Raw genomic sequence first — 57671 nt, 5'->3', positions numbered from 1 at the left:
GGCTTTATTAAAGGACATGATGATTACCGTATTATAAAATTAACGGGTGTGGATTATTTTCAGAAGTTTTGAGACCAGCTTTTCGAAATGGCACCGAAATCATTAATTATTGTCCAGGAGACAGCGTGAACATTTGTCATATTCGCAAGCTGAAAGCGGCTTTCGCTTTTCGGGGCCGCGATATTGACTTTTTCAACTTCTTTTCCGTTAACCTTGATGCTGTTGAAATTCATATAAAACGGCGTTGGGTTTTCAACCACCAGCATGTTTCCTTCGGTATGCCATTTCAGCATGCCTGCGACATCGTCAGGTTTGCCGGTAACCAATGCCGGGCGATACATTAATTTAATGCGTGTTCTGACGGCGATTTGTAAATCATTAACGCCTGCTTTTTTAACTGAGGAAGGAATGGATTTAATATTTAACCAGTAGAGCGATTCACGATCTTTTGGCAAATCGCCACCAGTGCGTACCACGCGTAGTGTATTATCCTGATGTGCATTAATACGAAAAAGAGGCGGAGTCACCATAAATGGTGCTTTAGCCGCGCCGGGCGCATCGGTATCAACCCAGGACTGAATAAGATAGTTGATATCGTCATTATTGGTCACGGGAACAGACGCTTCTTTTTTATCGCCAGGATAAATAACACGGGTACCGCCAATAATGACGCCTGCCTGTGCCGCTGTTGTCGCCATGAGTAAAGCTGAAATAACGAGTAATTTACGCATAATAATATCGTCTCTTTAAATATGAGCTATTTGCCACGACAGAAGTAGCAAATAGCCCATCGGGAATCAGTTATAGGTCACTGTAAACGTAGAGGAGCCATTGGCGACCCCTGCTGTAACGGTTGCGCCTGTCTGAATATAACGGGCACCAAATTCCAGATTATTGGTGGCGGTTCCTGTCTCCAGCGCGTAATCGGCCGACGCGGTATAGAGATTCAGCGGCGTGCCGTCGGCATCCACCAGTTGAATACCCACCCCACTGGCGGCTCCCGTGCCACCCGTCAGGGCCAGGACATCGACATTATTGGTGTCTGCGGTGCCACCGAATTTGATAGAGGCTTTGGTCACGGTTTCCGGACAGTTTTTTAACTGCAAGACAAAACTGGTGATGTTGGTTGTGGAGCCGATGCCGGTAAAGGCCGTTTTCGAGATTTTCCCCAAATCAACGGCCAGCGGACTGCTCTGGCTGTTGACCACTTCACAGGCGGCATCAAGGATTTCGCCGGTAAAATTCACCTGGCCTTCACCGGTTGTGGCGGCCCATGTGAGCGAGGAGGAGCAGGCCAGCGCGGCCATCGTGGTCATAAGCAATATCTTTTTCATCATGGATCCTGAATCAGGAGAGAACAAAGTCTTAAATAATTAAGACGAGAATAATTTCGATGAAAAATATGCTTCCTGTGAGGTAAATGCTCCAGTTATGAACACTTAACGATTCTTTTAGTAAAAAAATACAATTTGAATTCGGGCGGATTTATCTTATCGGCAGAGACGTCTGACGACCCGATGGTTGCGCCAGACGCTTGTCATATCAGACGCTTAACTTGTATTGTGCGCTAAGGCGGCGCGTCGTCGGCGGTAAGCACGCGGCAACGCATCACAGAGTATGATTGACCGGAGCTATGATTTAGAGCACCTGTCGGGAGGATAAAATGGATTATCGCGACATTATTAAAGAGATAGGCCGGGGCAAAAATCATGCCCGCGCTCTGGACCGCGAAACGGCCAGAGCGCTCTACAACCACATGCTGGATGGCGATGTGCCGGATCTGGAGATGGGCGCGATACTGATTGCGCTGCGTATTAAAGGCGAAGGCGAGCAGGAGATGCACGGTTTTTACGACGCGATGCAGCAACATACGCTGCGCCTGACGCCGCCGGCGGCAAAACCGATGCCTGTCGTCATCCCGAGCTATAACGGCGCGCGTAAGCAGGCTAACCTGACGCCGCTGCTGGCGCTATTACTGAGCCGTCTCGGTTTTCCGGTGCTGGTGCATGGCGTCAGCGACGACCCGACGCGCGTGCTGACAGAGACGATTTTTACGCTGATGGGCATCGCGCCGACGCTACACGCAGGCCAGGCGCAGGCGAAACTGGACGGGCGCGATCCGGTCTTTATTCCGGTTGGCGCGCTCTGCCCGCCGCTTGAAAAACAGCTGGCGATGCGCTGGCGGCTTGGGGTACGCAACAGCGCCCATACGCTGGCGAAGCTCGCCACGCCGTTTGGCGAGTCTGACGCGCTGCGCCTGTCGAGCGTCTCGCACCCGGAATATGTGAGCCGGGTAGGGCAGTTCTTTATCGATATCGGCGGACGCGGCCTGCTGATGCATGGCACGGAAGGCGAGGTGTATGCCAACCCGCAGCGCTGTCCGCAAATCGCGCTGATTGAGAATCAGGCGATGCGCATTCTGCTGGAGCGCCAGAGTGAGGCGGCAACAAGCCCCGTGGCGCTGCCGGAGGCGAAAGACCCGGAAGTGACCGCCCGCTGGACCGAGCGCTGCTTATCCGGGCTTGAGCCGGTGCCGGAATCGTTAAAAACGCAGATGGCGTGCGTGCTGGTGGCAAGCGGTGAGGCGCAGGATATCCCGTCGGCGCTAGCGCGTATCGCACAGACCTTTTGATAAAAAAAGCCCGCAGCATCCGCCGCGGGCAAAAAGGGTAACAAAGGGTCAATTAAGGGTAATGAAGGTATCGGTCAGCGCGTGGCAATCAGTTGTAGATAACTGCGGTGCCGCTCGCCAGATCGTTGGTACGGGCAGAGGTGATGCTGTAGGCCTTCGCACCCGCCGCTTCGGCCTTCGCCGCCAGCGTATCGTTCAGTTCATCCAGCGTGCGTGCGCCCTGAGCGGATACGACGCCGATTTTGTTCAGGTTCTGCGCCTGAGCGGGGCTCACCTGCTCAGCAGCGCCAGCCGCAAAGGTAAAGGCGGAAAGGGTCAGGGCAGCAACAACATATTTGATGGCTTTCATAGGGATTCTCTCGCAGTTTATTCTGTAAATAACGGGTTGTTCCGTTGATGTGATGATTGTCACATTCACGAGCAGAATATAAAACCGAAGAGAATTGACAGGCTTATTCTAAAAATTTGAATGTAATATAACCAGTTGAATGAGTTGGAAATATCTCACTTCTCCCACGCTTCTTTACACGCTCTTACCGTCCCGCTGCTTGAGGGCACAAATGGACACATCGAAACGGTAAAAGGGTGTATGTGGACCGCCGAAAGGACTAACGGAGCTGGCTGTCTTTCGAGCCGCGGCGGTTATAGAGGGAGTAACGCTGGCGGTGTTCGTCCTCTTTTTGCTGACAATTCACGCACAGGCGCACGCCCGGAATGGCCTTGCGGCGCGCCTCGGGGATGGGCTCGTCGCACATCTCACAAAACTCAAGGCTTTCGCCGCGTGGCAGGTCGCGTCGCGCGCGCGCCACGGCGTCTTCCACGGTGCTGTCGATTTGATCCTGCACCGCGCCGTCATTTGCCCAACCTGAAGCCATAAGACCTCCTCTGTGGTTAAACACAGTAGTGATTATAGCAAAAACGGGGGCATCCTGCCGGGGAAGGCCCGCCGCGGCGGGCGTGGTAGCGGTTAACGGGCGTCAGGGCGAATCAGATCGAAGCGCTGGGCGTCATCAATGCCGTAGTAGGCGCTTGGGCCGCCTGCGCGCAGGATCGGCTGCGCTTTGGAGGTCTGGTAGATGCCGTCTTCAAGCAGCGTGTCGGCGATATGCACCGCCACCACTTCGCCCAGCACCAGCCAGGTGTCGATGGGTTCGCCGCTCGCGGAAGTGAGCTGAATGCACTGGCTTAAGCGGCACTCAAAATTCACCGGGCTTTCGGCGACGCGCGGCGCGCGCACCAGGCGCGAAGGCGCGGCGGTCAGCCCCGCGCGTACGAACTCGTCTTCACCGTGGGGCAGCGAGGCGGAGGTTTCGTTCATCGCCACGGCCAGGTCGCGCGTCGCGAGATTCCAGACGAACTCTTTGGTTTCGGCGATATTTTTCACGCTGTCTTTCCAGCCGTTGCTGGAGAAGCCAATAATCGGCGGGCGATAGTTAAAGCAGTTGAAGAAGCTGTAGGGCGCGAGGTTGCGATGGCCTGCGGCATCCTGTGAGGCTATCCAGCCAATCGGGCGCGGGCCGATGATGGCGTTCAGCGGATCGTGCGGCAAACCGTGGCCGCGTGCCGGTTCGTAGTAGTAGCTCATAGCATTTCCCTGGGCAAAAAAACTATCATAGCCGCCCCGCTAAATTTTGCCGCGCTTATTTACCAGGGGCGGGTCAGCGGGTATTGTACGCGCCCACACAGGAGGAAGCCGATGAACCGCAAACCGGGCCTGCACCCACGTAACCGCCACCACAGCCGCTATGATTTTGACGCGCTGACAGAGAGCTGTCCGGCGCTTGGCGCTTTTGTCCGCCCGTCGCCCGCAGGCGAGCCGACAATTGATTTCGCCGATCCGCAGGCGGTGAAAACCCTTAATCAGGCGCTGCTGGCGCACTTTTACGGCGTGCGGGAGTGGGACATTCCTGACGGTTTCCTCTGCCCGCCCGTACCGGGCCGCGCGGATTATATTCATCATCTCGCCGATCTGCTTGCCGAAGGCAATGGCGGCGCATTGCCCGCGCAGGCGAGCGTGCTGGATATCGGCGTTGGTGCCAACTGCATTTATCCGTTGATCGGCCAGCATGAATATGGCTGGCGTTTTACCGGCACCGACACCAGCGATGAGGCGATCCGCAGCGCGAGCGCGATTATCGACGCCAATCCAGGGCTCAACCGCGCGATCCGCCTGCGCCGCCAGAAAAGCCCCGGCGCGATTTTCAACGGCATTATTCACAAGAATGAGAGTTACGACGCCACGCTGTGCAACCCGCCGTTCCATGACTCCGCCGACGCGGCAGAAGCGGGCAACGCGCGCAAGCGCCGCAACCTGGGGCTTGCCGCTGACAGCGGGCTTAACTTCGGCGGCCAGCAGCAGGAGCTGTGGTGCGAGGGCGGCGAGGTCGGGTTTATCACGCAGATGATCGCCGAGAGCAAGCTGTTCGCCCGTCAGGTGCTGTGGTTTACCACGCTGGTGTCGAAAGGCGATAACCTGCCGTTGCTCTACCGCGCGCTGGAACAGGCCGGGGCGGTGAAAGTGGTTAAAAAGGAGATGGCGCAGGGGCAGAAGCAGAGCCGTTTTATCGCCTGGAGTTTTCTCGATACGGCCCAGCGCGAACGCTGGGCACAAAACCGCTTGCGGTAATCAGACGGTCGGGTTGGCGGGCGGCAGTGCGCCGCCTGCCGCGGCCTGTGCTTCGGCGGCTGCCGCAGCATCCGGCATCGGCTGCATCACCTGCACCGTCTGTACCGGCGGGCGAATGCCTGCCAGATCGAAGTGTTTTTTCACCATTCCGTCGAGCGCGAAGCGCACCGTCCACTGCTTAAGCGGCTGGGTGGTGAACGTCACGCGGATCGTAAAGGCCGTATTGGTCAGCCCCACAATGCCTACCACGTTTGGCTCGCCTATCACCAGCATGCGGATATCTTCCTGCTCCATCAGTTCATCCACCGCGGCGCGCAGAGCGCGGTTAGCTTTCTCGGTCTCTTCAAACCTGTCGACATCATAGTTCGCCACAAACGAGCCGATACCGCGCACGAAATTCGCGAAAGTGGTGATCGATGACCACGGAATAATGTGATACGCGCCAGTATCCTGGCGCACGCCCACCGACCGGATCGACATACGCTCAACCGTTCCCGTAAGCGGGCCGATCGTCACCAGATCGCCGGTGTTCATCCCATTTTCAAACTGAATAAAGATGCCGGTAATAATATCTTTCACCAGCGTCTGGGAGCCGAACGACACGGCGAGACCCAGCGCGCCTGCGCCCGCCAGCAACGGGGCGATATTCACGCCAATCTCCGAGAGCACAATCATGATGGTGATGGTGCTGATAATTACGGCGAGGGCGTTGCGAAACAGCGTCAGCAGCGTGCGGGTGCGGGCGCTCGGCATCGGGCGGCCGTGGATATCAGAGGCGAGGCGGCTCTCGATCAGGCTCGCCAGCAGCGTCCAGCCGACGGCGGAGAAGAACACTATCAGCGAGATGCGAATTAAAATATCGACGGCTTTCTCGCCCGCGCCGACGGTGAGCCACGTCCAGAAATCAAACAGTCCCCAGGCGTTCAGCAGCAGCATCACCGCCACGCAGACGGTAAGAAAGCGCGCGAGCTTCAGCGAAACCGACAGCCAGCCGTTCAGGCGCTTTTGCAGCTCTGGATAGTTGCGCTGCACCGGCGGCGAGAGCGTGATGGTTTTGCTGAGCCAGCGGGTGAATACGCCGCAGATAAACGCCGCGACGCTCACAATCGCCAGCGTTTTCAGCGACGCGCCCATCATCGTTTTCAGGCTGTTGCCCGGATCGAAGAGGGAAAAGAAAAACAGCACGATGAAATAGGCGCTGGCGAGCCAGTGCCAGATGAGCGCGAAGGCGCGGATAAACAGGCTGAAAAACGCGAGCGAGCGGTCCGCGAGGCGCGTCAGCCCGGCGGTGATGGCGCGCTTGTTATGAAAGATGAGATAAAGCGCCCAGGCGGTCATCGTCAGCATGATGATGACATTCGCCAGCGCGCCAACCTGCACGTTAACCTGTGCTGAGATAATCGGCACGGCCACCAGCAGGCCGTAGCCAATCAGACTGCTCAGCCCGCTCAGGCGCAGGTGCCAGTAACGCGCGCTGGCGTCGCTGATGACAAACGGGCGCAGCGACGGAAAACGCGGGGAGAACATCAGGCGCAAAATCGCTTTGAAGAACTCAATAAGCGCGAAAGCGTTGAGGAACAGCCCTTGCTGGCGGGCGATAGTGCGGCTGCCTGCGTTCATCATCTCAATGGCGAGCTGGCCGACAAACAGCGTCAGCGCCAGCAGCGCGAGGTCGATAAGAAACGCGAGGATAATCATCAGCGGCAGCTGAACCCAGCTCGCCCGGTGGATGTTTTTACGCCGTCCCCACTGGCCCATTTTGCGATACAGCGGAATAGCGCAGGCGCGCACTGCAAAATAAAAGAGGAAGACCGAGACCGCGAGCAGGCTGAAATGGCTCAGCGCGTTGAAGAACGTTTTTTCGTTGAAAGGTTTATGCGGCGCATTAGTGATATTGCGATGGAGCTGCGCAAAGCGTCCGGCAAACTCGCCGCCGTAGTGACGGGTGACCTCGGTGACGTTCTCCAGTACCGTTTTATCTTCTTCATTATTCACCGGCGGCTTGATGACCGGCGTCGGCTGATCGGCTGGCGTCGCCGCCGCCTGGCGCAGCTGCTCGATAAGCGCTTTGCGGGAGGCCTCATTTTCCAGCACGTCCGCGAGCGCCGCGTAAGCGGCTCTCTTTTTATCGGCATCGGGCTCGGCGGGCGGCGTCTCGCTTTTCTGGGTGGTCGACGCGCCGACCACCGCGGCGGGCAGGCTTACGGCGTTGGCTGAGACGGTAAACAGGCTGACAAGCAGCAGCAAAATCCACGGCACGCTCTCCTCCGGCTGAGAAAGTGACACAAAGAGGTAAGTATAGTGCCCGGATAAGCGAAGCCCGGAAAAGAGGAGTATTCCGCAGCGGGTTTAATGTAACCGTTGGATACAGCGACTGACGATAAAGGTGGGTGCGCTTACACTTACCCACCCTACAAAGAACTCAGGGCAGCAATGTAGGGCGGGTAAGCTTGCGCACCCGCCTTAAAAGCGCCATACCCACCGCAAGCCCATAAAAAAACCCTCTCCGGGGAAAGGGTTCGTCATGATGAAAACCTTACGACACGTGCTGCAAAAACTCCTGCAGGCGCGGGCTTGGCGGGTTCTCGATAAGCGCCTGCGGGTTGCCGTCCTCGGCGATGCGGCCTTTATCGATAAAGATCAGGCGTGAGGCCACTTTCTCGGCAAAGCCGATTTCGTGGGTCACGATCACCATCGTCATGCCTTCTTCAGCGAGATCCTGCATCACTTTCAGCACTTCGTGGCGCAGTTCCGGGTCGAGCGCGGAGGTCGGCTCATCAAACAGCATCATCTTCGGCTTCACTGCCAGCGCGCGGGCGATCGCCACACGCTGCTGCTGGCCGCCGGAGAGCTCGGACGGATAATGGTGACCGCGCTCGGCAAGGCCCACTTTCGCGAGCAGCTCTTTCGCCAGCTTCTCGGCTTCCGCTTTGCTGGCGCCGCGCACGCGAATTGGCCCGAACATCACATTCTCCAGCGCCGTCAGATGCGGGAACAGGTAGAACTGCTGGAACACCATGCCCGCTTCCTGGCGAATCAGGCGCTCGTCGACTTTCGGGTCGTTGACTTTCAGGCCATCGACAATCAGATCGCCGCTGGTAATCTCTTCGAGCTTGTTAATGCAGCGCAGCAGCGTGGATTTGCCGGAGCCGGACGGCCCGATAATCACCACCACTTCACCCTGGTTAATTTTTAAATCGATATTGTGCAGCACCTGAGTTTGACCAAAGTGCTTGGAGACATTTTTAAATTCAATCACAGGATTTTCATCCTTCTTTCCAGACGACGCAGAACAAAGCTCAGAACGAGGGTAATGATCAGGTAAATCACCGCAACGGCGCTCCAGATCTCAAGCGCACGGAAGTTGCCCGCGATGATCTCCTGGCCCTGACGGGTCAGCTCGGCGACGCCGATAACGATAAACAGCGAGGTGTCTTTGATGCTGATGATCCACTGGTTACCAAGCGGCGGCAGCATACGGCGCAGCGCCAGCGGCAGGATCACGTGACGAATGGTTTCGCGCTTCGACAGCCCCAGCGCCAGGCCCGCTTCGCGAAAGCCTTTATGAATAGAAAGCACCGCGCCGCGGGTGATCTCCGCGATATACGCACCGGAGTTGATCATGATAGTGACCACTGCCGCGGTGAACGGGTCGATACGCAGGTCGTTAAACGCCATCGGCAGGGCGAAGTAGATAAACATCACCTGCACCACAATCGGGGTGCCGCGGATGATTTCGATAAAGACCAGTGCGATATGATTCGCAATCCAGCCGCCAAACGAGCGGGCGAAACCGGCCACCAGACCGATTATCAGACCGCCCACCAGACCGAGGACCGAAATCCATAAGGTCATTTTGGCGCCTTCAAGCAAGAGGGGAATGGCAGGCCAGATGGCGCTCCAGTCAAACTGCATGATGATTTCCTGTGTTACCGTGGTTCAAAAATAGCAGGGGCGAAGGCCGCCCCTGACTGATGATAACTGCTTAATAAGAATTATTATTTTGGCTCGGTGCCGAACCATTTTTTGTAGATTTCGTTATAGGTGCCGTTCTCTTTCAGGGTTTTCAGCGCGCCGTTGACTTTGGTGCGCAGTTCGTCGCTGCCTTTCGGGAACGCGATGCCATACTGTTGGCCCGCCAGAGAATCACCTACCGCTTTGAACTGGCCGTTACCTGCGGTTTTGATGAAGTAAAGGATGTTTGGCGTGTCGTGCAGCACGGCGTCAGCACGGTTGGTGCCAAGCTCCATGTACGCGTTGTCGATGTTCGGGAACTGACGCAGATCTTTCGTTTTGATGTTCGCTTTCGCGTAATCCACCGAGCCGGTGCCGCTCTTCACAGCAACGACTTTACCGTCGAGATCTTTCACGCTTTTCACGTCGTTGTTATTCGCTTTTACCATCACCAGCAGGCCGCTGTTGTAGTAGCCGTCGGAGAAGTCGATCGCTTTTTTACGTTCGTCGGTAATGGTGATGCCGGCCAGCGCCAGGTCAACATTTTTGGTTTGCAGCGCAGGAATGATGCCGCTGAAATCCATCGGTTTTAAGGTGTAGTCGAGCTTAAGCTCTTTAGCGATAGCGGCCCACAGGTCGACATCAAAGCCGACATACTTATCGCCTTGTTTAAATTCGAAGGGAACAAACGCGGTGTCGGTTGCTACAACCAGCTTATCCGCCGCCTGAGAAGAGACCGCAAAGGCCAGAGTCAGGGCTGCCAGGGAAACTTTAAAAACAGACTTCATAGCATTTCCTTTATTTATCCGCGGGGCGATCCCCGATAAGAACATAGCGCTGCATGAAAAAATCATGCCAGTTTTACAAGCCGCTGTTTTGAAAGGCAAGAAAAAAGTCCTTTTGCACAAATTGCGCGCTTTTTCAACAGCCATGCACCACAATGGCGCACCAAAATAGTGCGTCAGGGCGAGCCATCGGGTGGATAGCCTTTTTAGCCTGAAAAGCGGTGATAAAACAATCTCTGGTTAACGATTGTGTGAGGGGATTATTACAAATAGATAACGTTTGCGGTGGGAGAGGGCAAAATTATGCCCCTTTATAGTGCAAAACCCCCTCCGCAAGGGAGAGGGCGTGATAAGTAAAGCGTCTGGTCGGTTATCGAATTATTCGATGTTCGATTCGATAAACCACAGGAATTTATCCAGGTCGCGGGACGCGGCGGTGAAGATATCAGCCGTGTCTTCATCCTGCGCTTCGCTGATGGCTTTACGCACATCGTTGGCGACGATAGCGTAACGATCCGCCAGCTCTTTCAGGTGATCCTGAACGCTGTGGATATCCAGCGGGTAGCTTTTCAGCGGAGTTTTGCTGTTGATCACCTGTGTGGTGCCCAGCGCCACGCCGCCCAGCTGTACAGCACGTTCAGCGATGGTATCCATATGACCAGTCAGCGCGGTACGGAAGCCGTCCAGCATTTCATGCACGCCAATGAAGTTAGCGCCGCGCATATTCCAGTGTGCCTGTTTAGTAATCAGCGACAAGTCAATGAAATTAACCACCTGGCGGTTTAACAGCTCGATGGTGGCCTTTTTGTCGCTGTCAGCTACATCGTTACGCGTGTAGAGCAGATCGGAAGCCTTTGTTTTAACCAGTTTAGCGGTACCCATAATTTCATATCCTCTTGATGATTGTGTCCCAGGAAATTACGGAATTAAGTATAGCACCGTGTTTTGAGTTTGCTGGCGAGGCTGTACCTATCAAATAAATAGCAAGGGTGTGTTTGCTTTATTTTTGCTTAAGGAACAGATGGTTGTGTAATTTTGTAAGGATTTTTATAGCGCTAAAATCAGGGCGTGATTAATGACGAAGCGCGCGCGTAGATATTTTAAAAGCGAATGAGTCGCAACGCGGAAATATCTTAAAACTGTCATAAAAGGTTATTCCGGCACAGCATCAACCGTGCCGGGAAATAATTATTTTTTTTAATCAATGTCGAGGCTTTTTATCTGCGTTTCACGTCTGAGCGTCAGCGTCGAACCGACAGAAGCGATAATAATCGACAGCAGCGCCAGCCATTGCACCAGTGTCAGCGTCTCGCCCAGAAAAATCATGCCGGTAAAGGCTGCCAGTGCCGGTTCCATACTCATTAGCGTACCGAATGTTCGCGTGGGCAAACGCGTCAGCGCCGTCATCTCCAGCGAGTAGGGTAGCGCGGTAGAAAGAATGGCGATCCCAATACCGGCGGGCAGCACTGACCAGTGCCAGAGCGCCTCGCCCGCCGCCGCCGCGCCGATGGGCACGAAAACGATAGCGGCAATAAGCGACCCGAGGGCGACGGTCGCCGGGCCGTGCTCCGCGCCCGCTTTCTGCCCGGCGATAATATAGATGGCCCAGCATACGCCCGCGCCCAGCGCACAGGCGGCGCCGAGCGGATCGACATGCGTGACGTCCTGACCGAGCGGCAGCAGAAACCACAGCCCAAGCACCGCAAGCGCTACCCACAGAAAATCCACCGGACGCCGCGAGCCAAACAGCGCCACCGCCAGCGGGCCGGTAAACTCCAGCGCGACGGCGATACCCAGCGGCACGGTACGAATCGACAGATAAAAGAGATAGTTCATCGCACCCAGCGCCAGGCCATAGATCAGCAGCGGCATGCGCTGGCTGCGGGTAAAGCGCAGCCGCCAGGGTTTAAACACCACGGCCAGAATCAGCGTGCCAAGCGCCAGACGCAGCGCGGTGACGCCAGGCGCGCCCACTACCGGGAACAGCGATTTGGCAAGCGAAGCGCCGCTCTGAATCGACGCCATCGCAACGATGAGCACAATAACGGGCAGCCAGAGAGGCGTTTTACGGGGTAACGTTGGCATCCTGCACCTGTAAAAGTTAAAGATAAGTAAATGCGATAGCTTACTGTATTTAACTCTCTGGTGGTTGAGCAATCATTGATAAACGCACCCGAAATAACCGGTATCATACTTCCGTCAGCGCAAAAAATGCGCAGTCGCGTTTAGGAATAATCCGGATGCAGTCGTGCGTAACCTGAGACGATAATGATTCCCGCCTGGTAAAATCCAGTGTTTTTAGCAGGATAGACGCGGGCGGAAACGTTCTGTTACAGGAAAGAGCGCATTAGACAACGCGAACAACAAAGAGTTTCCTGCTGGGTTTTGATATATTTAAATCTTAGGACTTACTTGAAGCACATTTGAGGTGGTTATGAAAAAAATTGCATGTCTTTCAGCACTGGCTTGTGTTCTGGCCGTTTCCGCAGGTTCTGCTGTTGCTGGCACCGCTACCGTTACCGGTGGCTACGCGCAGAGCGACGCTCAGGGCGTGATGAACAAAATGAACGGTTTCAACCTGAAATACCGTTATGAGTTCGACGACAGCAACCCGCTGGGCGTGATCGGTTCTTTCACCTACACCGAAAAAGACCGCACTGAAGATGGCGTATATGGTAAAAACCAGTACTACGGCATCACCGCGGGTCCGGCTTACCGTATCAATGACTGGGCAAGCATCTACGGCGTAGTGGGTGTTGGTTACGATAAAGCACAGGCTACCAACGGCACTGATAAAGCAGACACCAGCGACTACGGCTTCTCCTATGGCGCAGGTCTGCAGTTCAACCCGGTTCAGGACGTAGCTCTGGACTTCTCCTACGAGCAGAGCCGTGTGCGTAACACCGACATCGGCACCTGGATCGCAGGTGTGGGTTACCGCTTCTAATCACTTCGGTGATGAAAAAATCCGCCCACGGGCGGATTTTTTTTATCTGCACATCATGCAGCGCATCGCATTTGCCGTATTAACGGGTACGCGCGTCAAACAGATCCGTACCGAGGTGATCATAGCTCACCTTGTTAAGTTTAAAGTTAGTGACAAACACCGGCCCCGCCTTTTGCCCGGAAATAAATTTATATTTCGGCGCAATCTCTTTCACTTTGATTCCCGTCCACTGAACAAAAAAGCTCAGGAAATCATTGGCTGAACGCCGCGCTTTGATAATGCGGTGGGCTTTGTCATCGCTCGACAACACCATAAACGGCACCTGGAAATTCTGCTGAAATTTATCGTCGTGCGCCAGGTACTGCACCGCCTTGCCGCGCTCTTTGATGGCAAGCCCGTGATCGGAAAAGTAAACCATTGAGAAGCTCTGCCCGCTGTTTTGCAACTGCTGGTACAGCTTGCTTAGCAGGTCGTCGGTCTGACGAATGCTGTAGAGATAGCAGGAGGTCTCTTTCGACTGCACAAACTCGTCATATTTGCCCTGGGTGCGGTCGCAGGCCTGGGGGTGCGAACCCATCAGGTGCAGCACGATAAGCTGGGGCTGCGGGCGTTGCGTTGCCAGCACCTGAGCCGTCATCTTCAGCAGCGCTTCATCGCGCGTGTTTTTATCCGCCTCGAAATCACCGCTTTTTAAGAAATGCACTTCATCGGCGCGCTTAGCGATGCTGGCGATGGCAGTGTCATATTCGCCAATCTGCCCCTGGTTGGAGAACCACCAGGTCTGAAAACCGGCGCGGTTAGCGAGCGTGACGAAGTTATCCTGATATTGCGGTTTATTATCGACGACGCGGTTAAGCGTCAGCCCCAGTGATTTCTGTGTTGACCCGCTGGCGGCGATGTAATCGGTAAAAAGGTAGCCATTGACGTGGCTTGCAAACGGGCTGTTATCCCACTGGCCGCCAAAGGCGCCTACCGCGTCGCGGCGCACGCTCTCGCCTATCACCACCACATAGGTGTGATATTTCGGTGCGACCGCCAGCACATTCCAGGAGTCTTTCATTCTGGAGAGGGCCTCCATGCGTTGCTGCTCCTCCAGCACTTCGCGGTTATTGACCACCACATCTTTCACAAAGCGAAACACCGGATAGCCGCTGTCTTTCAGGGCGAAAACGCCGCCGTAAAGCTGGTTTTGCACTGGCGTAACGAAAAAACTCACCACGCTGACGGCAATGCAGAAGCTGTCGAACGGCTGCCAGCGCGAGGGTGCCTGCGGTGTGCGGCGCACCGCGATAATGCCGAGCGTAAAAATAAACAGCGACACCAGATAGCTGTACCACGGGAAAATCGTCAACAGCTCCGTCGACTCTTCCATATTCGTGGCGTGCAGGGCCAGCAGCGTATTGAAGTTCGGCGCGCCGTAGGTCTGCCCGAAAGGGAAATAGAGCCCGGCCACCAGAGAGCAGACGGCTAAAAGGCCTTTCTGCGCGCGCGGCGCGGTTTTCCACAGCAGCAGCAGCACGCAGCAAAACGCGATGGCGTACAGCAGGCTGAATTCATAACCCAGAGCGAAATTAATTAATAACGATTCCAGAAAATAGAAGCCAATCCACGGATCGAGAGCGATGCCGCGCGCAGCAAGAGTATTTTTTAGCGTTAGATTCATAGTACGGATTCAACGAAACGCCATGCGTAAACCCTGGCGTCAAGGGTATTCGCCCGTCAGAGTGCTGGACCAGAAGGGAGGGAGATCCGCATTCGGTATCGTCGTAAGAGCAGGGCTGCAAGAAGATAGAGCCGCACGAAAAGAATAGCAACGGGGGGAAACCAACTAGTTTGCGAGAAAGGCTGCAAATTTCGCCAAAAGAGAGGTTAAAGCCAACGTGAGGAGCGCCAGGGCTCAGGATAACGCAAAAAAATGACAAAAAAATGGCAAGCGCGTGGGAAAGGGGAGCGGGTTATTGTTGCCCGTTATCATCCTGCCCCGGCTGGGGTTTGGGATTAAACATATCGCACAGCATATTCAGCAGCCGCAGCCGCACCTGAAAGGGGGAGTGAGTAAACACGTTCAGACACCTCATTAATTCGTTCATACCACACCTCCGCGTCTCACAGTCAGTCAACATCACGACTGTTCGCATTACATACAGATATAGCACAGGCTATGTTATATAGCTATGGCTAACGCGTTAATTTTTTGTGCTCGTGAATCTGTGGTTTACAATGGCCCGCAAACAGCGTTAACCGTATCGCGCCACTGTAATGAGGAAGTATCAATGAGCCGTCGGGCAGGTAAGCAGAGCAGCATGAAAGTGACGCAGCTGGTCAATGTCGAAGAACATGTGGAAGGCTTTCGCCAGGTACGTGAAGCCCACCGCCGCGAACTTATCGACGATTACGTCGAGCTGATTTCCGATCTCATTCGGGAGGTGGGCGAAGCGCGTCAGGTAGATATGGCGGCGCGTCTTGGCGTTTCGCAACCGACCGTTGCGAAAATGCTCAAGCGTCTTGCCTCTGTAGGGCTGATTGAGCAGATCCCGTGGCGCGGCGTGTTTCTGACGCCGGAAGGCGAAACGCTGGCGCAGCAGAGCCGTGAACGACATCAAATCGTCGAGAACTTCCTGCTGGCACTCGGCGTTAACCCGGATACCGCACGCCGCGACGCCGAAGGGATGGAGCACCATGTCAGCGAAGAGACGCTTGAGGTCTTTCGTCGTTTCAGCCAGCAAAACGGGTTCGAATAATCATGTTACTTCGCCTCGCGCGTCCTTTTCTGCACGACCGGTTTTTCCAGCTTTTACTGATTACCGGCGTGATCCTCTCCTTTTTTGTGCCTTTCGCGCCGCGCGAGTGGCCGCAGGCCGTCGACTGGCGCACCATCATTACCCTTGCCGGGCTGATGATGTTGACCAAAGGCGTTGAACTGAGCGGCTATTTCGACGTGCTGGGCCGCCGTCTGGTGCGGCGCTTTTCGACAGAGCGCAGCCTGGCGCTCTTTCTGGTCTGCGCCGCCGCACTGCTCTCCACTTTTTTAACTAATGACGTGGCGCTGTTTATCGTGGTGCCGCTGACGCTGACGCTGAAAAAACTCTGCGCCATTCCGGTTAACCGCCTCATTATTTTTGAAGCGCTGGCCGTGAATGCCGGTTCGCTGCTGACGCCCATCGGCAACCCGCAAAATATTCTCTTATGGGGCCGCTCGGGCCTCGCGTTTGGAGAATTTATTCTGCACATGGCACCGCTTGCGCTGGCGCTGATGGCGAGCCTGCTGCTGCTCTGCTGGTTTTGCTTTCCAGGTAAGGCGCTGCATTATCAGTCGCACGATAAACAGCACGAGTGGCAGCCGCGCCTGGTCTGGAGCTGCCTTGCGTTCTACATCGTGTTTTTAACCGCGCTGGAGCTGAATATCGCCCTGTGGGGGCTGGCGCTGGTGGCGGTGGGGTTCCTGCTGGTGGCGCGCCGGGTGCTTATCAGCATTGACTGGAGCCTGCTGCTGGTCTTCGTGGCGATGTTTATCGATGTGCATCTGCTGACCAAACTGCCTGCGCTCACGTCCAGTTTGCATCATGTTTCGCAACTGCCGCCCGCTGGTCTGTATGCGCTGGGCATCGGCCTGTCGCAGTTTATCAGCAACGTGCCCGCGACCATTTTGCTGCTCAACTATGTACCGCCGACGACGCTGCTCGCCTGGGCGGTCAACATCGGTGGATTCGGGCTCCTGCCAGGCTCGCTCGCGAACCTGATTGCGCTGCGTATGGCGGCTGACCGCCGCATCTGGTGGCGCTTTCACCTCTACTCGCTGCCGCTCTTACTGTGGTCGGCGCTGGTGGGGTATGCACTGCTGTGGGGACTGTTTCTCAGATAATGCTAATTTGTCAGTTTTTCCTGGCAAATGTATAGACTGCTCCTAAGTTTAGTAAACGGTATTTTGTGATGGTGTTAACTTACAGGACTGTTGCTGAACTATGGCGGAAAATCACAATAACAACGCTGACGAAGAGAAACGTCAGGATCAACAAGACGATAACAGCAAAAACGAGGATAACGGCAAGGGCAAAGGGAAAGGCGAGGGAGAAACACGCAAGCGCCCCGGTAAAAAGCCGCTGATTATCCTCGGTATTGTTGTTGTCATTATGGTTATCGGGGCCATCATCTGGTGGTTTATGACCCGAAACCTTGAAACCACCGACGATGCCTTTATCGAAGGCGATGCCGTGACCGTCGCGCCGAAAGTGGCGGGGTATGTCACGGAACTGCGCGTGAAAGATAACCAGCGGGTGAAAAAAGGCGATCTGCTGGTGGTTATCGACCCGCGCGACGCCACCGCACAGCGCGATCAGGCACAGGCGCAGCTGTCGCTTGCCGAGTCGCAGCTCCATCAGGCGCAGGCGCAACTGGCGCTCGCCAAAGTGCAGTACCCGGCCCAGCGCGATCAGGCCAAAGCGCAGGTGCTGCGCGCCCAGGCGGAGCTTGCTAACGCCCGCGCCGAATATCAGCGCCAGCGCGGTGTTGACCCGCGCGCCACCTCGAAACAAAACATCGACGCCGCCAACGCCCAGCTGCGCAGCGCCGAAGCGGGGCTTGCTAACGCGCAGGCGCAACTGGAAGTGGCCGAGCAGGTGCAACTGCAAATTCGTCAGCAGGAAACCAATGTCGAAGCGCGCCAGAGCCAGGTGGAACAGGCCCGGGCGCAGTTGCAAACGGCCGAGCTGAATCTCTCTTATACCGAAGTGCGCGCGCCGTTCGACGGCTATGTCACGAAGCGTAACGTTCAGAACGGCACGCTGGTGCAGGCAGGCAGCGCGCTCTTTTCGATTGTCTCGCCGGATATCTGGGTGGTGGCGAACTTTAAAGAGTCGCAGCTTGAGCGGATGCGTCCGGGTAATAAAGTCGAGATCTCCGTAGATGCGTTCCCCGACCTGGAACTTGAGGGCCATGTCGAGAGCATTCAACAGGGCAGCGGCTCGCGCTTCTCGGCGTTCCCGGCGGAAAACGCCACCGGCAACTTTGTGAAAATCGTTCAGCGCGTGCCGGTGAAAATCGTTATCGACAAAGGGCTTGAGAACTGGAACCAGCCGCTGCCGCTGGGGCTGTCCGTCGAGCCTGAGGTGACGGTGGAATGAGCGAGCAGGCCCACAGCGGCTGGCGTCCGGCCAGCAACCCCTGGTCCGTCGCGATTGTCGTGACGATCGCGGTGTTCATGGAAATTCTCGACACCACTATCGTTAACGTGGCGCTGCCGCATATCGCCGGGTCGCTGTCGTCGAGCTATTCCGAATCGACGTGGGTCCTGACCTCGTATCTGGTGGCGAACGGCATCGTGCTGCCGCTGTCGGCATTCTTCAGCCGGCTGTTCGGGCGCAAACAGTTTTTCCTGATTTGCATTGTGATGTTTACCGTCTGCTCGTTTCTGTGCGGCATCGCCACTGAGCTCTGGCAAATTATTCTGTTTCGTATTTTGCAGGGCTTTTTCGGCGGCGGCCTCCAGCCGACGCAGCAGTCGGTGCTGCTCGATTACTTCAGGCCGGAAGATCGCGGTAAGGCGTTCGGGCTTTCTTCCATTGCGATTATCGTCGCGCCTGTTCTCGGCCCGACGCTCGGTGGCTGGATAACCGATAACTACTCCTGGCGCTGGGTCTTTTTCATCAATATCCCGGTCGGCATCGTCTGCGTGCTGGCGGTCTATCAGTTGCTGGAAGATCCGCCGTGGGAGAAAAAGTCCGAAGAAAAAATCCCGGTCGACTGGACGGGCATCGGGCTGATCGCGCTGGGCCTCGGCTGCCTGCAGGTGATGCTCGATCGCGGCGAAGACGAAGACTGGTTCGCGTCCGATTTTATCCGCACCTTCGCGGTGCTGACGCTTATCGGCATTGTCGGCGCGATTTACTGGCTCATCTATACCCGCCGTCCGGTGGTGGATCTGCACTGCGTGCGGGATAAAAACTTCGCCGTTTCCAGCGTGCTGATGGCGGGCATGGCGCTGATCCTCTACGGCAGTTCGGTCGTTATTCCGCAGCTGGCGCAGCAGGATCTCGGCTACACCGCCACCTGGTCGGGGCTGATACTCTCGCCCGGCGCGGTGCTGATTGTCTTTACCATCCCGATTGTGCTGAAGCTGATGCCGCTGGTGCAGACCCGCTGGATAATCGCGTTCGGCTTCCTCTGCCTTGGCGTGTCATTTTTCTGGTCACGCAATCTGGTGCCGAACGTCGATTTCGAAACGCTGGTGCTGATGCGCAGCGCGCAGTCGATCGGGCTAGGCTTTTTGTTTGTGCCGCTTACCACGATTGCGTTTATCACCATTCCACAGAAGCTTAACGCCGACGCGGCGGCGCTGTTTACGATGTTCCGTAACGTCGCAGGCTCGATAGGGATTTCGCTCTCCACCGCCGCGATTACCGAACGTTCGCAGGTGCAGAGCGCCCATCTGAGCGCGCACATGACGCCTTTTGATGAACAGTTCCAGCAGGCGATACGCAGCGGCGCCGAGGCGGTGCGCAATTTCACCGCCCAGCTCGGCGACCCGACCGGCATCGCCACCGGGCAGCTTTATAAAACCATGATTGCCCAGTCGCGCATCCTCGCGTATGTCGACGTGTTCACCATGCTGAGCGTGGTGGCGATCCTGTTGATTCCGTTTTGTTTATTGCTTTCGCCCATTAAGAGCGAAGGCTCCGCAGGAGCACATTAATATGTCCGGGAGAGTGACCTTCCCCTTATCACTGACGGCGCTGGCGCTGCTGCTGGCAGGCTGCGCGGTTGGCCCCGATTACCAACGGCCGGAGCCCGTCACGCCGGGCGCTTTCGGCGAAACCGCCCGGCAGAACGCGCCAGATGTGGCCTCGAAGGCGCGCAGCACCGCGCCGGACCCGCGCTGGTGGCGCACGTTTAAATCGCCGCAGCTCGACAGCCTGATTGAGCGCGCCATCGCCGGTAATTTATCGCTACAGCAAACGGTGCTGCGTATCGCCGGGGCCCGTGAACAGATAAACCAGGCGGGCGGCGCGTTTTTCCCGGCGGTCAACGGCAACGTGCGCGCCACGCGCCAGCAGCTTGGTCTCGAAGGCGAGCTGAAATCGCATGACGTCTATGGCCAGCTTGATGCGGTCGATCCGCAAATCAGTTCCGCGCTCGGGCCGCTGACGCAGCCGATTAATCTCTACCAGGGCAGCTTTGACGCCCAGTGGGAAATCGATCTGTGGGGCAAAGTGCGCCGTCAGGTGGAAACCGCAGACGCGCAGCAAAAAGCGGCGATTGAGCAGCGCAACGACGCGCTGGTCTCGCTGGAGGCCGAAGTGGCGCGCGCCTGGCTGCAACTGCGCGGTGCGCAAAGCATTCTCGCCACCATGAATCAGCAGATCGCCTCAGCGCAGCAGACGCTGGAGCTGACCGAAAGCCGCCAGCAAAGCGGGCTATCGCCGCAGCTGGATGTGGAAAACGCCCGCGCCCAGCTCGGTACGCTTCAGGCGCAGCTGCCGCAGTATCAGGCGCAGGAGCGCCAGGCGATGAACGGGCTGGCAGTGCTGCTTGGCAAGCCGCCGGGCGCGCTTGATGCAGAATTGCAGGCCGCGCAGCCGTTACCACCGCTGCCGGAAATCGTGCCGGTGGGCATTCCCTCAACGCTCGCGCGCCGTCGCCCGGACGTGCGTGAAGCCGAAGCACGGCTCCACGCCGCAACCGCGCAAATCGGGGTATCCGTAGCGCAGCTCTTCCCGAGCCTGTCGCTCTCGGGCCAGTTCGGGATGCGTAACAGCGAAACCAGTTACCTCACCGACTGGAGCAGCCACTTTTACAGCTTCGGCCCGCAGGTTTCGATTCCCATCTTCCAGGGCGGGCGACTGGTCTCCAGCGTGAAACTGGCCCGCGCGGAGCAGGGCGCGGCGGCGTTGCAGTATCGCCAGACGGTGCTGACAGCGTTAAGCGATGTGGAAAATGCGCTGGTCAGCTACCGCACCGACCAGCAGCGCGAGGCCGGGCTTGAGAAAACGCTGGAGGCGCTGCAAACCTCATTCGATCTGGCGAGCGACAGCTACCGTAAAGGCATCGCCACGTTTATCGACGTGCTCGACGCCCAGCGCCAGCTGGCACAGGCCGAGCAGCAGCGCGCGCAGGCGCGGGTGCAAAGCAGTCTCGATCTGGTCGCGCTCTACAAAGCGCTCGGCGGCGGCTGGGAGCCTTATCAGAACGTGCGTCTGCCGGACTACGACGTGTTTGGCCCCGCGCCGCGCGGCTAAGGGCTTTCACCATCAAGAAAAAACCCCGCGGGCAGCGATGCGCGCGGGGTTTTTTTATCGCCTTGCGGCAGATTAGTTCAGACGGACCGGCATACCGGAACGGTTCTGTACCGCCTGTTCAACGACGTTCTGATCGACATCGCTCTGGCTTGTGACTGTCGTGACCGCTTTGGTCAGCGTAATCGGCACCAGTTCGTTGTTGTTGATCTGATCTTCGCTGGTAGAGAGCGGGTTATGCACCTCGATGTAACGGCTGCCATCCGGCTCGGTGGTCGCTTTCACCGGCTCGTTGACAAACTGTACGCGGGTGCCGACCGGCACGTTCTCAAACAGGAATTTAATGTCTTCGTTACGCAGACGCACGCAGCCGTGGCTCACGCGAAGGCCGATACCGAAGTTAGCGTTAGTACCGTGAATAGCGTACAGGCGACCGATGTAGAGCGCGTAGAGGCCCATCGGGTTATCCGGGCCAGCCGGTACCACCGGCGGCAGCGGTTCGCCCGCGGCCGCGTATTCCGCATGCATCTTGGCGGTTGGCGTCCAGGTCGGGTTCGCGCGCTTGCGCTCCACTTTGGTCACCCAGTTGATCGGGGTGTCTTTACCGAGCTGACCGATACCAATCGGCAGCACGATAACGGTGTTGGTGCCTTTCGGGTAGTAATACAGACGCATTTCGGCGCTGTTAATCACAATCCCTTCATGCGGCGTATCCGGCAGGATCAGCTGCTGAGGAATGTTCAGAATGGTGCCGCCTTTCGGCAGATACGGGTCAACGCCCGGGTTGGCTTCCAGCATGTTGGAAAGCCCCATCTGATACTGAGCGGCGAAATCTTCCAGCGGCAGCGTATTGCCATCCGGGATCGTCACTACCTGGTTTTCACCCACCAGACGGCTACCGTCGGTCGGCAGAGGATAAGTCACCGCAGAGGCGGATTTACAAAACCCGACGACTGCGAAGGCTGCCACTAAAAGCGTGCGTAATTTCATCTTCATGTTATGCAAATATCGTTGCCAGACCGGCCGTTAGAGTGAACGAAACAATACAGGGAGCGCATTATATGTGCATTCTCCGTGGCAGGGAATTGAGTTGTGTGCTTATTCACATTTTTTTCCCATTCCTGAGTCAGTGTAGTCAGTCCATTGACGGGGGAAATAAATTCGGAGTTATGGCATAATGCGTTGTTTATCACACATCTTACCCAGGAATTACGCGTGTTAGTTACCAGCAACGTCACCATGCAGTTCGGCAGTAAGCCGCTGTTTGAAAACATTTCCGTCAAGTTTGGCGGCGGCAACCGTTACGGTCTGATTGGCGCCAACGGGAGCGGCAAGTCCACTTTCATGAAAATCCTCGGCGGCGATTTACAGCCGAGCGCGGGCAACGTTTCGCTCGACCCTAACGAACGTATCGGTAAGCTGCGTCAGGATCAGTTCGCGTTTGAACAATATACCGTGCTGGACACCGTAATCATGGGGCACAGCGAACTGTGGGAAGTGAAGCAGGAGCGCGATCGCATTTACAGTCTGCCGGAGATGAGCGAAGAGGACGGCTATAAAGTGGCCGATCTCGAAGTGAAATATGGCGAAATGGACGGCTACAGCGCGGAATCCCGCGCGGGTGAGCTGCTACTTGGCGTCGGCATTCCGCTGGAGCAGCACTACGGCCCGATGAGCGAAGTCGCTCCTGGCTGGAAGCTGCGTGTGCTGCTGGCGCAGGCGCTGTTCTCTAACCCGGATATCCTGCTGCTCGACGAACCGACGAACAACCTGGACATCGACACCATTCGCTGGCTGGAGCAGACGCTGAACGATCGCGACAGCACCATGATTATCATTTCGCACGACCGTCACTTCCTGAACATGGTCTGCACCCACATGGCGGATCTCGATTACGGCGAGCTGCGCGTTTATCCGGGCAATTACGACGAATACATGACCGCGGCGACCCAGGCGCGCGAGCGTCTGCTGGCGGACAACGCCAAGAAAAAAGCCCAGATTGCGGACCTGCAGTCGTTTGTGAGCCGCTTTAGCGCCAACGCCTCGAAATCCCGTCAGGCGACATCCCGTGCCCGCCAGATTGATAAAATCAAACTGGAAGAGGTGAAAGCCTCCAGCCGTCAGAACCCGTTTATCCGCTTCGAGCAGGACAAGAAACTGTTCCGCAACGCGCTGGAAGTGGAGGCCATGACCAAAGGCTTCGATAACGGCCCGCTGTTTAAAAACGTCGGCCTGCTGCTGGAAGTGGGCGAGAAGCTGGCTATCCTCGGCGCCAACGGCGTGGGTAAATCCACCATGCTGAAAACGCTGGTGGGCGAACTGCAACCGGACAACGGCACCGTGAAATGGTCCGAGAACGCGCAGATTGGCTACTACGCGCAGGATCACGAATATGAGTTCGACAACGATCTCACCGTTTTCGACTGGATGAGCCAGTGGAAGCAGGAAGGTGATGACGAACAGGCGGTACGCAGCATTCTCGGACGTCTGCTGTTCAGCCAGGACGACATCAAAAAGCCCGCCAAAGTGCTCTCCGGTGGTGAAAAGGGCCGTATGCTGTTCGGCAAGCTGATGATGCAAAAACCGAACATTCTGGTGATGGACGAACCGACCAACCACCTGGATATGGAGTCGATCGAATCGCTGAACGCCGCGCTGGAGATGTACCAGGGCACGCTGATTTTCGTCTCCCACGACCGTGAATTCGTTAGCTCTCTCGCGACCCGCGTGATTGAAATTACCCCGGAACGCGTGGTGGATTTCTCCGGCGGTTACGAAGATTATCTGCGCAGCAAAGGCATCGAATAACGATTCGCCGCATTAAAACAATAACGGGTAGTCAGATGACTACCCGTTTTTTTTCGTCAGGTTTCAGAATCGCAATAATTGATTAATAATCGTGCAGATCGTAATATCCTTCGATGCGGCCATGATTCACAAAGCGATCGGTAAAGATCTCATTATCGTCGCTGGAGATTTTAGCACCGCTATGGTTAGTGACTTTATGTGAGCGCAGCGTGATCGTATCGTAGGAATAGAGCGAACCTTCGTTATCGAGCGTATTCACCGCCTCAATCGACAGTCCGTTGCGACCGTTGATATAACCGTGGTTTTCATTCTCGAACGATTTTGCCGCGTAAATTGCGATTTTATCGCCGGTAGAGATGCTGCCTTTGTTGGAGAATGTGCTGCTATTAAGGTTAATCGCCCCGGCCGCTTTGATGGTGCCGTCGTTTGAGAAATTGTCGGCAGCATTGATGTTAATATTTCCTGCTTTCGATTCCACAGAGCCGTGGTTATTTACATAGAAATCGTCATCCGCGTTAACCGTAATATCGCCGGTTGCCGCAATATGACCGTTACCGACATCAAACGTATCGCCCTGCAGATAGATCTTATTACCTTTCACTGTCCCTTTGTCATTATTGAAATATCCGCTGCTGACCGTAACAGTGTTACCGGCGATTGTCCCTCCCTCGGTAAATAAACCTGCGCTGTTATCAATCTTGTCGGCAACAATATCCAGCTGTCTGGCGCTAAAAATGCTACCGGCGGTATTGGATAATGTTTTGGTATCCAGCGTCATATTCCCGATGGCCGCAAGGGTGCCCTGTTCGTTATCCAGCGAATGGGACGCATAGGCATCCAGCGCGCCTTGCGCATAGATTTTGCCGCGGTTGCGAATGTCATGAGTCTGAAGCCGTGTGTCGGTTCCACTGCTGATAAGCCCGTCTTTTTCGTTTTCCAGCGTGTCGCTCACAATCGTCAGCGCCTGCTGCGCCTGAATCAGATCCTGGTTGTTGAGTTTTCCTGCGGTAATGGACACCGTATTGGCGCTTATTTCGCCGCGGTTATTCAGCGTTCCGGCGCTTATCGTGAGGTCATCATTACCTGTGATACGGCTGCCGTTGGTAATATCACCCGCAGCGATGTTGATACTGCCGCTCGCAATAATACCCCTGCCGTTATTATCCAGCGTATTGCCGTGTGTGTTGATATTAATGTCTTTAGCAGTAATCAGGCCGTTGTTGTTGTTATCAAGCTTGCTGCTGGCGATGGCGAGATTACGTTCGGCCTGAAGGCGGCCATTATCGTTATCGACATCATGCTGATTGGTATCGATCAGCAAATCGGTATTCGCAGAAATAATATTGTTGTTTTCGAGCTTACCGTCTACTGAAATAGAAATGTCCTGCGCCGCAGTAGAGATAATGCCGTTGTTGCGTACCCCCACGCCGTTTTCCGTACCAATAAGCTGAATCTTATTGGCATACATCCCCCCGAGACTGGACACATCCAGTGCCAGGGATGGCTCGTCGCTAAAGAGATCCGGCAGGATTTTCTTCGTATTCAGCGTTTTATAATTAACTTTATTGGTGCCGGTGACGATACGCAGTTCGCGCGCCGTCAACTGTGCGTTAATAACCGCGGAGCGAGAGATGAGATCGGTGTAGTCCGTTCCACGATCGTCCATCCCTTTGCCGGTAATCACGATTTTGCCATCAGTGACCTTAAAGTTGCTGACTTTGCCGGCGGTCATGTCAACGGTGCCGGTGACCAGCGTTGAGCGACTGGTATTAATGAAACCGCAGCCGTCACAGGTAATACCCGACGGGTTGGCGATAATGACCGCCGCTTTTTTTCCTGCGACTTCCACCATGCCGTTTAACTGGCTGGGGCTGGATGACGCCACTTCGTTTAAAATGACGCTGGCGCTACCGTGTGACATATTCGCGTTGCCGTTGACGTTGCCCGCAAGCGTCGTGTTACTGCTGCCGGCACCGTTATTGAGCACGACACCCGCGCTGTTAACGTCGAACTGTTTGTAGTAGTTATGGGAAACGCCGCCACTGGAAGGGGCGCTCACATCAACGACTGTCGCACCATTACCCGCAACATTGACCGTGGTATCAGGCGATTTTTGTTGATCGACCACAATGGCGGCATTCGCGTAAGTCACCATTCCGAGCGCCATCCAGGTGCCCAGGCAAAGTGCGCTGATGCGATATTGTGGCGACGATACAGACATTTTCATAAATAATCCTTCATTTAACAGAAAATAAAATAGCCTGCCGCCTTAATTGCAGGCAGACCGGTTTTTCTCTTGCTGAGAAACATAAAAAACACTATGACGCGCTGGTTATTCCGCGCAAAAATAAGCAGTAATGAAATTAGCCGGGGATATTCCTCCACGCTCCATGTGGGTGATTAAAACACGCTTGCGTAATAACGATAATGTAAATGCAGCCTTTCGCCTTATTTTCTTAATCATGGCGTTATAGGTAAAAAGCAAAAGGCCGCTGCAAGTTCCAAAAAAAGTACCAGAAAAGCACTGGCGGTGACGGTAACAAAGAGATTTTATCAAGTCAGATGGTTAATACCGATGGGTAGGGGGCAGTTAAATGTTTTTACTTATCAATCAATGACTCATTGAAAGTTATCAGATAAATGAATAATTTTTGAAAAGGATATTTATAATATTTTATTGATTTTTATAAAGATAATGGAGGTTTAGCTCGTTGAGTGAAGCACGAAGAAAAGTCTGATTCCGGATGATGTATCGTCGTGAATAATCACCGGGATTAATAACAAAAATAAAATGTGACGCACCGACACACTTTTTCGTCGTCATTATGTTTTTGGATATTTATGCCGAATGAATGAATTTATTATTCAGTCATTAATAATGGAATTAACATGACGGCGCGCGTTATTCAAAAAAACCAAAAAAAACGCCGCAGCAACATAGCGGCGGCGTAAGGATAACAGCGGTTTGTGACGTATTAGCGCGTCCAGCGCTGCCCGGGTTGACCGTTGATATAGAGTGTACGGCGTTCATTTTCAGGCAGCGTCACGTCAATGGCCTGCCACGCGGGCTGGTAATCGCCGGTTGTCGAGAACGTCAGGTGAATAGCGTCGGCGCTGCATTGCATCTGCCAGTTCACCCACAGCGCGTTCCCCTCGCGATAGCCCCAGCTTTCGCCGTCATCCTCAAACAACAGGCCCGCACTTTGGCCGCTGCCCGGCAACGGGTAGAGCTTCAGCTCGCGCGCGTCGTCGCGCTGCGCATCCACATGACGCAGGCGCGCGCTAAGCGGCAGGCCGCTGCCTGCGCGCACCAGCAACGGCAGACGTTCCAGCGGCGCGTCCAGCGTCACCCACTGACCGCCGGCATACCACTGGCCGGTATGGAAATCGTACCAGCCGTGGTCATTCGCAGGCAGCCAGAGCGTGCGGTTGCGCGCGCCTGGCTCCACCACGCTCGCTACCAGCACGTCGCGCCCCAGCATAAACTCGTCGCATTCACGGAAGGTCTGCGGGTCGTGTTCGTGGTCGAGGAACGTCGGGCGCAGCATCGGCTCGTCATCGGCATGCGCCTGCCACAGCAGCGTGTAAAGATAAGGCAGCAGACGGTAGCGCAGTTCAATGGCGCTGCGAATAGCGGGCGTCACCGCCGGGTACATCCACGGCTCGTTAACGGTGCGATCGTCATTCCATGAGTGAATGGTAAAGCGCGGATGCATCACGCCGTTCTGTACCCAGCGCACGAAGAGTTCCGCGTCCGGTTTATCGCCGGAGAAACCGCCGACATCGTGGCCGACGTTGTAGAGCCCTGACAGGCTCATGCCAAGCCCCATGCGAATGTTGTAGCGCAGCGTCTGCCAGCTGGTGCAGTTATCGCCGCTCCAGGTCTGTACGTAGCGCTGCATCCCGGCGCAGCCGGAGCGTGAAATCAGGTACGGGCGTTTCTCTGGTGCGAAAGCCTGCTGGGCTTCCATCGAGGCGCGCATCATCAGGAGCGGCATCACCGGACGGATATGTTTAATGGCTACCGGCTCGCCGAAGCCGTGGCAGCGCGCTTCGCCATCCCAGACTTCATATTCGTTATTGTCATTCCAGGTGGAGTCGATGCCCATCTCCAGCAGCTGGGTGGTGACGCCGTTCTGCCACCAGGCGATGGTCGCCGGGTTAGTGAAATCAAGATGCGAGCCTTCGTCATCCCAGAAGCTGGAGCGCTCCGGCGCGTCGGTTTCGGAATCGCGAATAAACAGCCCCTGCTGCGCGACCTCCTCATAGCGCGGGTGATCCTGCAACAGGCAGGGCTTGATGTTGGCGGCAAGCTTCAGCCCGGCGTCATGGAACGCCGCGCTCATCGCTTTCGGCTGCGGCACTTTGTCGTAGTTCCAGTTAAAGACATAGCGCTTGTTATTGATGGAGGTGTAACCCGACGAGAGCTGGAAGGAGTCGCACGGGATCGCGTGTTCTTCACACAGGCGAATAAAATTCATCAACTGGTTCTGCGCATCCGGCGCGTCGGTGTAATGCATCGTTGAGCCGCTGTAGCCGAGGCTCCATTTCGGGCCGAACAGCGTTTTACCGGTCAGGCGCACAAAGGCTTTGGTGACATCCAGCACGCGCGGGCCGACGAACAGGTAGTAATCGATATCGCCCGCCTCGGCCTGCCAGCGGCGGTAGGGGAGGTGATAGTTGTCTATCTCATTACCGAGATCGAGCCAGCAACTGCTCAGGTTGTCGTAAAACAGGCCGAAGCTCACCTGCGCGCGGCGGGTAATGGTAAACGGAATATGTTTATACAGCGGATCGGTGCTGGCGGCGTTATAGCCCATAGCGTCCAGGTTACGCATCTCGAAGCGGCGGCCGGTGCGCTCCAGGTTGCCCGCTTTTTCGCCCAGCCCGTAATAGCGGTCATCTTTCTGGCGGCGCTGATAGTGCGCCACGCCGTCGCCATGCGCGTTGATAAGATAAGCGCTGGTGGGGCGATCGCTGGTAAGAAACTGCCACTGGCCGTTATCGTCGCGGTAATGCCACTCCAGCCACAGCGGCTGATGCACCGTTACGCGCAGTTTATCGCTGCTGATGACGAGGCGCTCCGGCGTTTCGTCAAGCGTAAAGCCCGGCAGGCTAAAGCCGTCGAGACTGTCGCGCGGGCGGCCTTCCCACGGCGTGTCGTCGGAAGGTGCAATGCTCCACGTGCGGTTGAGTGCATACTCACCGCGGCGTTTCACCGCCACGCGGAACAGGCCCGGCTCCAGCACCCACAGGCAGAGCGTATGGGCATCATCGACGGTCAGCTCGACGTGGTGGTCGTCGGAATGGGTGAATTTCCAGTGTTTGAGGGTTTTCATCAACATCTCCCTATGAAGCGCGCTTGTTGCGGCGCTCGGCAATAAAGGCAACCAGGAACACAGCGCCAATCAGGTCAAAGAACCCCATGGCGACAAACAGCGGGTTGAAGCCGATTTTGTCGGCGGTCACCCCGATAATCAGTGAGAACAGGAAGCTCGCAATCCAGGCGCAGGAGCCGCGCATCCCGTTCACGGTGGCCATCTGGCCGCGATCGAACGATTCCACCACCAGCGCGCTCAGCATGCAGGAGATAATCTGATGCCCGAAGCCGCCGATGGAGATAAGAATGATGGTGATGTACGGGTCTTTGGTAATGGTGACAATCGCGAGCGACACCATGAGGAACGCGCCGGTCACCGAGCTTGCCACCACCGAGTTGATCTGCGTGCAGCCGAAGACGCGTACATACAGCTTCGTGAGATAACCGCTTGCGACCGAGCCTAAATCGGCGGCGAGAAACGGCAGCCAGGCGAACATGGCAATCTGCTTAAGATCCATGCCGTGTTCTTTAGCGAGGTACAGCGGCACCCAGAAGCTCATCACCGCCCAGGCGGGTTCGGCCATAAACGCCGGGATGGCGATGCCATAAAAGCGTTTGTTTTTGGCGACGGTTTTCAGCGCGGTGAAGAAGGGCAGGCGCACCGGCGGCGGCTCGTTATCCTGGCGAATGAAGGCCAGCTCCTCCTGGCTCAGGCGCGGGTGTTTTTCCGGGTTGTGATAAAAGAGCCACCACAGCACCACCCAGGCCAGCGCCAGCACGCCGGTAAACAAAAACGCGCCCTGCCAGCCGAAGGAGATATGCGCGAAGTAAATAATCGGCGGTGCGAGCATCGCGCCGATGGAGAACCCGACGCCCGCCCAGCCTGCGGCGACCGGGCGCTCTTTTTTCGGAAACCATTCGCCGAGCGTTTTGGCGTTGGCGGGCGTGGCCGCCGCTTCCGCCGCGCCCATAAAGAAGCGCAGGATAGCCAGATGCAGCCAGCTGCCGGCCCCGGCGTGGAAAATACACATCAGCGCCCAGATGGAGGCGCAAATCAGAAAGCCAAGCTTTAAGCCAATCACGTCAATCAGCCAGCCGCACAGCGGCTGAAACAGGGTATAGGCGAGCTGGAACGCGCCGACGATATAAGAGTATTGCTCAGTGGTGATGCTCAGGCTCTCTTTCAGCTCCGGCGCAAGAATGCCGAGGGAGTTACGGGTGATGTAGTTGACGGTCACGCCCATTAAAAACAGCACCAGCACCCACCAGCGCAGATGGCGGATGGCGCGGCGGGTTCGGGTTTTCACCGCGCCGACATCCTGATTAATGCTCTGACTCATTTATTCTTCTCCACGGTTAGCCTGACGGGTATAACAACTCGCATTCCGGACGCGCCGGAAACCACAGCAGAGACCGCTATTTATTTGAATTAAAATGCTTTTTGTAGGGTTTGTCATACACGTTTTCGATAAAAGTTGTACGACAACCTGAGAGTAGAGCAGCATCTGGAATGGTAGTAGCCTCTTTTATGCAAGAATTTTCATCATTCACAGTGATGTGTTAAAAGAAGCCCTGCTGGCACGGATATATCGTTAAAACCAGCCGTGAAAAATTTTTCATTTCACAACCGGAGATGGATCACAAAATGAGTAAAAAGCTCCAGGTGGCCCGGATCGCCGAACAAACCGGCCTGTCGCTCAGCACCGTTTCCCGCGTGCTGGCGGGTAAAGCCAATACCAGCGAAAAAGCGCGCCGCCGGGTGCGGGAGTGCGCCAAAGCGCTGGGCGTGCTGGAGGATATGGCGGCTGGCAGGCTGCTGCTGAACAGTCTGGTCGTGTTCGCGCCGCGCCGCGCGTTTGATGAGCGGTCCGACATCTTTTATTACCGCGTGATCCAGAGCATCAACAAAGCGCTGGAGCCTCACGAAGTGCGGCTGCGCTACTGCGCGCTGGAGGAAAACGACGCCGACGCCAATCTGTTTCTCGCGCGAATGAACGATCCGCAGACCGAGGCGGCGCTGCTGCTCGGCATCGACGATCCGCACATTCACGATCTGGCGTGTGACGTGGGCAAACCGTGCGTGCTGATCAACTGCCGCGATCGCAAAATGCGCCTGCCGGCGGTCGCGCCGGATCACCGGGCAATTGGCGAAAACGCGGCACGCTATCTCTTTGAGATGGGCCATCGCGAGGTGCTGAACGTGCTGTGCCTGCGGCGCTATACGATGGAGCTGCGTCTGGCGGGCATCCGCGACGCGTGGGAGGCGCAGAATCTGGCGTTTGACGAGACGCGCCATTTGCTGACCGCGCCCGATTTCAGCGCGCGGGGTAGCGAGGCGCTGGTCACGCGGTTTCTTGAGGAAACGCCCGCGGCGGCGCTTCCCGGCGCGCTGCTGGTGGGCGGGGATTTTATGGCGGCAGGTGCCGTGAAAGCGTTACAAAACGCCGGGCTACGGGTGCCGCAGGACATTTCCGTAATGAGCATCGACGCCTTTAACCTGGCGGCGATTGAAGATGTGCCGCTGACGGCGGTGCATGTGCCGCGCGACGCGCTCGGCGAAGAGGCGGTGTTGATGCTGCAGCAGCGGCTTATCCGCCCGCAGGCGGCGGTCGGCACGCTGCTTTTGAACGGCACGCTGGACGTGCGTGAATCGGTGCGCCGCGTCAGGCCCGGGCGGGGGAGCGCCAGCGTGCAGCGCGACGGCCTGTATGATTAACGCCCGTCGCCGCAGACCTCGCAGTGCGGGTTGCGCGCCAGTTTCATCTCGCGAAACTGCGTGCGCAGCGCGTCATAGATAACCAGCTTTCCGGCGCACGGCTCGCCATAACGCGTCAGCACTTTAATGGCTTCCATCGCCTGCAGGGAGCCAATCACGCCCACCAGCGGAGCCATCACGCCCGCTTCCACGCAGGTCAGCGCGTTCTCGCCAAAAAGACGGCTCAGGCAGCGGTAGCACGGTGCGTCGGGCTGCCACGTAAAGACGCTGATCTGGCCCTCCATGCGGATAGCCGCGCCGGAGACCAGCGGCACCTTATGATGGAAACAGGCGGCGTTTAGCTGATTGCGCGTCGCCACGTTATCGGTGCAGTCGAGCACCAGGTCATGGCGGGCGATAAGTGCCGCGAGCGCGGCGTCATCGAGCTGTGCGTTGACCGTTTCGATAACGCAGTGCGGGTTAATGGCGGCAAGTGCCTCACGCGCCGATTCCACCTTCGGCTGGCCGATGGTGGCGTCGCGGTGCAGCACCTGGCGCTGGAGATTGGAGAGCGCGACGGTATCGAAATCAAGCAGCGTCAGCCTGCCGGTGCCCGCCGCGGCCAGATAAGGCGCGGCCGCGCAGCCAAGACCGCCGAGGCCCACCACCAGCACGCGCGCGGCCTTAAGCCGCTCCTGGCCGTCGAAATCGAAATCCCGCAGGATGATTTGCCGGTTATAGCGCAGCATCTCGGCATCGCTTAACGCCTCGGTCATCTCAGCCTCCGAACAGGTGGTTAAAGAGCTCAACCTCAACCCATTCGCCCGGCTCGACGTTGCCGCGCTCGCGCTCCAGCACGATAAAGCAGTTGCCCTGGGTGAAGGAGCTGAAAATATGCGAGCCCTGATGGCCGGTACTCACCACTTCCGGCAGGCCGTCCGCGCCGGTGCGCAGCACGCCGCGCTGGAAATCGAGTCGGCCGGGGGATTTTTTCAGCCGCGTCGCCGCCCGCACGCGCAGGCGCGGCGTGAACACATCCTTCTGGCCGCTCAGTTTCGCAATCAGCGGGCGCACCAGTTGATAGAACGTGACGGCGGCGGAAACCGGGTTGCCCGGCAGCCCGCAGAACCAGCTACTGGCAAGGCGGCCAAAGGCGAACGGTTTGCCAGGCTTGATGGCGAGTTTCCAGAAGCCGATTTCGCCAAGCTCTTCAAGCAGCGTTTTGGTGTAGTCCGCTTCGCCGACGGAAACGCCGCCGGAGCTTAACACCAGATCGGCCTCGCGGTCGGCTTCCTGAAACGCGGCGCGCAGGGCGTTCGGGTCGTCGCGGATAATGCCGAGGTTCACCACGTCACAACCGAGCGCGTCGAGCATCAGGTGTACCGCGAGACGGTTGGTGTCGTAAATCTGGCCTTCCGCGAGCGGCTGGCCGGGAAGCTGGAGCTCATCGCCGGTGGAGAAAATGGCGACGCGCGGCTTGCGCACCACGTCCACTTCCGCAATGCCCAGCGAGGCAAGGAGCGGCAGTTCGGCGGCGCTCAGTTTCTGGCCTGCTTCCATTACCACCGCGCCCTGGCGAATATCTTCGCCGCGACGGCGGATATGCTGGCCCGCGCGCACGTCAGCGGTAAAGCGCACGCCCGCGTCGCTGGTCTGCGCCTCTTCCTGCATGATGACGGCTTCACAGCCCGGCGGCACCGGCGCGCCGGTCATGATGCGGATAGCCGTGCCTTTCGGCCATTCGCCGCTAAACGGCTGGCCCGCGAACGCTTTGCCCGCCACCGGCAGCCACGCGCCGGACGTGACATCCGCGAGACGCACGGCGTAGCCATCCATCGCGGCGTTATCAAAGCCCGGTACGTCCAGCGGCGAGGTCACGGCGCGCGCTGTCACCCGGCCCATGCTTTTAAGCAGCGGCAGCGTCTGCGTCTCATTCAGGGGAATGATGCGGGAGAGCATCTCCTCAAGGGCGGTTTCCAGGGACATCAGTCCGGCGGTCGGTTCCATGTTTCACTCCAGCGCGACAATCACAAAGCGCCTATTATGACAGAAAGGGCGGTAGGGATGTATGTTTCGCCCTTTACGCCGCCCGCCGGGCTTTACATCACATTTGCCTCTTTCTATATTCAAAATTCGTCTGAAAGCGCGGCGACGATAATGATATTTATAGAAAAAACGCAGCCGCCTGAGAATAATTTTGCTGAATACTTACGCGCCGAACCATCACCAGCGAGGAACCGCAGTGCCTAAAAGTGACGTTTTGCCTGAAGAACAGGTGTTATCGGTTTCCGGCCTGAGCGTGCGTTTTAAAGATGAAAGCGGCACTACCGACGCGGTGCGTCAGCTCTCGTTTAGCCTGAAACGCGGCGAAACGCTGGCGATTGTCGGGGAGTCCGGCTCGGGGAAATCGGTCACGGCGCTCTCGCTGATGCGCCTGATTGAACAGGCGGGCGGCGAAATGGAGAGCGGCCCGCTGCTGCTGCGCCGGCGCAGCGAACAGGTGATTGATCTGCGCACCTTCAGCCAGAAACAGATGCGCGACGTGCGCGGGGCTGACATGGCGATGATTTTTCAGGAGCCGATGACCTCCCTGAACCCCGTCTTTCCGGTGGGTGAGCAAATTGCCGAATCCATTCGCCTGCATCAGGGGTTCGGGCGCGAAAGAGCGATGCGCGAAGCCAAACGGATGCTCGATTTAGTGCGTATCCCCGAGTCCGAAGCGATGCTGGCGCGCTTTCCACACCAGCTTTCCGGCGGGATGCGCCAGCGCGTGATGATCGCGATGGCGCTCTCGTGCCGCCCGGCGGTGCTTATCGCCGACGAACCGACCACGGCGCTGGACGTCACCATTCAGGCGCAAATCCTTCAGCTTATCCGCGTCTTGCAGCAGGAGATGTCGATGGGTGTGATTTTTATCACCCATGATATGGGCGTGGTCGCCAATATGGCCGACCGGGTACTGGTGATGTATCAGGGCGAGGCGGTGGAATCCGGCAGCGTCGAGGAGATTTTTCGCCGCCCGGCGCACCCGTATACCCGCTCTCTGCTGGCCGCCGTGCCGCGCCTGGGGGCGATGAACGGCACCGATTTGCCGCGTAAATTCCCGCTTAATCACGCGCCGCGGTGTGACATGGAACCGCCTGACGCCGAGCAGGATACCGTGGTGCCGGACAGCGAGCCGATTCTTCAGGTGCGCGATCTCGTGACGCGCTTTCCGGTGCGCAGCGGCATCTTTAACCGCGTGAAGCGCGAAGTGCATGCCGTAGAGAAAGTGAGTTTTGACCTCTGGCCCGGCGAGACGCTGTCGCTGGTGGGCGAATCGGGCTGCGGTAAATCAACCACCGGGCGCTCGCTGCTGCGGCTCGTGGAAACGCAGGGCGGCTCGATTATCTTTGGCGGCAGGCGCATCGATACGCTCTCCGACAGCGCGATGCAGGCGGTGCGCCGCGATATGCAGTTTATCTTTCAGGACCCTTACGCCTCGCTCGATCCGCGCCTGACGGTAGGTTATTCGATTATGGAGCCGCTGCTGGTGCACCGGCTGCTCGACGGCGAGGCGGCGCGCAAGCGCGTGGCGTGGCTGCTGGAGCGCGTGGGGCTGAAGCCCGAGCACGCCTGGCGTTACCCGCATGAGTTCTCTGGCGGGCAGCGTCAGCGTATCTGCATCGCGCGCGCGCTGGCGCTCAACCCGAAAGTGGTGATCGCCGATGAGTCGGTCTCGGCGCTCGATGTCTCAATTCGTGCGCAAATCATTAATTTATTGCTCGATTTGCAGCGCGATTTCGGCATTTCGTTTCTGTTTATTTCGCATGATATGGCGGTGGTGGAGCGCATCAGCCATCGCGTGGCGGTGATGTATCTCGGACAGATTGTCGAGATAGGCCCGCGCCGCGCGGTGTTTGAACACCCGCAACATCCTTACACCCGCAAGCTGATGGCGGCAGTACCGGTGGCTGACCCTGGTCATCCGCGCCGTCAGCCTGTGCTGCTTTCCGATGAAATTCCAAGCGCCACGCGCCCGAAAGGCGACGCGCCGTTTGTCGCGCCGCTGGTGCAGGTGGGGCAGGGGCATTATGTGGCGCGTCACCCCGTCGGGGCGACGGACCACCACTTTTAATTTTCAGGTACGGCTTTCAGGAGAAGACGATGACACAACGAATCGCACGCCGCTGGCTTGCCGCGGCAGGGCTGGCTTCTGCGCTGGCCGCCGCGCCCGCCTTTGCGCAGAAAGAGATTGTCGTGGCCGTGGGTTCCAGTTTCACCACGCTCGACCCGTATGACGCCAACGACACGCTCTCCCAGCAGGTCGCCAAATCGTTCTATCAGGGGCTGTTTGGCCTCGATAAATCGATGAAAGTGCAGAATGTGCTGGCGGAAAGCTACAGCGTGTCGGATGACGGGCTGGTCTACACGATTAAACTGCGCAGCGGCGTGAAGTTCCAGGACGGCACCGATTTCAACGCCGCGGCGGTAAAGGTGAACCTCGATCGCGCCAGCAATCCGGATAACCACCTGAAGCGTTATAACCTGTATAAAAACATCGCCAGCACCGAGGCGGTAGACCCGACCACCATCAAAATTACCCTGAAACAGCCGTTCTCGGCGTTTATCAATATTCTGGCGCACCCGGCGACCGCAATGATCTCCCCGGCGGCGCTGGAGAAATATGGCAAAGAGATCGGTTTTCACCCGGTCGGCACCGGGCCATATGAACTGGTGACCTGGAACCCGACCGATTTTGTGAAGGTGAAGAAAAACGCCCACTACTGGCAGCCGGGGCTGCCGAAGCTTGACGCCATCACCTGGCGCCCGGTGGTGGATAACAATACGCGCGCCTCGATGCTGCAAACCGGCGAAGCGCAGTTCGCGTTCCCGATCCCTTACGAGCAGGCCGCCCTGCTTGAGAAAAACAGTAAGCTGGATCTGGTGGCAACGCCGTCAATCATGCAGCGCTATATCAGCATGAACGTGACCCAGAAGCCGTTCGATAACCCGAAAGTGCGTGAGGCGATCAATTACGCCATTAACCGTCAGGCGCTGGTGAAAGTGGCATTTGCAGGTTACGCGACGCCCGCCACCGGCGTGGTGCCGCCGACGATTGAGTTCGCGCAGCAGTATCAGCCGTGGCCGTACAACCCGGCCAAAGCGCGGGAGTTGCTGAAAGAAGCGGGCTACCCGAACGGCTTTAGCACCACGCTCTGGTCGTCGCATAACCACAGTACCGCCCAGAAGGTGTTGCAGTTTACGCAGCAGCAGCTGGCGCAGGTGGGCATTAAAGCGAAAGTGACGGCAATGGACGCGGGCCAGCGCGCCTCGGAAGTTGAAGGCAAAGGGCAGAAAGAGAGCGGCGTGCGGATGTTCTACACCGGCTGGTCGGCATCGACCGGCGAGGCCGACTGGGCGCTGTCACCGCTTTTCGCCTCGCAGAACTGGCCGCCGACGCTGTTTAACACGGCGTTTTACAGCAACCCGGCGGTGGATAAAGATCTCGCCGACGCGTTGAAAACGACCGACAAAACCCGCAAGGCTGCGCTGTATAAAGCCGCGCAGGATACGCTGTGGAAGGAATCGCCCTGGGTGCCGCTGGTGGTGGAAAAACTGGTTTCGGCGCACAGCAAATCGCTGACCGGGTTTTACATGATGCCGGATACGGGCTTTAGTTTTGAGGACGCGGATCTGAAATAACCGTCGCCGGAAGGTGGGTGCGAGCGTAAATGGCCGGAAGGTGGGTGCGCTACGCTTACCCACCCTACCTTTTATGCGCCCAACCGCTTTGGGGCGGGTAAGCGAAGCGCACCCGCCAGCGGCACAATATCAATCCCATACAAGAAGACGCGTTCATGAAGGAAAACAGGGTTTCGCATGTTTAGCTACATCATAAAACGCCTGCTGGGGCTCATCCCGACGCTGCTCATCGTGGCGGTGCTGGTGTTTTTGTTCGTTCATCTGCTGCCGGGCGATCCGGCGCGCCTCGTCGCCGGGCCTGAGGCCGACGCTCAGGTCATTGGTATGGTGCGCCACCAGCTCGGCCTTGATCAGCCGCTCTGGCAGCAGTTCTGGCACTACATCAGCAACGTGGTGCGCGGCGATTTCGGCACCTCGCTGGTCTCGCGCCGTCCGGTCTCAGAAGAGATTGCCAGCCGCTTTATGCCGACTTTCTGGCTGACCCTTGCCAGCATGAGCTGGGCGATGGTCTTCGGGCTCGCCGCCGGGATTGTCGCGGCGGTCTGGCGCAACCGCTGGCCAGACCGTCTGAGCATGACGCTTGCGGTCTCCGGCATTTCGTTCCCTGCGTTTGCCCTCGGTATGCTGCTGATGCATATCTTTTCGGTGCAGCTCGGGTGGCTGCCCACCGTGGGCGCCGACAGCTGGCGGCACTATATTCTGCCGTCGCTGACGCTTGGCGCGGCCGTGGCGGCGGTCATGGCGCGCTTTACCCGCGCCTCTTTCGTGGATGTGCTGGGAGAGGATTATATGCGCACCGCCCGCGCCAAAGGGGTAAGCGAAAAGTGGGTTATCCTGAAACATGGCCTGCGCAACGCGATGATCCCGGTTGTCACTATGATGGGCTTACAGTTCGGCTTTCTGCTGGGCGGCTCAATCGTGGTGGAGAAAGTCTTTAACTGGCCGGGGCTGGGGCGTCTGCTGGTCGATTCCGTAGAGATGCGCGACTATCCGGTCATTCAGGCCGAAGTGCTGCTGTTCTCGCTCGAATTTATTCTTATCAACTTAGTGGTGGATGTGCTCTACGCCGCCATTAACCCGGCTATCAGGTACAAGTAAGGATGCGACTTTTCAACTGGCGCCGACAGGCGATTTTAAACGGCCTGCCTACCGTTCGCCCGCACCAGACGCGCACGCCGTGGCATGAGTTCTGGCATCGTCTGAAGCGCCAGCCGGTGGCGCTGGTGGCGGGCGGTTTTGTGCTACTGCTTATCGCGCTGGCGCTGTTCGCGCCGTGGATTGCGCCGTTCGACGCCGAAAACTATTTCGATTATGACCGTCTGAATGAAGGGCCATCGATGGTGCACTGGTTCGGTGTCGATTCGCTGGGGCGCGATATTTTCAGCCGCGTGATTGTCGGCGCGCGGATTTCGCTCGCCGCCGGGGTGTTTGCGGTGCTGACGGGCGCGATTATCGGTACTGTGCTGGGGCTGCTGGCGGGCTTTTACGAAGGCTGGTGGGACCGCGTGATCATGCGCGTCTGCGACGTGCTGTTCGCCTTTCCGGGCATTTTGCTCGCTATCGCCGTGGTGGCGGTGATGGGCAGCGGGATGGCGAACGTCATTATCGCCGTGGCGATATTCAGTATCCCGGCCTTTGCTCGCCTGGTGCGCGGCAATACGCTGGTGCTGAAGCATCAGACGTTTATTGAATCGGCGCGCAGTATCGGTGCGTCTGATGCCACCATTCTGTTCCGGCATATCCTGCCGGGCACGGTGTCGTCGATTGTGGTCTATTTCACCATGCGTATCGGCACGTCGATTATCTCCGCCGCCAGTTTGTCGTTTCTGGGGCTTGGCGCGCAGCCGCCGACGCCGGAGTGGGGCGCGATGTTGAACGAGGCCCGCGCGGACATGGTGATGGCCCCGCACGTGGCGATATTCCCGAGCCTTGCGATTTTCCTGACGGTGCTGGCGTTTAATCTGTTGGGCGACGGGCTGCGCGACGCGCTGGATCCGAAGATTAAGGGGTAGTGCGGGAAGTGGTGGGCGCGTGTCGGGATGGCGGGTGCGCAAGCTTACCCGCCCTACGGCTAGGTCGATTGTGAATGGCGGGTGCGCTTGCGCTTACCCGCCCTACGGCCAGGTTGGTTGTGAATGGCGGGTGCGCTTGCGCTTACCCACCCTACGACCAGGTTGGTTGTGAATGGCGGGTGCGCTTGCGCTTACCCGCCCTACGGGATCGGTTGGTTCTGTGTAGGGCGGGTAAGCGCAGCGCACCCGCCGATGTCATGCACCCGCCATAAAAAAGGCTGCCACCGGCAGCCTTTTCACGTTAACGGCGCGCAGAAACCTTATACCAGGCTTCCCCACAGATCATACTCGTCGGCGTTCTCCACCTTCACACGCACCACATCGCCCGGCTTCAGTTTGGTTTCACCGTTCAGGTACACCGCGCCGTCGATTTCCGGGGCGTCCGCCATGCTGCGGCCAATTGCGCCTTCCTCGTCCACTTCATCAATAATGACCAGGATCTCGCGGCCCACTTTCTCCTGCAGACGCTCGGCGGAAATCTGCTGCTGCAACGCCATAAAGCGATTCCAGCGCTCTTCTTTCACCTCTTCCGGCACCTGATCCGGCAGATCGTTAGCGGTGGCGCCTTCAACCGGGCTGTACTTAAAGCAGCCCACACGATCCAGCCGCGCCTCTTTCAGGAAATCGAGCAGCATCTGGAAATCGTCTTCGGTTTCGCCAGGGAAGCCGACGATAAACGTCGAGCGCAGGGTCAGCTCCGGGCAAATCTCACGCCACTGCTTAATGCGCGCCAGCTGGCGGTCTACCGAACCAGGACGCTTCATCAGCTTCAGAATCCGCGGGCTGGCGTGCTGCAACGGAATATCCAGATACGGCAGGATTTTGCCTTCCGCCATCAGCGGGATCACATCGTCCACGTGCGGGTACGGGTAGACGTAATGCAGACGCACCCAGACGCCGAGCTTCGCGAGCTGTTCGCACAGGCTCACCATGCTGGTTTTGACCGGGGAGCCGTTCCAGAAGCCGGTGCGGTGTTTCACGTCCACGCCGTAAGCGGAGGTGTCCTGCGAAATCACCAGCAGTTCTTTGACGCCCGCTTCCACCAGACGTTTCGCCTCGGCCAGCACGTCGCCAATCGGGCGGCTGTCGAGATCGCCGCGCATCGACGGGATAATGCAGAAGGTGCAGCGATGGTTACAGCCTTCGGAAATTTTCAGGTAGGCGTAGTGGCGCGGCGTCAGCTTCACACCCTGTTCCGGGACGAGGCTCAGGAACGGGTTGTGCTTCGGCTTCGGCACATAGTGATGAACATGTTGCAGCACCTGCTCGTAGCTGTGCGGCCCGGTGATCTCCAGCACTTTCGGGTGCACTTCGCGGATCTGGTCTTCTTTCGCGCCGAGACAGCCGGTGACAATCACCTTGCCGTTTTCATTCAGCGCCTCGCCGATCGCCTCCAGCGACTCCTGCACCGCGCTGTCGATAAACCCGCAGGTGTTGACGATAACCATATCGGCGTCGTCATAGCGTGGCACCACGTCATAACCTTCGGTGCGAAGCTCAGTCAGGATGCGTTCAGAGTCCACCAGGTTTTTTGGGCACCCTAATGATATAAATCCAATCTTAGACATTTTTTTGTACAATCAATTGCTCACAATGCCGGGGATTATATAGATGCCGCAACTTTATAGCTACATCAGGTGGTCAACAGATAGGCAGGATAAAGGGACTACCAGAACCAGACAGGTAGCGGCGGCGAAAGCCTATGCTGAAGAAGCTGGCCTTGAAATGGTTGAAATTATCGAGCCTGGCGTAAGTGCTTTTCGCGGAAAGAACAGGGCGGGTAAGTTGGGCGACTTCATAGACGCCGTAAAAAACGCTGCTATACCGTCTGACTCATGGCTTTACTGTGAGAATCTTGACCGCCTTTCACGTGATCAGGTGGATGAAGCACTGCGTTTATTCCTTGAGTTGATAGGTTTAGGGCTAACGATTGTCACGGGAATGGATCGGAAGGTTTATAACCGAGATACCATCAGACAAAACCCTACTGATCTTATGATTTCTATTCTGATGTTTATCCGTGGCAATGAAGAGTCCGAAACGAAATCTAACAGGACTGTAGGTAATGTTGTTGCTTTGGTCGAACGCCACAAAGAAGGGTTGCCAGTAAACATTAAGTCAGTTGGCCGACATCCATTCTGGATAGATGATACTGGATCACAATATGAAGCAGTAAAAAAACATCCTTTTTACTGGAATATTGCCCGAGAAATAATTGATATGTTCTTGTCTGGCAATGGTGTTTACAGTGTTAAGAAATACCTTGATGAGAAATATCCAAATGGTTTGAAGGGAAGAGAGTGGGATTACCAAGTACTAAAAAAAATGCGTGATAACCGTGCATTGATTGGAGAACGTACTATAAATCTTAGAGGTGTACCTTATAAGTTAGAAAATTATTATCCGTGGTTGTGCAAAGATGAAGCTGAGTTTTTCTTATTGGAAAAAAGGAAACAACAAAACAATTACAAATCAAAAAAAGAGGGTGCAGACACAATAAAATTACTTTCTGGTCTTTCTATTCTCAGATGTAGTAAATGTGGCGGGACTATGCATTCATTTATGAATCATGGTAAAGCTCGATACATCTGTACTAATGGGGTACATCTACAAAAAAATTGTTCAGGTTGGTCAATTACAGCACAATTAGTTGAACATTGTACTATGATTGCACTCCTAATTGGCTACATGGATAAAAGTAGAAAAAATGGTAGTGATACAACCCTAATAGAAGAAGAACTCAATGAAAAAGAAAAATTGATCAAAGCTTTAGATTCTAAAATTTCAAATTTGGTTACTGCAATAGCTATTGCACCTGATGTAAATTCTTTGGCTCATTCTTTGAACGAAATTAATAGCAAGAGAAAGGAACTTGTTTTATCCGTAGAGAAATTGAAAGAAAGATTAGTTTCATTTCAAGGAAAAGGTTCTTTTGAAGTAGATATCATGGAATTTCTCATCCTTATTCAATGGGCTGTTTTTACGAACATGGAAGATAATGATAGGGATAAGATCAGAAAGATTATAGATGCAATTATTGAATATATCGTCGTAGATAAAACAAATGATTGCATAACTATAAAAATTAAATATTATGGTAATGATGAAGTTTTGGTGTTCGGTGGCGTTGATAGAAAACCACATTGGCGGTTTTCTATCGATTTTGATACAGGGAAAGAGGGGGCATTAACAGTACTTGAGAATGATCTAAAGGATGTGCCTGAAATCCAAAAGGCAGTAAGCTACTTGCATAAATTAGAAAAAGGTTATTTAGCAATGTATGATTCTGCGGTAACTATGCTTGCTGAAGTTGGTTATCCAGAAATTAAAGGTACACAATTTTGGCCTAACACTGGAAAGCACGAGAAAATAACGGTTGCTTTTGACGGTGTGGAACACACAATTTCATTTAACGGCAGGTTGCCTAAAGCGATAGCAAGTGCAATTGAAAAAACAGGATTAACTCGTCAACAATTTATTGAAAAATTCAAAATACAATAAAATATTATAGCCCCAACAATTTTGATTAAGCCCCGAAAGGGGCTATTTCATGTCTGTTTTTTACTCTCAGTACTAAATACTCTAAAGAGTGTACTTGAGAGGATGTATGAATTTATTAGTTAAAATTATTGTAGAAGTACTGGCATTCGTTTTTTGCGTTTGTGTATTATTACCATTCTATCTGGTTTGTTTAATCATCTACATGATCTTAGGTGTGCTAACACTACCTTTGAAGATACCAGTGATTAATAGATGGGTTAGGAGCTACCTGAAACGGGAAAAATAAACATGGTATAATATAGGTATCAAATACTTAATGCTTTCTCTCAACTTCTTCAGTACTTCCAGATTGAATCAACAATAAGGATTTAAAAATCCGTGAAACGATTTTGAAAAAAATCCTATACTAAAAATGTCTTCACATATCTCGCATGTTTCGAAAAATGTTAATAAATAATATATAGATTGTGACTCATCTTTCTTTCCATTGAAAAGAAATCCTACGCCGTAGGGTTCTTTTTACATGGGATTTATTACGAAATCGAAATCATTTAATAAGGAAAAAAATGAAAAACAAAAAGGATGTAAAAACTAATTGTGTGACTGTGCGATTAACTGAGCGTCAGTTAATCGCATTGCAGGAACTATCTAAGAGTGGCGTCTGCGAGCGTGAAACATTAGCAAGTGCTTTTCAGTACTTACTAAACCAACACATCATTCTAAAAAAGGGCTAACTCTCACAGGCCAAGTAGATGTGAGAAACGCGATCAAAGGATTTGACGCGTTAATTATAAAAGGAAGTTCAAATGAAACAATGGAAAAAAACGCAATATGAAAACTACATAATAAGCTCTGACGGTGAAGTTTTTAATACTAAGACTAATAGAAAACTAAAAAACTCATTAAGTAAATCGAATGGGTATTATAAAGTATCATTATCTGTAAAAGGATATGGTAGTAAAGTTATTGAGGTACATCGTCTTGTAGCCGAAGCATTTATACCACGCAATCAATCGTTGAAATTAGTAGTTGATCATATTGATGATAATCCGTTAAACAATGAAGTTAGTAATTTACAATGGATTACTCAGAAAAATAATATTGCAAAAATTAAAAACAGAAAGCCTGGTGTTCGTTTTACAAAAGAAGAGAAAGAAGAAATTATTAGTACTTACAAAACTGGCAAGTACTCATTGATTGGAATAACAAACCATTTCAATGATCTTTGGAATCGTTCAGTGTCACGTCAAGCTTATACGAGAATTATAAAAAAAGCAGGACAATAAAATACAAATGGCCTGTAGTGGGTGGAATTACTACAGGCCAATTATTAATTACATTTATACAGGAGTATTTATCATGGCAAAAACCTATTCAAGTTTTGATAATAGAAACATAAAAGCACTAATAAGTCAGTACAAGCTATACAAAGATATCCCATGTGAAGATATCAAAAACATTATGAAGGATTCAGTGGCTAAACTGAATGTGAGTTATAAGATTAGTGTCTACGATGTTTTTACAGTATTGAGTAATGAAGATGAAATACGAAATGATTTACTATTCAATACTATCAATCTTATTAAAGTAAAGCAGAATAAGAAACAAGTAAAAGAACGTATGATTAGGTATTACGGGGCAGCGATCACGGATGCAGCAAAACGAATAGAGCAATACATGATAGAACACCCAAACGCACTACCAGCACCAGCATATGGGCAAAGAACACTAACATATAAAGAGGTTGGTAATCTATTGGAACTACAAAAACAAGGTTATTTTATTGATGACATGATCGAGTACTTAAAGAGCTTGCGTTAATTGTGCCTTATTGCGGCATAATACGGCATATATCCATGCCGTATTACGGCAGAAAAAGCCCCTGAAACCCGCGTCTTACCATCAATACGGCAACTAAGTATAGAGATACGAAATCCATTCCATTTCATTCCATGTATTTCTTTCTCTATCAGTATTCAATGAAACTGTGACTGCGTCACGAATACTACTCGTCGTGAACTCCTCGTAGTATTGGTTAGAAACGTTCCGTTTTTCTCGCTGTACTCGAAAAGACGGAAGGCGTTTTTCTCGCTTTGCTCGATAGGTGTTAGTACAGCAAGTGAAGTACCTAAAGTGAATTGGTAAGTACGAAATGCCCCGCCAGTTTCACAACTCTCGCTCTGGTCATTTCCCCGTACTATGATGCTATTGGATAGCTACATAAAGTACTGGATTAAGTGTGCAATTTTTGTGTACAAAGAGGTACTTAAGAGAGGGATAACATGAACAGAAAACAATTCATCCAGTCGCATGGTGCTACTTGTAGTAACTGGACTTGGAGTTGGTCATTTGTGAATCACGACAAGAAGATGGTTATCTTTGGTGCTTGGGATGTTCAGAAAGAGCAAGAAAGATCAGTCATCCTAAGGGAGCGGTGGAAAACCAAAGTAGTTGATGGTAGGACAAGAAAAAATCTGGGATACATTCAAGCTATTGAACACATCCAGTTGATAGCTGAAGGTTATGATCTTTTCACATTTGATATGGAGCAGGGGCGAAACGATGAGGATAGAGATGTAGCTGTTATCAAACGTTTCACCCCTAAACTTGAAAAGCGTTACCTTCGAAAAGAAGGTACTGTCTGGTATGCAGACTTCTTACCTAATCCGTTCCCTGATGAAATTACCTCACCTGAAAACTACGCTGAAGGTACAAAAAAGCAAGTCACAGTAAACTCCTACGAGCGTGACCCAAAAGCACGGCAGGCTTGTATTGACCATCATGGTACTTCTTGCAAGTGTTGTGGGTTTGACTTTGAGAAAGTCTATGGCGAACACGGTAAAGGATTTATACACGTTCATCATATCAAACCACTGCATACAGTAGGTGAGAACTATGTAGTAAACCCGATTGAGGATATGGTTACCCTTTGTCCTAACTGTCATGCAATGATACATAGGGGAAGTGAAGTCTTAAGTTTAGAAAGATTAAAAATAATAGTTGAGAAAAAATGAGCATATTAACAGTAGCAGCTAAATATAAAGATTTTTTTTCAGTGCTTTCATTTATCATAGCATGTACTTCCTTATTTTTTTCAGGTAGAACAGCATGGCATGATAGATCGAGATTGAAAATTTCAGGGCGAGTTGTATACGAACCTGTTTACGAAAAGGCTTATAAAATTGAAGTGACAGTTCTGAATGTTGGTAGGCGTGATGCTGTATTAGAAGGGATTCTATGCCATTACGAAGGGAATAATGCCAGACATAGTTATGAAAAAAATGACTTTATACTTAAAGAAAAACAAAGAGAAATGTTTCAAATAGAATTCAGGGATTTAGTAATTACAGATGATGATGGAAATGCTTATGAGTTAGAAAACATTACCGTATTGGATGTTGAAGGGAAAGAGCATGAAATTCCTAATTCAAAAAATCTTATTGCAAGGTTTTTTAAAGATGCATAATCTATCGAAGATAAAGATAGCTAAACAAATACGATTGAATAACATAGCATTCATATGAAATAAGATATTTTAAGTTGATTTTTAGACTCACTACATTTAGGAGGCTGTTTGTTTAAATAGCATATGTTAGAATCTTCATATGCAAACAGCAGGGAAAACAAAATGCAAATAATGAGGATGACATACGACGACATTGATAATAATGGCTATGCCAAATTACACGTCTATGGAATAGGAACTTTCTCGGTTTTCAGTGGGCAAAACCCATATACCAATGATCCCAACTATGCGTACTTACCAAACAGTGCAATACCTACTGGACGGTACTGGATAGTCGATAGGCCAACTGGCTCTACATTGAATAAGATCCGGGCATGGGGCGTTGATACAATCACAGGTAATGACCACTCCGAATGGTTTGCACTCTTCAGTGCTCAAACCATGACAGATAGCATAATGATTAACGGTGTATCACGTGGTAGCTTCCGGTTACATCCACTCAGGCCAGATGGTTCTGGTTTCTCAATTGAGCAAAAACAGTAAATATATAGAAAGGTTAGCAGTACTAACCCACTATAGGATTTACAAAATGATAAGAATAGAATTTAACACCTACGATGATGGAACCTACTACTTTCTATATATTACCGAGGAAGTACGTATTGAAACGAATGGTATTGATGGCTTGCAGATTGAAACCCGCGATTCGAGGGTAAGGGATTTAGATGAACCGTTCCAGTACTTAACCATCAGAGACAGAGAAAGAAAAGACGAGTACTTTAACGAAAGTCTACGTAATCAGTACATAGATACCGTTATTGAAGCGGTGAAAATACTTAATAATTTAATATGAATGAGATGATTTTATTAGAGAGTGATGACCATTTTTTAAAGTCAGGGGCATCACAATCCATGTACTACCTATAAATTTATTTAAAGAGAGTATCAAAATCCACAGTCAAATTTCTAATTGAGTCAGCTAACGATTTATGTACTTCTTCAATATCTGAGTTATGTTGCTGCCAATTCTGTAATACGATATATATTCCATCATCCATGTTAAAAGAAGAGATGATCTTTGAATGTATTTTATTAGTTTTGCTTAAATGCGATATTAACGTATGGAATTTGTCAGTTTGCAGTACATAAATTTTCCAAATCTTTAAACCCTCACATCTTGTACCATAATCGATAACTTTTTTACTAAACTCTTGCCAAAGTTCATTATGTCGTTTGAAGTTATCTAAAAGATCATTTGGAGTAGCGTTATTCTCAGGTTTAATTATTAACCTGTAACTTGCTAACAAATGTTGCTGCAATATTCTTAACTGTATCATTTCGGCCATACACATACTGGCTTGCTTGAACCCTTCATGTTGTATCTTAGGAGAGATCCAATCTTTGGCATTGTACGCAGCATAAACAGCCGCACCAGCCATCGCCATATTACATGCAGCACTTACCCAATCAGTTACGCTCCCCCATTCGAATCCTTTCGCATCACGAAAAAGAACCTTGATAAGTACTAAGATTGCAACAATGAACAGCACTATAATAATGCCTAATAAAGAAAAATTTGTTTTTTTTAATTCCACTGTTGAAAAAATCCTCAATTAAATTTATTGATCAATTATTGTACTTTACCACTGTAAACGCAATCAAGTACACTCACAACCTCACGCCCCCCCACGATGGGTAGGTTTGTTGAAGGTGTGGGCGTGGGCGTGAAGCTACCATACGATAGTCCTCAGTACAGATTTACTCCCTTCAGTTCACATGTAAGTAAAGAAATTCTACTTAAGGCCGATACTATCCATGATGGGAAATCTGCTGTTGATTTCCTAACTATCATTACTGATAGCTTATAAGGACAAAGATGAAAAAATTATTATTAGCAGTACTATTCATGGCAGGTTCATCACAGGCCGCTACTATCTCTGAGGGTTTTTACTGCGACAGCTACGGCAATCTGATGAAGATGATCAGTGCCATCTCAACTAAAGATCAGGGTGTGATGTTGAAGATGCTTAAAGCTGGTAGTTGCGTTACAGTTGAAGAACCAATGACGATACGTAATGTACAGGTTATGGATCATGGGTTCGTGTCGTTCGGTCATTCCGGCGAGGTAGGGTATTCAGTACAACAATTCATTAAGGACTGATGATATGGCAATTACAGAAGCCAGCATTAAACGTACATTCACTGGTACAAAAGCATTGGCAGTTCTCTCTATCTTGGGCGGTGTGTTAGTGATGTTTACTGTTAGAAGAGAAGACGGATATGTTTCAACATTCACAGGGGATTCTGCTGTATTCATAATTGGGATGATCGCTACTGTACTGTACGGTTGGGTAGGTATGTTGGTTGGCTTACTCACTGTGCCAATCACTAAGATGTTTAGTATTGAAAGTAGAAGTATAAAAACAATATTAAGTATCATTTACTGGTTCGTTTTTTCTTGGGCCGTATATATTATTGGCTTTATTGTTTCCTACCTTGTTTTTGGTGATGATGAGGCGACATTGATAGAACTCAAACCAGCAATTGCTGTTGCTTCATTAGTTGTAGCCAGTATTCACACAGGACTTTTCCGAGAAATGTTGAACAAAGAATAATTATCAAATTAAATAAATGCCCCTTTAGTAAGGGGCTTTATATTAGAACGGTAGTTCTTCTTGTCCACAAAACCAATCATCACCATGTTGTTCAATCACACGTTGTTCAGCATGTAGATAGCTCACAGCGTCCAATACATCTTTGAATGGCGTTTCGCTAATCAGTACAAAACAATCCCTTTCAACCGTTTCCAGCCAGAACACCCCGCCTACAGAACCTTCAAATATTACCCGATCACCAAACTTGAATTTATCAAGAGCACTCCCCCAATAGCAGACCGTGAACCATACCCCATTGTTGGAGAACTGGTGAACACCTCTACGTACTGATGGATCGTAACCGTTCTTATTATCCATTCCTTAACCCTCCAAGCAAAACTAAGAATACTGTAATTATATACAGTGCCAAATAAAGCACCATGAATTAGATAAAAACGATCATTTTCAATAGGTTATGTTGTTATCTTTAGTGAGGTTGATACTGTATTAATAGGAAAAAACGATCAATGATCTATCATTAATCGAATGAAGAGATAATAAAGGATGATCACCACAAACTTCATAGCAGAACCAATCATGACAACATCAGGCCAGCTCATAGGCTGTGAACTGTTAACCCGCTTCCATCGTGAAGATCTGCCAGTGTTGAACAGTAAGTACTTCATCATGGCTATGACGGTTGAAGGGAAGAAGGAACTACTGAAACAACAATTGGAGGCCGTAGAAGTTTATGCGGCCTGGTTCAGAGATAACCGGCTTTTCTGTACCGTTAACGTTGATACAGTACAGGCACGGCTATGTGTCTTTGACAGGGATATTATTCAGCTATTGGATAAGCTGGAGTTTGTCAGGCTTGAGATCTCAGAAGACTTTGATGGTCTTGAAAAGGGTATTGAACATCCGATACTCAGAACACTATTAAACGTTGGCTATCGCTTGTTCCTTGATGATCTTGGTTCCGGTCAGGCTAACGTAGCAGCGTTAACTACTGGATGCTATGAGGCCGTAAAACTTGATAGAGCGTTCTACCGTCAGGAAGTACAGAAACCCACATTCAACGTACTGATGAAGAACATCATGAAGTACTGCCCGTATGTGATCGTTGAGGGAGTAGAACAGCGGCAAGAGCTACCAGTATTACGCGATGCTGGAGTAACAGCGATTCAGGGCTACCTATACCGTTCAGTACCATTCCATAAAGTTAATAGTTTGCTATAGATCTCAATAAATGAAGCCCTACCAGTTTTAAGCTTGGTAGGGCTTCATTTAACAATTTAATTAAAGTTATAAGATAATATTTCGCCAGTTTCGCCATTAAATTTGCAGGAATACTGGACATTCTTATATGCACCAAATCCATTCTGTACTTGAGCTTGGTCACCATACATTTCAATCACTTTTGAATCTTTACTAACCCATGCGTAATTTACAAAAGCAGGGTTGGTAATCGAATCCTTCCATTTAAAGTCATACTTAGCTAATTTCTCGATAGCTCGCTGACATTCATAAACAGGATTGTGGTGATTTTTTGCATAGCCAATCGGATTCTTATCTTCTTCTGCTTTACGTGCTTCCTGTCGAGCATCTTCTTTTGCTTGACCTTCCTGCCCCCAAATACCAAAAATTGCGACTGAGGAAACAAAGAAAACAGGTATAGCAAGTAATAAGCCTACAAAAATGATACTACCTTTCTCCCAATTCTTTTTTGTACCCTTATGCTTAACCCATTGATAGGCAGCAATAGCTATTGCTGCGGCTATAAACAGACTTGCTTGTAGATTCATATTCATTCCTTGCCATAAAAAGAGCTATGAAATTGTCATTATGTAATCAGCGGCTATCATTTACTTGGTGTTCTTTTCAAGCATTTCAATGATTAGCTTTTTAGTTTCGATAGAGCACAAAGCCACGTAGCTTTCTTCATCATTAGAGTTAATCTTTTCGATGCGTGTACTTAATTCTTTAATGAATGAGTCGCTTCTAATTAACTCAACAACTGAGTTAGCAAACTCTTCTTTTTTCTTTTGAGAGTAAAGAGAAGGCATGAGATTACTCACAGCAACTGATGTAGTCTGCCATTTTTCTGGACTAACTGCTTCTTCAGTAGCTTTCCTTAAATCTTCTTCTTTTTTCTTTTTGAAGAAACGTTTAAAGCCAAGTGTAAGAGTTAGAATAACAGCATTTATAATTTGCTCTTGAACAGACTTTGGTAACTTAGTGAACAACTCAAAGAACTTTAAGATCGCAGCCAGCATAAAACTAACCTCGTATGTGTGTAGATCGAAAAGATTATCATAAAGTACTTAAATGTTTCAATCACCAAAATAGTAAATAAACAAAATAGGTTCTCCCCGAATTTTTAAAGCATCGAGTAGTTTCGCCGCACCCTTTGAATAAAATATATGCTGTTTTGAACCTAATTCATTCACAATACGAGGAAATATGACGTACTTACAATTAGCAAAAATCTACGGATACGATCCTGCAACAGTTAGCCGTGATTGGAAAGCAAAAGGTTTAGATATAGATGGAACAGACGATGAGATCTATCGATGGGTACAAGATAATGTACTAACACCATTGAGAGGGCAAACAGATTTAAAAGAAGAAACTCAACGTGAACAATTACGATTAGCAAAAGCTAAAGCAGACATTGAAGAAATGGAAGCTGATCTAAAAAGAAAGAACTTAGTAGAAGTGGATTATGTAACCGACACACTTTCAAGTTACTTACTTCAACTAAAGAACATGTTGCGTAGTATTCCAAACACAACTTATGTAGAACTCTTTGCAAGTGAAGATGCAAACCAATTGAGGGAAACGCTAAAAGATAAAATTGATGAAGTACTCAGAGATATTGGAAATTATGAGTACGAGGAAGATGAATATGAAAATGGATTTTCAGAATCAGAAGAAGCTAATAAAGATATTGAACCAGGCGGTGAAGAACATACTACCGCCAGAGAAGATCAAACCGAGTGAATGGGTATGACCTGCCCCCAGGATTAGATACAACCTTCAGTTAGTAATGTCAGTTGGTTTTTCTTCAAATTTCCCGTTTCGCCAGCCCGCTGCAAATTCAGCCGGCGTGAGGTAATTCAGCGATGAATGTGGTCGACACTCGTTATAATCCTGCCGCCAGTCATTAATTATTTCCCGGGCATGTAGAATATCGCTGAACCAGTGCTCATTCAGGCATTCATCCCGAAAGCGGCCATTGAAACTCTCAATAAATCCGTTTTGCGTTGGCTTGCCCGGCTGGATTAAGCGCAACTCAACACCATGTTCAAAGGCCCATTGATCGAGCGCGCGGCAGGTGAACTCCGGGCCCTGATCGGTTCTTATCGTTGCAGGATAGCCACGAAACAGCGCAATGCTGTCCAGAATACGTGTCACCTGAACGCCTGTAATCCCGAATGCCGTGGTGATCGTCAGACACTCCTTCGTGAAATCATCCACGCAGGTCAGGCACTTCATCCTGCGGCCGCTGGCAAGTGCATCCATGACAAAATCCATCGACCATGTCAGGTTCGGCGCATCCGGGCGAAGAAGCGGAAGCCGCTCAGTCGCCAGTCCCTTGCGGCGTCGCCTGCGTTTTACACTCAGGCCGTTGAGATGATAGATGCGGTATACCCGCTTGTGGTTGACGTGAAGGCCCTCCCGACGCAGTAGCTGCCAGATGCGCCGGTAACCAAAGCGGCGGCGCTCAAGTGCCAGCTCTGTGATGCGTAGAGACAGCTGCGCGTCAGCAGCCGGACGCTGAGCCGGGTAACGGCAGGTCGACAGGGACAAACCTGCCAGCCTGCAGGCACGACGTTGCGACAGACTTGCGGCCTCACACATGACTTCCACGGCTTCCCGCTTCTGGTCTGTCGTCAGAACTTTCGGCCAAGAGCTACCTGAAGCGCCTCCTTATCCAGCATGGCTTCAGCGAGCAGCTTCTTGAGGCGGGCGTTCTCCTCTTCAAGCGACTTGAGCCGCTTCACTTCGGGAACTTCCATGCCACCAAACTTCTTGCGCCAGGTGTAAAAGGTAGCGTCTGAAATAGCATGCTTACGGCAGAGTTCCCGGGCTGAAATCCCGGCTTCGGCCTCGCGGAGAATACTGATGATCTGTTCGTCGGAAAAACGCTTCTTCATGGGGATGTCCTCATGTGGCTTATGAAGACATTACTAACATCGCGGTGTGTTAATCAACGGGGAGCAGGTCAGTATCACGAACCTTGATGGTTCTAACGGTACTCAGTTAGTGATGAACAAATCCGGTACTCCGGTACTGAATTTCCGTAACTTCTCATCAGCAAGTACTGGTGCATGGTACAAGGTCTATACCACTGCCGATAAGCCTACTTTGTCAGAACTTGGGGCAGCAGCGGCTACTGATCTCAGTAACTACGTACCGATTACCCGTACCATCAATGGCAAACCATTAAGCGGAAATATCATTCTTGTAGCAGCCGATATTTCTGATGTGTACTCAAAAACACAGACCGATAACAGCTATGTTCCTAAAGTGTTCCAGTTAAACGGACACGCACTAACAGGTACGGCGTTAAACTTGGTAGCAGCCGATATTTTAGATGTATATTCACAGACGCAGGTTAATACAAACTTTGTTGCAAAAACTACTACAGTAAATGGATTAGCATTAACAGGTAATATTACTCTAACGGCAGCACAGTTAACGGATATGGCAAGCCTAAGTTATAGTAATAGTACTTTCGTTCCAAAGACGTTCCTAATCAATAACAAGTCGTTATCTGGTACTAACATTCAATTGGTAGCAGCAGATATTAGTGACGTATATTCTCGTACCCAGGCTAACGATCTCTTTGCACTACGTATTACTACTGTTAACGGTTATCCATTAAGTTCTAACGTGTCTCTGAACTATAATGATGTAGGTACTTACTCAAAATCACAGATTGATGTAAAGAATGCAGCACTACAGGCAAACATTGATACTAAGGTTACTATCACTCAAGATTTGTTAGTACTAAATACCGTAACAGACGCACTTAGTCTTGATATGTCAGATGGTAAAAGAGTGTTCTCTGCAACACTTACCTCTGCGAGTACTCAGTTAAGCATTATCAATGCAAGCGGTAGTACTAAGAACAGCCAAGCTATCACGGTATATCTGACGCAAGGCACAGGTGCTAATAAAATAGAATGGCCTTCGAATGTTAAATGGTCATACGGACGTACTCCAGTATTAACCTTCACTAAAGATTCAGTTGATGTTTTTCAATTCACGTCAATAGATGGGGGTAGTACCTGGTACGGCTCCTTACTAATGGCGGATCTTCATTAATGATTAGAAAAGGTAACATAAATAATGCCCTTCAAATGTTAGAAGGACATTTGAAATTTTTAGAACGAAATACAGGTTTAACTAACGATAACAAAACTGAACATTTTGTTTTTAATCCAGATAAAGTACTTGCAAATAACAGGCACTTTATAGCGGAAACTGGATGGGAAGCACAACCTGATGGTGACGCAACAACAGAAGGGCAGTCATTAGCAATTTTAGGTGCAATATACGCATATCAAGCAACCAAAGAACCCCACTATCTGGAACTGGCAAAGAATTACTTTAACGGGTATCACAATGCGTTCTACAGAGGGGTAGCGTTTCCAGATCCACCTGATGGTTCATTACGCTGTAACTGGATATGTAACGGCAAAGCTCCGGTACTGGCACACTATCCATTAGATCCAGAGTACCCAACTCATGGAGGCTTCAAGGGAGTACTGTTTACATGGACAAACGGACAGACACAGATACCACACGGTGCACCAAACTATGGTGAGTACCTCGATGCAGTATGGTTCGCTTTTCCTGAACGTGCTTCTTTAGGCTGGAATCAGGTAAACGCTACTGTATATGCGTGGGATTCAGAAGGTTCGGTGGACTGGAAAACCAAAGCACCTACATACAATGTTGATTGGATCGTTGACCGAACAGGTCGCAAGGTAGATAGCAATGGTAATGTACTGGCAGAAGGGCTAACAAGCCAGATCGGTACAGTCCAGCTCAAGGATACTTCCATCAACGGTAATTACCGCTTCAACTATGCAACACGTAACCCTGTAGAACATGGCGGTTATCTGATGGGGCGTAATGAACGTTGGCACAACAGGCCAGTACATGTACCAATTGATAACTATGGTTCCTTTGATTTCGCAGATAACGCATCAGATGCCGAATTGTGGTTCTGCCAGGCAGCAAAACTACTATGGGATATCACAAGCGAGCGTAAGTACTGGTTAGCCTGGCAAAACTCAATGATTACCTGTATTGGGTACTCTGATATAGATAAATTCGATAAGTTCTTCCGTAAATCTACCGCAGCAACAACACCTTTTACAGACGGTATCTCATATGATTATTTCTATCCAAGTAATCAGGCTGCTACTTACTCGCGTGATGCTGATGGATATATTGGAATTAATCAAAGTGCATCAGCACAAACCACACTTGAACAACAATCAATCTGGTTCAAATTTAATAATAGTAGCAATTTCTATGTTGAATATGGTGGTGTAGATACCTCTGGTGCTGCATTAAGTCTTGCCGTTGCATTAACTGTGAATAAAACAAAAACAGATGAAGGTGCAATTAGATATCGTTGCGGTCTGCCAATTACTCAAACGGATGGCAGTATTCAGGCAATGAGTATACCTATGAACCACTTTACACGAATTGCTAAGCCAGATGGTGGGCAGTACTTAACAGCAGATATGCGTATGATTTCTGATTATGGTGGTAACACCGTAACTAAACTTGAATATCAAAGCGGCATTACAGGTAAGTACTATGATAACGTCATAACAAGTACTATGGATAGTGACGGTAGTTCTACAGTAGGTTTCTGGATTTTCAATAAAGAAGAACAGGATTTAGTTTCTTTTACATACCGTACTTATGCTGATGATTTTAACATCCGCATTATTGATGATCTTGGTTGGCGGTGGTGGACTGTGTTACCTGCAAATAATGGTGCATGGGTTACACAAACATTTTCAGTCTTAGATTTTAAATTAAGCTCATATCAACCTGATCATCAAGAAGGCGATGAACAGCCTGGACAACCAACCCTTACCGCACGTAAAGAGTTTACGTTACTACTTGATACCGATCCGGTTGATGGCGTTAGCGGTCGTATCGACTGGTACTGCATTAATGACCTACCAGCACTCTATGATGATGGCGGTACAGGTGATTATTCAGTACTGCTAAGTCTTAGGTTCAATGACAGTACCGGAAACGGGTATACAGCCCGCTTAGGCGATTGTGTGATCAAGCAGTACATGCTTGATAGTCTCTCATACACACCAGGCTTGATACCCTTCAGTAACATCACAGATCCGTATGCTCAGTTGTATTCTGGCTGGCATGGCCTTCCATACCCAGGGTATCAACTACCGGCTATATGGTGCTTTCAGGGGACCGCAATTGATGAAACCAGATTGAATAACAGTATGAGGTTCTTATGTGATGCTCAGAACTGGTTTACGAATAAGTTTCATCCGACTGTACCAGGCCCGTGTGCACAGGCGTTTGTGTGGAACCGTCAAGACGCATTAGCGTACTTACCTGATGGTGAACAACCCGACGTATTCATCATGCAGCACTGGTATGAAGAGGCATGGTCTGGTTATGAACCTCGTGCGTTCTTTGCAGGTTGTGATGTAGTCCATGAACTTTATCAACGTGGTGATTACACCATTCCACAGAACATACTTACGTACTGTAAGAACTGGATGAACTACTTAAAGTGGTTCATGAAAAATAACGATGGCCATGCACCAACACGATTTAAAGATAATGGTGAAGTTATCTATGATGGCTTTACAGGTCATATGTCAGGGCTATGGCTTGCGGGTGTATCAATGATGGCGATTGCTGGTTATCCAGATCATGAATTACTTGATTTACTCTTTGCTGAGATACAACAAAACTACGATGTAATTAGTGCTAATCACGTGATGAATGGAGCATGGTCGCCAGCCATTAGAAGTGGCACACCTACAACAAGCCAAAACAATTCAATGTACTTTGGTTTCTATACAGGTGAATTACTAAGAGGTTTAACTTTATATATGAAGTACTACAACCTAAATACATAAATAATATATGAAAGGGATGGCAAGGATCGTTATCCCTAAATTTAAAGGAATAATAAAATGGCTTTTAATTCTATTTGAATCGCCACGGATAATCTAGACACTTCCGAGCCGTTGATAATACTGGTTTTCATATTCTGTCGGTGACATCTGTTCGCTAGAACCATGCCGACGCTTACTGTTATAAAACATTTCGATGTAATCA

55 protein-coding genes (1 of these 55 running past the window's edge) are annotated in these 57671 nt (G+C 52.2%); 28 read left to right on the top strand and 27 right to left on the bottom strand.

What is annotated here, in order from left to right:
- The 3 genes from G9X48_RS09330 to G9X48_RS09320 form a co-directional block, all read right to left on the bottom strand.
- Positions 1 to 18, bottom strand: partial view of a fimbria/pilus outer membrane usher protein gene (locus tag G9X48_RS09330; protein WP_139156798.1) — the beginning only. It extends 2535 nt beyond the left edge of the window; only the first 18 of its 2553 coding nucleotides appear in the window; it begins with the start codon at positions 16 to 18; its stop codon lies beyond the left edge, outside the window.
- A gap of 41 nt (positions 19 to 59) precedes the next feature.
- A complete protein-coding gene (locus G9X48_RS09325) occupies positions 60 to 731 on the bottom strand; it encodes a molecular chaperone (protein ID WP_097640690.1) in 672 nt (223 codons plus the stop codon).
- Between the two features lie 66 nt (positions 732 to 797).
- Positions 798 to 1334 carry a fimbrial protein gene (locus G9X48_RS09320; RefSeq protein WP_041460566.1) on the bottom strand — a complete coding sequence of 179 codons (537 nt, stop codon included), beginning with the start codon at positions 1332 to 1334 and terminating at the stop codon, positions 798 to 800.
- A gap of 329 nt (positions 1335 to 1663) precedes the next feature.
- Between G9X48_RS09320 and ybiB the strand changes: the two genes are divergently transcribed.
- Complete coding sequence (ybiB, locus tag G9X48_RS09315) at positions 1664 to 2632, top strand: DNA-binding protein YbiB (protein WP_097640691.1); 969 nt, start codon at positions 1664 to 1666, stop codon at positions 2630 to 2632.
- A gap of 88 nt (positions 2633 to 2720) precedes the next feature.
- On the opposite strand, the gene ybiJ is transcribed toward ybiB, so the two are convergent.
- From ybiJ to G9X48_RS09300, 3 genes are all read right to left on the bottom strand, one after another.
- On the bottom strand, positions 2721 to 2981 hold the full coding sequence (gene ybiJ, locus G9X48_RS09310; protein ID WP_004385895.1) for a DUF1471 family protein YbiJ: 261 nt from the start codon (positions 2979 to 2981) through the stop codon (positions 2721 to 2723).
- Positions 2982 to 3240: 259 nt separating this feature from the next.
- Entirely contained in the window at positions 3241 to 3507 is a 267-nt protein-coding gene (locus G9X48_RS09305) for a DksA/TraR family C4-type zinc finger protein (RefSeq protein ID WP_004385894.1), read from the bottom strand.
- A 92-nt stretch (positions 3508 to 3599) separates the two neighbouring features.
- On the bottom strand, positions 3600 to 4217 hold the full coding sequence (locus tag G9X48_RS09300) for a flavin reductase family protein (protein WP_014729257.1): 618 nt from the start codon (positions 4215 to 4217) through the stop codon (positions 3600 to 3602).
- 111 nt (positions 4218 to 4328) lie between these two features.
- Here G9X48_RS09300 and rlmF point away from each other — a divergent pair, with 111 nt between their 5' ends.
- On the top strand, positions 4329 to 5258 hold the full coding sequence (gene rlmF, locus G9X48_RS09295; RefSeq protein ID WP_012125278.1) for a 23S rRNA (adenine(1618)-N(6))-methyltransferase RlmF: 930 nt from the start codon (positions 4329 to 4331) through the stop codon (positions 5256 to 5258).
- Here the strand turns inward: rlmF and ybiO are convergent, their stop codons facing one another.
- From ybiO to rhtA, 6 genes are all read right to left on the bottom strand, one after another.
- Positions 5259 to 7517 (bottom strand): mechanosensitive channel protein, encoded by a 2259-nt coding sequence (ybiO, locus tag G9X48_RS09290; RefSeq protein ID WP_097640692.1) that lies wholly within the window; start codon positions 7515 to 7517, stop codon positions 5259 to 5261.
- Positions 7518 to 7794: 277 nt separating this feature from the next.
- Positions 7795 to 8517: a glutamine ABC transporter ATP-binding protein GlnQ gene (glnQ, locus tag G9X48_RS09285; protein ID WP_004388458.1), complete on the bottom strand. Its 723-nt coding sequence runs from the start codon at positions 8515 to 8517 to the stop codon at positions 7795 to 7797.
- Positions 8514 to 9173 carry a glutamine ABC transporter permease GlnP gene (gene glnP / locus G9X48_RS09280; protein WP_004388457.1) on the bottom strand — a complete coding sequence of 220 codons (660 nt, stop codon included), beginning with the start codon at positions 9171 to 9173 and terminating at the stop codon, positions 8514 to 8516. The genes glnQ and glnP overlap by 4 nt, the downstream gene beginning before the upstream one ends.
- An 83-nt stretch (positions 9174 to 9256) precedes the next feature.
- A complete protein-coding gene (gene glnH, locus G9X48_RS09275) occupies positions 9257 to 10000 on the bottom strand; it encodes a glutamine ABC transporter substrate-binding protein GlnH (protein WP_007782268.1) in 744 nt (247 codons plus the stop codon).
- A 375-nt stretch (positions 10001 to 10375) separates the two neighbouring features.
- Positions 10376 to 10879 carry a DNA starvation/stationary phase protection protein Dps gene (dps, locus tag G9X48_RS09270; RefSeq protein ID WP_007768605.1) on the bottom strand — a complete coding sequence of 168 codons (504 nt, stop codon included), beginning with the start codon at positions 10877 to 10879 and terminating at the stop codon, positions 10376 to 10378.
- Positions 10880 to 11194: 315 nt separating this feature from the next.
- The gene (rhtA, locus tag G9X48_RS09265; protein ID WP_007902071.1) at positions 11195 to 12082 is read right to left on the bottom strand and encodes a threonine/homoserine exporter RhtA; all 888 of its coding nucleotides are present in this window, start codon (positions 12080 to 12082) and stop codon (positions 11195 to 11197) included.
- A 349-nt stretch (positions 12083 to 12431) separates the two neighbouring features.
- Here rhtA and ompX point away from each other — a divergent pair, with 349 nt between their 5' ends.
- Positions 12432 to 12944, top strand: a complete 513-nt coding sequence (gene ompX / locus G9X48_RS09260) for an outer membrane protein OmpX (protein WP_004388453.1) — start codon at positions 12432 to 12434, stop codon at positions 12942 to 12944.
- Between the two features lie 79 nt (positions 12945 to 13023).
- Here ompX and G9X48_RS09255 read toward each other — a convergent pair whose 3' ends face one another.
- Both G9X48_RS09255 and mntS read right to left on the bottom strand, forming a co-directional pair.
- Positions 13024 to 14607: a phosphoethanolamine transferase gene (locus G9X48_RS09255; protein ID WP_097640693.1), complete on the bottom strand. Its 1584-nt coding sequence runs from the start codon at positions 14605 to 14607 to the stop codon at positions 13024 to 13026.
- Positions 14608 to 14899: 292 nt separating this feature from the next.
- Positions 14900 to 15034, bottom strand: coding sequence for a manganase accumulation protein MntS (gene mntS, locus G9X48_RS09250; RefSeq protein WP_007848577.1), 135 nt, complete (start codon positions 15032 to 15034; stop codon positions 14900 to 14902).
- A gap of 183 nt (positions 15035 to 15217) precedes the next feature.
- Here mntS and mntR point away from each other — a divergent pair, with 183 nt between their 5' ends.
- From mntR to G9X48_RS09225, 5 genes are all read left to right on the top strand, one after another.
- On the top strand, positions 15218 to 15685 hold the full coding sequence (gene mntR, locus G9X48_RS09245) for a manganese-binding transcriptional regulator MntR (protein WP_004388452.1): 468 nt from the start codon (positions 15218 to 15220) through the stop codon (positions 15683 to 15685).
- 2 nt (positions 15686 to 15687) lie between these two features.
- A complete protein-coding gene (locus tag G9X48_RS09240) occupies positions 15688 to 16806 on the top strand; it encodes an anion transporter (protein WP_012125273.1) in 1119 nt (372 codons plus the stop codon).
- Between the two features lie 100 nt (positions 16807 to 16906).
- Complete coding sequence (locus tag G9X48_RS09235) at positions 16907 to 18064, top strand: HlyD family secretion protein (RefSeq protein WP_097640694.1); 1158 nt, start codon at positions 16907 to 16909, stop codon at positions 18062 to 18064.
- A complete protein-coding gene (locus G9X48_RS09230; RefSeq protein ID WP_069682769.1) occupies positions 18061 to 19632 on the top strand; it encodes a DHA2 family efflux MFS transporter permease subunit in 1572 nt (523 codons plus the stop codon). The genes G9X48_RS09235 and G9X48_RS09230 overlap by 4 nt, the downstream gene beginning before the upstream one ends.
- A 1-nt stretch (position 19633) precedes the next feature.
- Positions 19634 to 21175 carry an efflux transporter outer membrane subunit gene (locus tag G9X48_RS09225; RefSeq protein ID WP_097640695.1) on the top strand — a complete coding sequence of 514 codons (1542 nt, stop codon included), beginning with the start codon at positions 19634 to 19636 and terminating at the stop codon, positions 21173 to 21175.
- A gap of 72 nt (positions 21176 to 21247) precedes the next feature.
- Here G9X48_RS09225 and ldtB read toward each other — a convergent pair whose 3' ends face one another.
- Positions 21248 to 22168 carry a L,D-transpeptidase gene (ldtB, locus tag G9X48_RS09220; RefSeq protein ID WP_004388448.1) on the bottom strand — a complete coding sequence of 307 codons (921 nt, stop codon included), beginning with the start codon at positions 22166 to 22168 and terminating at the stop codon, positions 21248 to 21250.
- A 219-nt stretch (positions 22169 to 22387) separates the two neighbouring features.
- Between ldtB and G9X48_RS09215 the strand changes: the two genes are divergently transcribed.
- A complete protein-coding gene (locus tag G9X48_RS09215; protein ID WP_004388447.1) occupies positions 22388 to 23980 on the top strand; it encodes an ABC-F family ATPase in 1593 nt (530 codons plus the stop codon).
- A gap of 82 nt (positions 23981 to 24062) precedes the next feature.
- On the opposite strand, the gene G9X48_RS09210 is transcribed toward G9X48_RS09215, so the two are convergent.
- From G9X48_RS09210 to G9X48_RS09200, 3 genes are all read right to left on the bottom strand, one after another.
- The gene (locus G9X48_RS09210; RefSeq protein WP_097640696.1) at positions 24063 to 26207 is read right to left on the bottom strand and encodes a filamentous hemagglutinin N-terminal domain-containing protein; all 2145 of its coding nucleotides are present in this window, start codon (positions 26205 to 26207) and stop codon (positions 24063 to 24065) included.
- Between the two features lie 748 nt (positions 26208 to 26955).
- Positions 26956 to 29319 carry a glycoside hydrolase family 31 protein gene (locus G9X48_RS09205; RefSeq protein ID WP_105629529.1) on the bottom strand — a complete coding sequence of 788 codons (2364 nt, stop codon included), beginning with the start codon at positions 29317 to 29319 and terminating at the stop codon, positions 26956 to 26958.
- 10 nt (positions 29320 to 29329) lie between these two features.
- Entirely contained in the window at positions 29330 to 30640 is a 1311-nt protein-coding gene (locus tag G9X48_RS09200; RefSeq protein ID WP_097640698.1) for an MFS transporter, read from the bottom strand.
- A 305-nt stretch (positions 30641 to 30945) separates the two neighbouring features.
- Between G9X48_RS09200 and G9X48_RS09195 the strand changes: the two genes are divergently transcribed.
- Entirely contained in the window at positions 30946 to 32016 is a 1071-nt protein-coding gene (locus G9X48_RS09195; protein ID WP_004388443.1) for a LacI family DNA-binding transcriptional regulator, read from the top strand.
- On the opposite strand, the gene moeB is transcribed toward G9X48_RS09195, so the two are convergent.
- The gene (gene moeB, locus G9X48_RS09190) at positions 32013 to 32771 is read right to left on the bottom strand and encodes a molybdopterin-synthase adenylyltransferase MoeB (RefSeq protein ID WP_097640699.1); all 759 of its coding nucleotides are present in this window, start codon (positions 32769 to 32771) and stop codon (positions 32013 to 32015) included. The genes G9X48_RS09195 and moeB overlap by 4 nt on opposite strands.
- Before the next feature lies 1 nt (position 32772).
- Positions 32773 to 34002 (bottom strand): molybdopterin molybdotransferase MoeA, encoded by a 1230-nt coding sequence (gene moeA, locus G9X48_RS09185; RefSeq protein WP_097640700.1) that lies wholly within the window; start codon positions 34000 to 34002, stop codon positions 32773 to 32775.
- A gap of 235 nt (positions 34003 to 34237) precedes the next feature.
- Here moeA and gsiA point away from each other — a divergent pair, with 235 nt between their 5' ends.
- The 4 genes from gsiA to gsiD all read left to right on the top strand — a co-directional run bounded on the left by gsiA (position 34238) and on the right by gsiD (position 39692).
- Positions 34238 to 36112, top strand: coding sequence for a glutathione ABC transporter ATP-binding protein GsiA (gsiA, locus tag G9X48_RS09180; RefSeq protein WP_097640701.1), 1875 nt, complete (start codon positions 34238 to 34240; stop codon positions 36110 to 36112).
- Between the two features lie 29 nt (positions 36113 to 36141).
- Positions 36142 to 37680 carry a glutathione ABC transporter substrate-binding protein GsiB gene (gene gsiB, locus G9X48_RS09175; protein WP_097640702.1) on the top strand — a complete coding sequence of 513 codons (1539 nt, stop codon included), beginning with the start codon at positions 36142 to 36144 and terminating at the stop codon, positions 37678 to 37680.
- A 177-nt stretch (positions 37681 to 37857) separates the two neighbouring features.
- Positions 37858 to 38778, top strand: coding sequence for a glutathione ABC transporter permease GsiC (gsiC, locus tag G9X48_RS09170; protein ID WP_004388438.1), 921 nt, complete (start codon positions 37858 to 37860; stop codon positions 38776 to 38778).
- A gap of 2 nt (positions 38779 to 38780) precedes the next feature.
- Positions 38781 to 39692 (top strand): glutathione ABC transporter permease GsiD, encoded by a 912-nt coding sequence (gene gsiD / locus G9X48_RS09165; RefSeq protein WP_097640703.1) that lies wholly within the window; start codon positions 38781 to 38783, stop codon positions 39690 to 39692.
- 320 nt (positions 39693 to 40012) lie between these two features.
- On the opposite strand, the gene rimO is transcribed toward gsiD, so the two are convergent.
- Positions 40013 to 41320, bottom strand: coding sequence for a 30S ribosomal protein S12 methylthiotransferase RimO (gene rimO / locus G9X48_RS09160; RefSeq protein ID WP_097640704.1), 1308 nt, complete (start codon positions 41318 to 41320; stop codon positions 40013 to 40015).
- Between the two features lie 43 nt (positions 41321 to 41363).
- Here rimO and G9X48_RS09155 point away from each other — a divergent pair, with 43 nt between their 5' ends.
- The 8 genes from G9X48_RS09155 to G9X48_RS09120 all read left to right on the top strand — a co-directional run bounded on the left by G9X48_RS09155 (position 41364) and on the right by G9X48_RS09120 (position 47572).
- Positions 41364 to 43253, top strand: coding sequence for a recombinase family protein (locus tag G9X48_RS09155; protein WP_097640705.1), 1890 nt, complete (start codon positions 41364 to 41366; stop codon positions 43251 to 43253).
- 566 nt (positions 43254 to 43819) lie between these two features.
- Positions 43820 to 43987, top strand: a complete 168-nt coding sequence (locus G9X48_RS09150) for a hypothetical protein (protein ID WP_154231959.1) — start codon at positions 43820 to 43822, stop codon at positions 43985 to 43987.
- Between the two features lie 72 nt (positions 43988 to 44059).
- Positions 44060 to 44539 carry an HNH endonuclease signature motif containing protein gene (locus G9X48_RS09145; RefSeq protein ID WP_105536314.1) on the top strand — a complete coding sequence of 160 codons (480 nt, stop codon included), beginning with the start codon at positions 44060 to 44062 and terminating at the stop codon, positions 44537 to 44539.
- Between the two features lie 73 nt (positions 44540 to 44612).
- Entirely contained in the window at positions 44613 to 45074 is a 462-nt protein-coding gene (locus G9X48_RS09140; RefSeq protein WP_097640707.1) for a hypothetical protein, read from the top strand.
- A gap of 461 nt (positions 45075 to 45535) precedes the next feature.
- Positions 45536 to 46267 (top strand): HNH endonuclease, encoded by a 732-nt coding sequence (locus G9X48_RS09135; protein WP_097640708.1) that lies wholly within the window; start codon positions 45536 to 45538, stop codon positions 46265 to 46267.
- Complete coding sequence (locus G9X48_RS09130; protein ID WP_097640709.1) at positions 46264 to 46719, top strand: hypothetical protein; 456 nt, start codon at positions 46264 to 46266, stop codon at positions 46717 to 46719. Before G9X48_RS09135 ends, G9X48_RS09130 begins: the two co-directional genes overlap by 4 nt.
- Before the next feature lie 123 nt (positions 46720 to 46842).
- On the top strand, positions 46843 to 47262 hold the full coding sequence (locus G9X48_RS09125) for a DUF2778 domain-containing protein (protein ID WP_308726420.1): 420 nt from the start codon (positions 46843 to 46845) through the stop codon (positions 47260 to 47262).
- Entirely contained in the window at positions 47195 to 47572 is a 378-nt protein-coding gene (locus tag G9X48_RS09120; RefSeq protein WP_165770542.1) for a hypothetical protein, read from the top strand. The genes G9X48_RS09125 and G9X48_RS09120 overlap by 68 nt, the downstream gene beginning before the upstream one ends.
- A 76-nt stretch (positions 47573 to 47648) precedes the next feature.
- Here the strand turns inward: G9X48_RS09120 and G9X48_RS09115 are convergent, their stop codons facing one another.
- Positions 47649 to 48314 carry a hypothetical protein gene (locus tag G9X48_RS09115; protein WP_105536313.1) on the bottom strand — a complete coding sequence of 222 codons (666 nt, stop codon included), beginning with the start codon at positions 48312 to 48314 and terminating at the stop codon, positions 47649 to 47651.
- 281 nt (positions 48315 to 48595) lie between these two features.
- Here G9X48_RS09115 and G9X48_RS09110 point away from each other — a divergent pair, with 281 nt between their 5' ends.
- Both G9X48_RS09110 and G9X48_RS09105 read left to right on the top strand, forming a co-directional pair.
- The gene (locus G9X48_RS09110) at positions 48596 to 48880 is read left to right on the top strand and encodes a hypothetical protein (RefSeq protein ID WP_097640713.1); all 285 of its coding nucleotides are present in this window, start codon (positions 48596 to 48598) and stop codon (positions 48878 to 48880) included.
- 4 nt (positions 48881 to 48884) lie between these two features.
- Entirely contained in the window at positions 48885 to 49334 is a 450-nt protein-coding gene (locus G9X48_RS09105) for a hypothetical protein (RefSeq protein ID WP_097640714.1), read from the top strand.
- A gap of 42 nt (positions 49335 to 49376) precedes the next feature.
- Here G9X48_RS09105 and G9X48_RS09100 read toward each other — a convergent pair whose 3' ends face one another.
- Positions 49377 to 49691, bottom strand: coding sequence for a hypothetical protein (locus G9X48_RS09100; RefSeq protein WP_097640715.1), 315 nt, complete (start codon positions 49689 to 49691; stop codon positions 49377 to 49379).
- Positions 49692 to 49877: 186 nt separating this feature from the next.
- Between G9X48_RS09100 and G9X48_RS09095 the strand changes: the two genes are divergently transcribed.
- A complete protein-coding gene (locus tag G9X48_RS09095; RefSeq protein ID WP_097640716.1) occupies positions 49878 to 50552 on the top strand; it encodes an EAL domain-containing protein in 675 nt (224 codons plus the stop codon).
- A gap of 56 nt (positions 50553 to 50608) precedes the next feature.
- On the opposite strand, the gene G9X48_RS09090 is transcribed toward G9X48_RS09095, so the two are convergent.
- Both G9X48_RS09090 and G9X48_RS09085 read right to left on the bottom strand, forming a co-directional pair.
- Positions 50609 to 51118 carry a hypothetical protein gene (locus G9X48_RS09090; protein WP_097640717.1) on the bottom strand — a complete coding sequence of 170 codons (510 nt, stop codon included), beginning with the start codon at positions 51116 to 51118 and terminating at the stop codon, positions 50609 to 50611.
- Positions 51119 to 51178: 60 nt separating this feature from the next.
- Entirely contained in the window at positions 51179 to 51589 is a 411-nt protein-coding gene (locus tag G9X48_RS09085) for a hypothetical protein (protein ID WP_063921996.1), read from the bottom strand.
- Between the two features lie 187 nt (positions 51590 to 51776).
- On the opposite strand from G9X48_RS09085, the gene G9X48_RS09080 reads away from it, so the two are divergent.
- Complete coding sequence (locus G9X48_RS09080; protein WP_158686284.1) at positions 51777 to 52316, top strand: hypothetical protein; 540 nt, start codon at positions 51777 to 51779, stop codon at positions 52314 to 52316.
- A gap of 36 nt (positions 52317 to 52352) precedes the next feature.
- Here the strand turns inward: G9X48_RS09080 and G9X48_RS09075 are convergent.
- A protein-coding gene (locus G9X48_RS09075) for an IS3 family transposase (RefSeq protein ID WP_105629659.1) occupies positions 52353 to 53473 on the bottom strand; the annotation gives its coding sequence in 2 pieces (ribosomal slippage) (positions 52353 to 53215 and positions 53215 to 53473; 1122 coding nt in all).
- Between the two features lie 109 nt (positions 53474 to 53582).
- Here G9X48_RS09075 and G9X48_RS09070 point away from each other — a divergent pair.
- On the top strand, positions 53583 to 54647 hold the full coding sequence (locus G9X48_RS09070) for a hypothetical protein (RefSeq protein WP_166499926.1): 1065 nt from the start codon (positions 53583 to 53585) through the stop codon (positions 54645 to 54647).
- Entirely contained in the window at positions 54647 to 57469 is a 2823-nt protein-coding gene (locus tag G9X48_RS09065) for a hypothetical protein (RefSeq protein WP_105536312.1), read from the top strand. The genes G9X48_RS09070 and G9X48_RS09065 overlap by 1 nt, the downstream gene beginning before the upstream one ends.
- A gap of 93 nt (positions 57470 to 57562) precedes the next feature.
- Here G9X48_RS09065 and G9X48_RS09060 read toward each other — a convergent pair.
- Positions 57563 to 57671: IS3 family transposase (locus tag G9X48_RS09060; protein WP_131729156.1), on the bottom strand; the 109-nt coding region annotated here is incomplete at its 5' end.

This window comes from Cronobacter sp. HA18006, assembly GCF_011605445.1.
Lineage (GTDB): Bacteria > Pseudomonadota > Gammaproteobacteria > Enterobacterales > Enterobacteriaceae > Cronobacter > Cronobacter sakazakii.
This window is presented reverse-complemented; position numbering and strand designations above follow the sequence as displayed.

What these genes read in the sequence shown, in the direction of transcription:
- G9X48_RS09325 (WP_097640690.1), bottom strand. Translation starts at nt 731, where the DNA reads ATGCGTAAATTACTCGTTATTTCAGCTTTACTCATGGCGACAACAGCG.
- G9X48_RS09320 (WP_041460566.1), bottom strand. Translation starts at nt 1,334, where the DNA reads ATGAAAAAGATATTGCTTATGACCACGATGGCCGCGCTGGCCTGCTCC.
- ybiB (WP_097640691.1), top strand. Translation starts at nt 1,664, where the DNA reads ATGGATTATCGCGACATTATTAAAGAGATAGGCCGGGGCAAAAATCAT.
- ybiJ (WP_004385895.1), bottom strand. Translation starts at nt 2,981, where the DNA reads ATGAAAGCCATCAAATATGTTGTTGCTGCCCTGACCCTTTCCGCCTTT.
- G9X48_RS09305 (WP_004385894.1), bottom strand. Translation starts at nt 3,507, where the DNA reads ATGGCTTCAGGTTGGGCAAATGACGGCGCGGTGCAGGATCAAATCGAC.
- G9X48_RS09300 (WP_014729257.1), bottom strand. Translation starts at nt 4,217, where the DNA reads ATGAGCTACTACTACGAACCGGCACGCGGCCACGGTTTGCCGCACGAT.
- rlmF (WP_012125278.1), top strand. Translation starts at nt 4,329, where the DNA reads ATGAACCGCAAACCGGGCCTGCACCCACGTAACCGCCACCACAGCCGC.
- glnP (WP_004388457.1), bottom strand. Translation starts at nt 9,173, where the DNA reads ATGCAGTTTGACTGGAGCGCCATCTGGCCTGCCATTCCCCTCTTGCTT.
- glnH (WP_007782268.1), bottom strand. Translation starts at nt 10,000, where the DNA reads ATGAAGTCTGTTTTTAAAGTTTCCCTGGCAGCCCTGACTCTGGCCTTT.
- dps (WP_007768605.1), bottom strand. Translation starts at nt 10,879, where the DNA reads ATGGGTACCGCTAAACTGGTTAAAACAAAGGCTTCCGATCTGCTCTAC.
- rhtA (WP_007902071.1), bottom strand. Translation starts at nt 12,082, where the DNA reads ATGCCAACGTTACCCCGTAAAACGCCTCTCTGGCTGCCCGTTATTGTG.
- ompX (WP_004388453.1), top strand. Translation starts at nt 12,432, where the DNA reads ATGAAAAAAATTGCATGTCTTTCAGCACTGGCTTGTGTTCTGGCCGTT.
- G9X48_RS09255 (WP_097640693.1), bottom strand. Translation starts at nt 14,607, where the DNA reads ATGAATCTAACGCTAAAAAATACTCTTGCTGCGCGCGGCATCGCTCTC.
- mntS (WP_007848577.1), bottom strand. Translation starts at nt 15,034, where the DNA reads ATGAACGAATTAATGAGGTGTCTGAACGTGTTTACTCACTCCCCCTTT.
- mntR (WP_004388452.1), top strand. Translation starts at nt 15,218, where the DNA reads ATGAGCCGTCGGGCAGGTAAGCAGAGCAGCATGAAAGTGACGCAGCTG.
- G9X48_RS09240 (WP_012125273.1), top strand. Translation starts at nt 15,688, where the DNA reads ATGTTACTTCGCCTCGCGCGTCCTTTTCTGCACGACCGGTTTTTCCAG.
- G9X48_RS09235 (WP_097640694.1), top strand. Translation starts at nt 16,907, where the DNA reads ATGGCGGAAAATCACAATAACAACGCTGACGAAGAGAAACGTCAGGAT.
- G9X48_RS09230 (WP_069682769.1), top strand. Translation starts at nt 18,061, where the DNA reads ATGAGCGAGCAGGCCCACAGCGGCTGGCGTCCGGCCAGCAACCCCTGG.
- G9X48_RS09225 (WP_097640695.1), top strand. Translation starts at nt 19,634, where the DNA reads ATGTCCGGGAGAGTGACCTTCCCCTTATCACTGACGGCGCTGGCGCTG.
- ldtB (WP_004388448.1), bottom strand. Translation starts at nt 22,168, where the DNA reads ATGAAGATGAAATTACGCACGCTTTTAGTGGCAGCCTTCGCAGTCGTC.
- G9X48_RS09210 (WP_097640696.1), bottom strand. Translation starts at nt 26,207, where the DNA reads ATGAAAATGTCTGTATCGTCGCCACAATATCGCATCAGCGCACTTTGC.
- G9X48_RS09205 (WP_105629529.1), bottom strand. Translation starts at nt 29,319, where the DNA reads ATGAAAACCCTCAAACACTGGAAATTCACCCATTCCGACGACCACCAC.
- G9X48_RS09200 (WP_097640698.1), bottom strand. Translation starts at nt 30,640, where the DNA reads ATGAGTCAGAGCATTAATCAGGATGTCGGCGCGGTGAAAACCCGAACC.
- G9X48_RS09195 (WP_004388443.1), top strand. Translation starts at nt 30,946, where the DNA reads ATGAGTAAAAAGCTCCAGGTGGCCCGGATCGCCGAACAAACCGGCCTG.
- moeB (WP_097640699.1), bottom strand. Translation starts at nt 32,771, where the DNA reads ATGACCGAGGCGTTAAGCGATGCCGAGATGCTGCGCTATAACCGGCAA.
- moeA (WP_097640700.1), bottom strand. Translation starts at nt 34,002, where the DNA reads ATGGAACCGACCGCCGGACTGATGTCCCTGGAAACCGCCCTTGAGGAG.
- gsiB (WP_097640702.1), top strand. Translation starts at nt 36,142, where the DNA reads ATGACACAACGAATCGCACGCCGCTGGCTTGCCGCGGCAGGGCTGGCT.
- gsiC (WP_004388438.1), top strand. Translation starts at nt 37,858, where the DNA reads ATGTTTAGCTACATCATAAAACGCCTGCTGGGGCTCATCCCGACGCTG.
- gsiD (WP_097640703.1), top strand. Translation starts at nt 38,781, where the DNA reads ATGCGACTTTTCAACTGGCGCCGACAGGCGATTTTAAACGGCCTGCCT.
- rimO (WP_097640704.1), bottom strand. Translation starts at nt 41,320, where the DNA reads ATGTCTAAGATTGGATTTATATCATTAGGGTGCCCAAAAAACCTGGTG.
- G9X48_RS09155 (WP_097640705.1), top strand. Translation starts at nt 41,364, where the DNA reads ATGCCGCAACTTTATAGCTACATCAGGTGGTCAACAGATAGGCAGGAT.
- G9X48_RS09150 (WP_154231959.1), top strand. Translation starts at nt 43,820, where the DNA reads ATGAAAAACAAAAAGGATGTAAAAACTAATTGTGTGACTGTGCGATTA.
- G9X48_RS09145 (WP_105536314.1), top strand. Translation starts at nt 44,060, where the DNA reads ATGAAACAATGGAAAAAAACGCAATATGAAAACTACATAATAAGCTCT.
- G9X48_RS09140 (WP_097640707.1), top strand. Translation starts at nt 44,613, where the DNA reads ATGGCAAAAACCTATTCAAGTTTTGATAATAGAAACATAAAAGCACTA.
- G9X48_RS09135 (WP_097640708.1), top strand. Translation starts at nt 45,536, where the DNA reads ATGAACAGAAAACAATTCATCCAGTCGCATGGTGCTACTTGTAGTAAC.
- G9X48_RS09130 (WP_097640709.1), top strand. Translation starts at nt 46,264, where the DNA reads ATGAGCATATTAACAGTAGCAGCTAAATATAAAGATTTTTTTTCAGTG.
- G9X48_RS09125 (WP_308726420.1), top strand. Translation starts at nt 46,843, where the DNA reads ATGTTAGAATCTTCATATGCAAACAGCAGGGAAAACAAAATGCAAATA.
- G9X48_RS09110 (WP_097640713.1), top strand. Translation starts at nt 48,596, where the DNA reads ATGAAAAAATTATTATTAGCAGTACTATTCATGGCAGGTTCATCACAG.
- G9X48_RS09105 (WP_097640714.1), top strand. Translation starts at nt 48,885, where the DNA reads ATGGCAATTACAGAAGCCAGCATTAAACGTACATTCACTGGTACAAAA.
- G9X48_RS09100 (WP_097640715.1), bottom strand. Translation starts at nt 49,691, where the DNA reads ATGGATAATAAGAACGGTTACGATCCATCAGTACGTAGAGGTGTTCAC.
- G9X48_RS09095 (WP_097640716.1), top strand. Translation starts at nt 49,878, where the DNA reads ATGATCACCACAAACTTCATAGCAGAACCAATCATGACAACATCAGGC.
- G9X48_RS09090 (WP_097640717.1), bottom strand. Translation starts at nt 51,118, where the DNA reads ATGAATCTACAAGCAAGTCTGTTTATAGCCGCAGCAATAGCTATTGCT.
- G9X48_RS09085 (WP_063921996.1), bottom strand. Translation starts at nt 51,589, where the DNA reads ATGCTGGCTGCGATCTTAAAGTTCTTTGAGTTGTTCACTAAGTTACCA.
- G9X48_RS09080 (WP_158686284.1), top strand. Translation starts at nt 51,777, where the DNA reads ATGACGTACTTACAATTAGCAAAAATCTACGGATACGATCCTGCAACA.
- G9X48_RS09065 (WP_105536312.1), top strand. Translation starts at nt 54,647, where the DNA reads ATGATTAGAAAAGGTAACATAAATAATGCCCTTCAAATGTTAGAAGGA.